This window comes from Thauera sp. 2A1, from assembly GCF_009469595.2.
GTDB lineage: Bacteria > Pseudomonadota > Gammaproteobacteria > Burkholderiales > Rhodocyclaceae > Thauera.
This window is the reverse complement of sequence record NZ_SSXV01000013.1, coordinates 56,202-113,872: the sequence shown is the minus strand read 5'-3', so window position 1 is coordinate 113,872 and position 57,671 is coordinate 56,202. Positions and strand designations below refer to the sequence as shown.

The window sequence follows — 57,671 nt, the reverse complement described above, 5'->3', positions numbered from 1 at the left end:
ACCGGGAGCTTCATCCTGTTCGTCGGCCTGCTTGCCGTCGGCGAGCATTTCGGCCTGTCGCAACGTGTGATCGGGCACGTCTTCCTGTTCATGACGATCGCCATCTACGCCGGGATCGGCGTCATGAGCCGGACCTCCGACGTGTCGGAGTACTACGTTGCCGGCCGGCGCGTGCCGGCGGTATTCAATGGCATGGCCACCGCGGCGGACTGGATGAGCGCGGCGTCGTTCATCGGCCTGGCGGGCACGCTGTATTTTTCCGGCTTCGAAGGCCTCGCCTTCGTGACCGGGTGGACAGGCGGCTTCGTGCTGGTGGCACTGCTGCTCGCCCCCTATCTGCGCAAGTTCGGCCAATACACGATTCCCGACTTCCTCGGCGCGCGCTACCAAGGCAACGTCGCACGCGTGGTCGGGCTTGCCGCGACCGTGCTGGCCAGCTTCGTGTACCTGGTAGCGCAGATTTATGGCGTGGGGCTGGTCACCAGCCGCTTCGTCGGCATGGAGTTCGAGATCGGCCTGTTCGTCGGTCTCGCCGGCATCCTCGTCTGCTCCTTCCTCGGCGGCATGCGCGCGGTGACGTGGACCCAGGTGGCGCAGTTCGTGATCCTGATCGTCGCCTATCTGGTGCCGGTGGTGATCCTGTCATACAAGCTGACCGGCGTCCCGATTCCGCAGGCGGTGTACGGGGGCGTCCTGCAGCAGATCACCGCGCGCGAGGCGGAACTGTTCGATGCGCCGAGCGAGATCGAGGTGCGCAACCTCTATCGGCAGCGTGCCGACGACTATGCGCGCAAGATCGCCGAACTTCCGCTGTCGCTGGAAGTGGAGCGTACCCAACTCGTCGAGCGGCTGAACCGCCTGCGCCTGGATACCGCACCGGCGCGCGAGATCGCGCAGGCCGAGCGCGCGCTGCGCGACCTGCCGCGCTCGCCCGACGACGCGCGACAGCGCTGGGAGCGCATCCGCGCCGAGGCGCTGGAGCGCTCGCGGCCGCCGCCGCGTCTCGCCCAGGCGCATCCGGGGGCGAATGAGCAGGAATCCAGCGTGGTGCGCAACAACTTCCTGGCGTTGATGTTCGTGCTGATGGTCGGCACCGCCGCCTTGCCCCACGTCCTGATGCGCTACTACACGACGCCGGGCGTCGCCGATGCGCGCCGCTCGGTGCTGTGGTCGCTGTTCTTCATCTTCATGCTCTATGTGACGGCGCCGGCCTACGCGGTGTTCGCCAAGTGGGAGGTCTACTACAACCTGGTCGGCTCGACGCTCAACATCCTGCCGGACTGGGTGGCCTCCTGGGGCAAGGTCGGGCTGGTGCGCATCGACGACATGAATGGCGACGGCGTGCTGCAACTGGCGGAGCTGAGCCTCAACACCGATGTGATTGTGCTCGCCACGCCGGAGATTGCCGGCCTCCCCTACGTCGTTTCGGGTCTTGTGGCGGCGGGCGGCCTGGCGGCGGCGCTGTCGACCGCGGACGGACTGCTGCTGACGATCTCGAACGCGCTGTCGCACGATTTTTACTACAAGGTGATCAACCCGGAAGCGACGACGCACCGACGACTGGTCATCTCGAAGTCGCAACTGCTGATCGTCGCAGCCGTCGCTGCCTGGGTGGCCTCGTTGCGGCCGGACAACATCCTGTTCCTGGTGGGGCTCGCGTTCTCGATCGGTGCGTCGGCCTTCTTTCCTGCCCTGGTGCTGGGCATCTTCTGGAAGCGCGCGAACCGGCCCGGCGCGGTGGCGGGCATGCTCGTCGGCCTGGCGGTCACGCTGTACTACATGGTGCGCACGCATCCCTTCTTCGGCGGCTCGATGAGCGGCGCGTGGTTCGACATCAACCCGATTTCTGCGGGCGTGTTCGGGGTGCCGCTCGGCTTCCTGACCATCATCGTGGTGAGCCTGTTGACGCCGCCGCCGCCGCAGGAGATCCAGGACCTGGTCGATTACGTGCGCTATCCGCAGCTCCCGGGGAACAGCAGGCCTTTCGATTGAGAGTCCGGCTGCGGCCGGCCTGCGCCCTTGAAGCCCGCGGATTCCGCCCCACATAGGCAGCAATCCAATATCCATTGAGGGATGTCCGCGATGCGCTTCGACAAGCTCACCACCAAGTTCCAGCAGGCCCTATCGGATGCGCAGAGCATCGCGGTGGGCAATGATCAACAGTTCATCGAGCCGCAGCACGTGCTGCGCGCGCTGCTCGATCAGGAGGACGGCGGCACGGTGTCGCTGTTGCAGCGCGCGGGCGTCAACGTGCCGCCGCTGAAGGCTGCGCTGGCGAAGGCGATCGATCGCCTGCCCAAGGTCGAGGGTCACGGCGGCGAAGTCAGCATCGGCCGCGACCTCAACAACCTGCTCAACGTTACCGACAAGGAGGCGCAGAAGCGCGGCGACCAGTTCATCGCCAGCGAGATGTTCCTGCTCGCCCTGTGCGACGACAAGGGTGAAGTCGGCCGTCTGCTGAAGGAGCACGGCCTCGGCCGCAAGGCGCTGGAGGCGGCGATCGAGGCGGTGCGTGGCGGCGGCAGCGTCGGCAGCCAGGACGCAGAGGGCCAGCGCGAGGCGCTCGCCAAGTATTGCCTGGACCTCACCGAGCGCGCGCGCGCCGGCAAGCTCGACCCGGTGATCGGCCGTGACGACGAGATCCGCCGCGCCATCCAGATCCTGCAGCGCCGCACCAAGAATAACCCGGTGCTGATCGGTGAGCCCGGCGTGGGCAAGACGGCGATCGTCGAAGGCCTGGCGCAACGCATCGTCAATGACGAGGTGCCCGAGACGCTGAAGGGCAAGCGCGTGCTGTCGCTCGACATGGCGGCGCTGCTCGCCGGGGCCAAGTACCGGGGCGAGTTCGAGGAGCGGCTGAAGGCGGTGCTGAAGGAGATCGCGCAGGAAGAAGGGCGCATCATCGTCTTCATCGACGAAATCCACACGATGGTCGGCGCGGGCAAGGCCGAGGGCGCGATCGACGCCGGCAACATGCTCAAGCCGGCACTGGCTCGCGGCGAGCTGCACTGCATCGGCGCCACCACGCTGGACGAATACCGCAAGTACATCGAGAAGGACGCCGCGCTCGAGCGTCGCTTCCAGAAGGTGCTGGTGGAGGAGCCGACGGTGGAATCGACGATCGCCATCCTGCGCGGTCTGCAGGAAAAGTACGAGATCCACCACGGCGTCGACATCACCGACCCGGCGATCGTCGCCGCGGCGGAGCTCAGCCACCGCTACATCACCGACCGCTTCCTGCCGGACAAGGCGATCGACCTCATCGACGAGGCGGCTGCGCGCATCAAGATGGAGATCGACTCCAAGCCCGAGGTCATGGACAAGCTCGATCGCCGCATGATCCAGTTGAAGATCGAGCGCGAGGCGATGAAGAAGGAGAAGGACGAAGCCTCGCAGAAACGCCTGCAACTGATCGAGGAGGAACTCGACAAGCTGCAGCGCGAGTACAACGACCTCGAGGAGGTCTGGAAGGCGGAGAAGGCCAAGGTCGCCGGCTCGGCACACATCAAGGAAGAGATCGACGCGCTGCGCGCGCAGATGGCGGAGTTCCAGCGCAAGGGCCAGCTCGACAAGGTGGCCGAGCTGCAGTACGGCAAGCTGCCTCAACTCGACGCGCAACTGAAGATGGCCGAGCAGGCGGCGCAGGGTGGCGGCACGCCGAACAAGCTGCTGCGCACCCAGGTCGGCGCCGAGGAAATCGCCGAGGTGGTGTCGCGCGCGACCGGCATTCCGGTGAGCAAGATGATGCAGGGCGAGCGCGACAAGCTGCTGAAGATGGAAGAGCGCCTGCACCAGCGCGTGATCGGCCAGGACGAGGCGGTGCGGCTGGTGTCGGACGCAATTCGCCGCTCGCGCGCCGGCCTGTCGGACGAGAACCGGCCGTATGGCTCCTTCCTGTTCCTCGGCCCCACCGGCGTGGGCAAGACCGAGCTGTGCAAGACGCTCGCCGAGTTCCTGTTCGATTCGGAGGAGCACCTGATCCGCATCGACATGAGCGAGTTCATGGAGAAGCACTCGGTCGCACGCCTGATCGGTGCGCCTCCGGGCTACGTCGGTTACGAGGAGGGCGGCTACCTGACCGAACAGGTGCGGCGCAAGCCCTATAGCGTGATCCTGTTCGACGAGGTCGAGAAGGCGCACCCGGACGTGTTCAACGTACTGCTGCAGGTGCTGGACGACGGGCGCATGACCGATGGCCAGGGACGTACGGTGGATTTCAAGAACACCGTGATCGTGATGACCTCCAACCTCGGCAGCCAGATGATCCAGACCATGGCGGGCGACGATTACGGCGTGATCAAGCTGGCCGTGATGGCCGAGGTGAAGACCTACTTCCGCCCCGAGTTCATCAACCGCATCGACGAGATCGTGGTGTTCCACGCGCTGGACGAGAAGCACATCGCTGGCATCGCGCGCATCCAGTTGCAGTATCTGGAGAAGCGCCTGGCGCGTCTGGAGATGGGGCTGGAGGTCACCGACGCGGCGCTGGCCGAGCTCGCCTCCGCCGGCTTCGATCCGGTGTTTGGCGCGCGGCCGCTCAAGCGTGCGATCCAGGAGCGCATCGAGAATCCGCTCGCGAAGGCGATCCTGGAAGGGCAGTTCGCCGCCAAGGACCGCATCCGCGTGGATGCCGAAGCGGGCCGCATCAGCTTTGGCCGGGCCAACTGAGCCGACGTGCGCGACGTCGAAGCGACAGCATGGCGGGCCGGTGGATCAGCCGGCCCGTTGTTTTGTCAGGCGGCGTTCGCTTCGTGCAGGCGTGCTCTGATGTCCGCCGCAGGCGACGCTGCGGGATGCGCCGCGGAGACGAAATTGGCCATCCATTTCTCGAACATGTCGGCGGGCAGCGGACGCGAGAAGAGGTAGCCCTGCATCGCATGACAGCCGCGCTCGGTGAGATAGGTCCGCTGTGCATGGTCTTCCACGCCTTCGGCCACCACTTCCATGCCGAGGTCGCGGGCCAGTGACAGGGCCGCCGAAGCGACTGCGGCATCCTCGGCATTACCCGGCAGGTCGTCGACGAAGGAACGGTCGATCTTGAGCCGGCCGATCGGCAGGCGCTTCAGGTAGGCGAGGCTGGAGTAGCCGGTGCCGAAATCGTCCAGCGCCAGGGTGAGCCCCAGGTCCACCAGCTTCAGCAGGCGCGCGGAGAGGTCGTCGCCTGGCTGCATGAGTGCGCTTTCGGTGATCTCGAGCTCGATACACGCAGGGTCCGCACCGGTCTCTGCCAGCACCGACGACACGCGATCGACGAAATCAGGCTTGTGGAACTGCAGGGCCGAGATGTTCACCGCCACCAGTAGCCGGGGAAGCCCCGCGCGTTGCCACGCCACCTGCTGCAGACAGGCCTGCCGCAGCACCCATTCGCCCAGCGGCACGATGAGGCCGGTGGATTCCGCCAGCGGAATGAACTGGTCGGGTGGAATGAGGCCGCGTTCGGGCTGGATCCAGCGCACCAGCGCCTCGCAACCGTAGGGTGCGCCGGTTGCCGTCTCGATCTGGGGCTGGTAGTGCAGGACCAGTTCGTTGCGCTCCAGTGCGCGCCGAAGGTCATTCTCCAGGCGCAGGCGCTCGGTCGCGCGTGCGTTCATCTCGGGGACGAAGAACTTGTAGTTGTTGCGCCCGCCCTCCTTGGCGCTGTACATCGCAGTGTCGGCGTGCTTGAGCAGGGTGTCGGCTTCGGTGCCGTCCTCGGGGAACAGCGCGATGCCGATGCTGACGGACAGGTGCAGGTCGTGATCGTCGATGTGCACCGGGTGCGAGAGCACGTCGATCATCTTGCTTGCCACCACGGCCGCATCCTCGGAATGGGTGAGGCGGGGCAACAGCGCGACAAATTCGTCGCCGCCGAGGCGGGCCAGCAGATCCTCACCGCGAATGCACCCGCTCAGGCGGCGTGCGACAGCGGCGAGCAGGCGATCGCCCGCGGGATGCCCGAGGGAGTCGTTCACCGTCTTGAAATTGTCGAGATCGAGGAACAGCACCGCCAGCGCGTCGCCATGGCGCTGGGCGGCAACCAGCGCCGCGCGCGCGCGCTCCTGCCAGGCACTGCGGTTGGGCAGGCCAGTCAGGGTGTCGTAGTGGGCCAGGTACTGGATCTGAGCTTGCGCCTCTCGTGCGCCTGTCACGTCCTGGGCGGTGCCGCGCAGCCGGATGAGGCGTCCATCGCGCCATTCGCTTTCGATGCGGAACTGCAGGATGCGCGGCGACGACGTGCCGATGCGGCAGTCCAGCGCCATGCGTCCCGGCGTCTCGGCCAGGGATTCGAACGCCTTGCGCAGGGATTTCCTGCTGTCGGGCGAAACGGCGGCGATGAGGTCGTCGACGGATTTCAGTTTCTGCTGATCGCAACCCAGGAGCTGGTGCAGCATCGTCGAGGCGTGCAGCACCTTGCTACCCGGGACGGTTTCCCAGCTTCCCATGCGGGCAATGCGCTGGGCGTCGGCCAGCGCTTCCTGTTTCTCGTTGAGGCGGGCGCTCGTCGCCTCAAGCTCTGCAGTGCGTTGCTCCACGAGCCCCGTAATGCGGCGGCGGCTTCCGGTCGTGATCAGCAGCAATGCACCGAGCATGCCGGTGGCAAGGAGTCCGGCGGCGATCGTCGACCACGCGGCCCAGCCGCGCAAGGTGTCGAGGTAGGCTGCGGTCGCGCGGCTGCGAAGCTCCCATTCGCGCCCGGCAAAGGCAATGCGCGTGCGGTGGGAGACCTGGCGATCGATCCAGGCTGCCGACTGGCAATCGGGCGCGCCCGACAGGCGAGCAGACTCGCTGGCAGCGGAGAGATCCGTCAGGCAGAGTTCGATTCCCGTGGCGGCACCCTCATCAGCCGCCGAGGCGAGCAGGTCGTCCATGCGCAGGGCCGCCGAAATCACGCCGAGCGTGCGACCGTTGCCGGCCTCGCGCACCGCCCTGTAGATCATCACGCCAAGCTGCGATCCGCTTTCCTGAACCAGACGGATGGCCGATGTCGCAACTGGCAGGCCGGTTTCGCGCGTCTTCGCGAGCGCTTGCGCAGCCACCGGCAGCGACAGCGGATTCAGGCCGACGGCGTTGCGGTTGTTCGCGAATGGCTCGACATACGCGTTCGGCAGGTACTCGTCGTGCTCCACCGCCGGAAATGTCCGGCCCTTTTCATCCCGGTCGAGGATCGTGTATCCGTCCAGCCCTTCCGCGCGCATCCTTTCCTCGAACGCAGCGCGGTCGGCGTGCCGCACCAGCGGACTCCAGTTCAGGCTCTGCGTACCCGGATGGGCCTGCATCCAGGGGTGGACGAATTCGCCGAATTCGCTACGGTTCACGTCCGGGCTGACGGCCATCAGGCGTTCGATGGAAAGCAGTACGTCGAGCTGCACGCCGAGCCGCTTGTTCAGGCGTTCGGCAAAATGTTCCGCATCGCGGGCGAACTGCACTTCGACGCGCTGGTCTTCCCAACGCATGACCTGGCGATGGGCCAGTCCCAGAAGTACCAGTGCGATCGCCATCGGTATGGCCACGCCCGTACGTCGCGACCGCCACGCTGCCGCAGGCTTGCCCGCCAGCACGAACATCAGCGGCGCCGCGATCAGCACGCCCAGCGTGTCACCGGCCCACCAGCTCCACCAGTTGAAGGCGGCCTCGCTGACAGGAATCACCTTCGCCCAGACCAGGGCAGGAATGGCGATGGACGGGCTGATGAGGGAACTCACCGGAGCAGCCACGCCCAGGAACCGCAGGACCGAGCGCGGCGTGTCGAGGGCGTTCGGGAGGTCGATCAACCGTCGTGCGAGAAGCGTGCCGGCCACCGCCTGCAGGCTGGCGCCCAGCGGGACGATCAGCAGGCCGAGCGGGTTCCAGCCCGGCTCGCCGAGCATCGGCCAGGAGGCGAAGATCTGCACGACCAGGGATCCGAGATAGACCGCTGGCCACGAGCGCAGGCCAAAGATGAGCAGGGCGGACAGAGCGATGCCGGCGGGCGGGAACGCGGCCGCGGTATAACCTGGCGGTACGGTGAACTGGAGCGCCACTGCGCCCGTCAGCGCATACGCGAGGGAGATCAGGAGGTTGACGGACAGGCTGCGCATCGCGCGAGTATAACTGCCAGGCCCGGTCGCCATTTGTGACGCAGCGCATGCAGAAGGGCAGATTTGCGGCGCATTGCGCTAAACTCGCGGTCTTTGACGATCCCCGACCGCGTGGGCAGGGAGCGTCGGACACCTTACTGGCTCACACGGAATTCACGATGTTCGAGGCTGTTCGCAACAACAAGCGCGTTGCCCAGGTCATTCTCGCGCTGCTCATCATTCCCTTCGCCTTTTTCGGCCTGGATGCCTATTTCCACAACGCGCCGGGCGCAAACGAGGTGGCCATCGTCAATGGCAAGCCCATCAGCGAGGCGGAGTTCGACCGGGCGCTGCGCGAGCAGCAGGATCGCCTGCGCGGAGCTGCCGGCGGGCAGGTGGACAGGACGCTGCTGGAGTCGGAGGAATTGCGCCGCGCCGTGCTCGATAACCTGGTGAATCAGCGCGTGCTCGCCCTTTATGGCGCCGAGAGCCGCCTCACTGTGACGTCTGCGGCACTGCAGCAGACCATCGCCGGCCTCGAGGGCTTCCAGCAGGATGGCCGTTTCTCGCTCGAGCGCTACGAACAGGTGCTGCGTGCGCAGGGCATGACGCCAGCAATGTTCGAGGCCCGCGTCGCCCAGGATGTGCGCATCCAGCAGGTTGCGACGGCGGTGGGCGAGGCTGCCTTTGTCCCGGCAGCGTCTGCGCGGCGTTTCCTGGTTGCCCAGCTCGAGGAGCGCACCGTCAGCGAGATGCGCTTCCCGGCTGCGCGCCATATTGCAGACGTCAAGCCCACCGACGAGGAGATCAGCGGCTTCTATGCGGCCAATCCTGCGCGCTTCGAGCGGCCCGCCAGGCTCAAGGCGGAATACGTCGTGCTCGACATGGCCGCGGTGGAAAAACAGGTGAGCGTGAGCGAGGAGGAGATCCGCGCCGCCTACGACAGCAATCCGCAGCGCTTCGGCCAGCCGGAGGAGCGTCGCGCGCGGCACATCCTGCTGCAGCTCGAGGCCGGCGCAAGCGATGCGGAGGCGCAGAAGGTGACGGCGCGGGCGCGGGAGCTGGTGGCCGAGCTGCGCAAGGATCCCGCCCGCTTTGCCGAGCTCGCGAAGGCCAACTCGCAGGACACCGGCTCGGCGAGCCGCGGTGGCGACCTTGGCTTCTTCGGCCGCGGTGCGATGGTCAAGGCTTTCGAGGACGCGGCGTTCGCGCAGAAGAAGGACGAGATCGGCGAGCCGGTGCGCTCGGAGTTCGGCGTGCATATCATCCAGGTCACCGACGTCAAGCCGTCGACCATCCGCCCGTTTGCCGAGGTGCATGACCAGATCGCCGGCGAACTGCGCGCGCAGGCGGCCGGGCGCCGTTTCGCCGAGCTGGCGGAGCAGTTCTCCAACACCGTGTATGAACAGGCCGACAGCCTGGCGCCGGTCGCGGAGGGGCTCAAGCTTCAGATCAGGCGCAGCGACTGGATCTCGCGCGGTGCCGACGCTCTCGATGGCTATCGCAACGAGCGCCTGATGAGCGCCCTCTTCGCCGACGATGTGGTGAAGAACCACCGCAACACCGAGGCCATCGAAGTCGGCAACAACACGCTGGTGGCGGCGCGCGCGTTCGAATACGAGCCGGCCCAGCGGCTGCCGCTCGAGGACGTGAAGGCGCAGATCGCCGAGCAGTTGCGCAATGAGGCTGCGGCGAAGAAGGCGGCGGAAACGGGCGAGGCAACGCTCGCGGCGCTGAAGAAGGGCGAGCCGGCGAGCGGAACCTGGGCGGCGGCACGCAGCCTGCATCGCGCGGAGCCCGGCTTGCCCGGCCCGTCCATGCAGGCGGTGTTCTCCGCACCGACCGCCAAGCTGCCGGCCTACGTCGGCCTGGCCGTGCCCGGCGGCGACTACACCATCTACCGCATCGATGCGGTGAAACGCCCCGAGCTGGCGAACGACGATCCGCGCATTGCGGCAGTCGTGTCCCAGTACCGTCGCCTGGCCGCCGAGCGTGACTTCAGTGCCTTCCTGTCCGAGTTGCGCAGCCGCTACAAGGTGGAGCTAAAGCCGCGCGCCGCGACGAATCAGGCGGGCTGACGCCGCGCCTGGACGGCAGGCGCTCAGCCGGCCGCATACTGAAACGACAACGCCCGGGGATCCCGGGCGTTGTCTTTGGTGCGGTAGCGCAATCGCGCAGGCGCCGTGTCGGGCGCCCGCGCGCGCTCAGGCAGGCTGTTCGGCGTTGCCCAGCGCAGTGGTGTTGAAGCCGCCGTCGACGTACATGATCTCGCCGGTGACGCCGCTGGCCAGGTCCGAGCACAGGAAGGCCGCGGCGTTGCCGACTTCCTCGATCGTCACGTTGCGACGCAGCGGGGCGTTGTGCTCGTTGAAGGCCAGCAGCTTGCCGAAGCTGCCGATGCCGGAGGCGGCCAGCGTCTTGATCGGACCGGCCGAGATCGCATTGACGCGTGTGCCTTCGGGGCCCAGGGTCACGGCCATGTAGCGCACGGATGCTTCCAGGCTGGCCTTCGCCATGCCCATGATGTTGTAGTTGGGCATGGTGCGCACTGCGCCCAGGTATGAGAGGGTCAGCAGCGAGCCGTTGCGCCCCTTCATCATCGGGCGGGCGGCCTTGGCCAGCGCCGGGAAGCTGTAGGCGCTGACTTCCTGCGAGATGCGAAAGGCTTCGCGCGACAGGCCATCGAGGAAGTCGCCCTCGAGCGCCTCGCCGGGAGCGTAGGCGATCGAATGCACCACGCCGTCGAGCCCGTCCCAATGCTGGCCGAGCTGTTCGAACAGTCCGGTGATCTGTGCGTCATCCTGAACGTCAAGTGGAAAGAGCAACTGGCAGCCGAAGTCTGCCGCCATCTTGGCGACACGCTCCTGGAAGCGCTCGTTCTGAAAGGTGAAGGCCAGTTCCGCGCCTTCGCGGTGCATGGCCTTGGCGATGCCGTACGCGATCGAACGGTTGCTGAGCAGTCCAGTGATGAGGATTCGCTTGCCGGCTAGAAAGCCCATGAGTACAACTCCAGATGACGGTTTTGCAGGATTATACCCAAAGGCGCCGTGGTCAATCCGTTCATGCGGGCACCGGCGAAACCTGACAGAATCCGCGCTTTCCGACCGGCTCCGCCGCAAATCCGTCCGTCCCCTGATGCGCCTGCTGTCGCTCCGTCTCCCGGCCTTGCGCCGCGCCGTCCTGTTCCGAGCCCGATTCGGCGCGTTCGCGTGCGCCGGCTTACTGCTGCTGGGCGGATGCGGGCCGGTATGGAACGACCCCTATCCTGCGGGCGAGCGCGGTCAGAACATCCTGTACTCCGCCTTCACCGAGCGCCCCAAGCATCTCGATCCGGTGCAATCCTACAGCGAGGACGAGGCGACCTTCCTGTACCAGATCGTCGAGCCGCCGCTGCAGTACCACTATCTGAAGCGGCCTTACGCGCTGGAGCCGGGCGTCGCCGCCGAGATGCCGCGGCTGCGCCGCTACGATGCCGCCGGCCGCCTGCTGTCGGACACGGCCGATGCGTCGCGGGTGGCGAAGAGCGTCTACGAGATCCGCATCCGCCCGGGCGTGATGTACCAGCCGCATCCGGCGTTTGCCCGTGCCAATGACGGCACGCCGCGCTACCTGTCGATGGCGCCCGAGGATCTGCGCAAGATCCGCGGGCTGAGCGATTTTGCCGAGACCGGCACGCGTGAGCTGGAAGCTGCCGATTTCGTGCATCAGATCAAGCGCCTGGCGCACGCGCGGCTGCATTCGCCGATCTTCGAGCTGATGGCCGAATACCTGCCTGGCCTGAAGGAGCTGCAGGCGCGGCTGGCCGACGAGGCGAAGAGAAACCCCGGCTGGATCGATCTGACCCGATTCGAGCTGCCGGGTGTCGAGGTGGTCGATCGCCACACGTATCGCATCACGTTGAAGGGTGCCTACCCGCAATTCCTCTTCTGGCTGTCGATGCCTTTCTTCGGGCCGGTGCCGCCGGAGGCCGACCGCTTCTTCGGCCAGCCGGGCATGGCCGAGCGCAACCTGACGCTGGACTGGTGGCCGGTCGGCACCGGGCCTTACATGCTGGTGGAAAACAACCCCAACGCGCGCATGGTGCTGGTGCGCAACCCGAATTACCGCGCGGATGCCTACCCCTGCGAGGGCGAGGCGGCGGACCGAGAGGCTGGCCTGCTGGCCGACTGCGGCAAGCCCATGCCCTTCATCGACAAGGTCGTCTTTTCGCGCGAGCGGGAGGGCATCCCGTACTGGAACAAGTTCCTGCAGGGCTACTACGATGCCTCGGGCGTGTCGTCGGACAACTTCGACCAGGCGGTGTCGATGACCAGCACCGGCGAAGTCAGCCTGTCCGACGAGATGGAGGCGCGCGGCATCCGCCTGCTGACGTCCGTGTCGCCGTCGATCTTCTACCTCGGCTTCAACATGCTCGATCCGGTGGTGGGGGGCGGGGACACCAGGGAAGGGCGGGAGCGCGCGCGCAAGCTGCGCCAAGCGGTGTCGGTGGCGCTGGACATGGAGGAGTTCGTCTCCATCTTCCTCAACGGCCGCGGCGTGCCGGCGATGAGCCCGATCCCGCCGGGGATGTTCGGCGCGCGCGAGGGCGAGGCCGGCATCAATCCGGTGATCTACGAATGGCGCGACGGCCAGCCGCACCGACGCGGGGTGGACGTCGCGCGCCGCCTGCTCGCCGAGGCGGGCTGGCCGGAGGGGCGCAGCGCGAAGACCGGCGAGCCGCTGATCCTGAACCTTGACACCACGCCCGGCGGGCTCGGCGACAAGTCGCGCTCGGACTGGCTGGCGAAGCAGTTCCGCGAGCTGGGCGTGCAGTTCGTGGTGCGGCCGACCGACTTCAACCGGTTTCAGGACAAGGTGCGCCAGGGCAACGCGCAGCTCTTCTTCTTCGGCTGGAATGCGGACTATCCCGACCCCGAGAACATGCTGTTCCTGCTCTACGGTCCGCAAGGCAAGGTGAAGTTCCAGGGCCAGAACGCATCGAACTACGAGAATCCTGAATACGACAGGCTGTTCGAACGCATGAAGGCGATGCCCGACGGCCCCGAGCGCCAGCAGATCATCGACCGCATGGTGGGCATGCTGCGCGAGGATGCGCCCTGGCTGTTCGGTTTCCACCCCAAGTCTTATTCGCTGCAACACGGCTGGGTGCATAACCGCAAGCCCGGCAACATCGTGCGCAACACGCTGAAGTACCAGCGCATCGACGTGGCGCGACGCGAGGCGGCGAGGGCGGAATGGAACCGGCCGGTGCTGTGGCCGCTGTTCATGCTGGCGCTGCTGCTTGCCGCCATCGTCGCGCCTGCGCTGCGCCACTGGCGCCGCCACGAGCGGGCCACAGCGGCGGGCGCATCGGCGATGCCGGCGGCCGACGTGAGAGGAGGGCGCTGATGTTCGCTTATCTCGTACGCCGCGTGCTTTACGCGATCCCGATCCTGATCGGCGTGAACCTGCTGACCTTCGTGCTGTTCTTCGTGGTGAATTCGCCCGACGACATGGCGCGCATGCAGATCGGCGTCAAGCGTGCCACGCCGGAGGCGATCGAGCGCTGGAAGGTGGAGCGTGGCTACGACAAGCCGATGTTCTACAACCCGGCCGTCAGCGGCTCGGCGCGGGTGACGGACACGATCTTCTTCAACAAGTCCCTGCGCATGTTCGCGTTCGATTTCGGCAGTGCCGACGATGGCCGCGACATCGCGCGGGAAATTCGCGAACGCATGGGGCCGTCGCTGGCCATCGCGCTGCCGACTTTTCTGCTCAGCCTGTACGCGGCGATCAGCATGGCGCTGCTGCTGGTGTTCTTCCGCGCCACCTACCTGGATTTCTGGGGTGTGGTGGGCTGCGTGGCGATGATGTCGATCTCCAGCCTCTTCTACATCATCGGCGGCCAGTGGCTGGTGTCCAAGCTGTGGTCGCTGGTGCCGATCTCGGGCTATGCGACCGGCCTGGACGCGACGCGCTTCCTGGTGTTGCCGGTGGCGATCAGCGTGATCGCCGGCATCGGCTCGAGCGTGCGCTGGTACCGCACGATCTTCCTCGAGGAAATATCGAAGGACTACGTGCGCACTGCGCGCGCGAAAGGCCTGTCGGAGCTGCGCGTGCTGTTCCGGCATGTGCTCAAGAACGCGATGATTCCCATCCTGACCGGCGTGGTGGTGGTGATTCCGCTGCTGTTCATGGGCAGCCTGCTGGTGGAATCCTTCTTCGCCATCCCGGGGCTGGGCAGCTACACCATCGATGCGATCAACGCGCAGGATTTCGCCGTGGTGCGGGCGATGGTGTTCATCGGCTCCGTGTTGTACATCGTCGGCCTGATCCTGACCGACCTCTCCTATGTGCTGGTCGATCCGCGGGTGAGGCTGGAGTGATGGGCATGAGCTTCCAGCCGGTGTTCCTGTGGACCGACGCGCTGCTGTTCTTGTTGCTGCTGGCCTGCGTGCTTGCCGCGCTGCATGTGCGCAACACCGAGCCGCTGCGCGACGCGTGGCACAAGGTCGGGCGCCGGCCGACGGGCATGGCGGCAGCGACCGTTTTGTGCGCCTTCGTGCTGGTCGGCCTGCTCGACAGCCTGCATTACCGCCCCCGCCTGCCGGAGCTGCCGGCCGCGGCCGACGCAAGCATCTCCGCTGCGGCGGCGCACAAGGGCGAGGCCGTCTATTCCTCGGAAGTGTTGTCCGCGCTCGATGCGCTGCTCGCGCCCTTGCGCTTGCAGACGGAAAAGACCTATTCGGCACCGTTCGCGTTCACGCTGTACCAGCGCGAAACCGTGCAGGCGCCAGGCGGCGGCCAGGAGCGGATCTATCCGCGCCTGGTTCATGGCGCGGCTCACCTGCAGGATCCGGCCGCGGAGCGCGGCGGAGATGTCGCATTGCGGACGCTGGCGGCGCTGGGCCTGGCCGCGGCGGCCTGGGCCATTGCTTTCCTGATCGCGGCGTGGCGCGTGGCGCGCAGCGAGCGCCTGCCGTGGGATGAGGCCGTCTCGGCGCTGCTGCGCGGCCGCACGGTGCTGGCCTGGCGTGCGGCGCTGGCGACGCTGGCGGTGCTGCTCGTGATCGTGTCGGCCTGGGCGACGCTGGCGCCGCACTACCATGTCTTCGGCACCGACAAGGTGGGGCAGGACGTGCTGTATCTGGCGTTGAAGAGCGTGCGCACCGCGCTGGTGATCGGCACCATCACGACGCTGGTGATGATGCCGTTTGCGGTGGCGCTGGGCATCGCCGCAGGGTATCTCGGCGGTTGGGTGGATGACGCCGTGCAGTATGTCTACACGGTGCTGAACGCGATTCCGGGGGTGCTGTTGATCGCGGCCGCCGTGCTGATGATGCAGGTGGTGATCGACACGCACCCGCAGTGGTTCGACACTGCGGCGCAACGTTCGGATGCGCGGCTGCTGGCGCTGTGCTTCATCCTCGGCATCACGAGCTGGACGGGGCTGGCGCGGCTGCTGCGCGGCGAGACGCTGAAGTTGCGAGAGCTGGAATATGTGCAGGCGGCGCGCGCTTTCGGCGCGAGCACGACGGCGATCCTGCGCCGGCACATCCTGCCGAATGTGATGCACATCGTGCTGATCGCGCTGGTGATGGATTTTTCCGGGCTGGTGCTGGCCGAGGCGGTGCTGTCCTACGTGGGTATCGGCGTTGATCCGACGACGATCAGCTTCGGCACGATGATCAACATGGCGCGTGCCGAACTTGCGCGCGAGCCGATGGTCTGGTGGTCACTGGCAGCAGCCTTCGTGTTCATGTTCGCGCTGGTGCTGGCGGCGAACCTGTTTGCCGACGTGGTGCGAGATGCGTTCGATCCGAGACGTTCATGAGAAATCTTCGATTTGACAATCGCTTCGTCCGCGAGCTGCCGGCTGATCCCGAGCCGGGTGGCCACGTGCGGCAGGTGCATGGCGCCTGCTACTCTCGGGTGATGCCGACGCCGGTGCGCAAGCCGCAATTGCTGGCCTGGTCGCTCGAAGTGGCGGCGCTGCTGGGGCTGGACGATGCGGACGTGCGCTCGCCCGAGTTTGCCGATGTCTTCGGGGGCAACGCGCTGTTGCCGGGCATGGAACCTTACGCGGCCTGTTATGGCGGACACCAGTTCGGCAACTGGGCGGGGCAGCTCGGCGACGGGCGCGCAATCACGCTGGGCGAGACGATCAACGACCGTGGCGAGCGTTGGGAACTGCAACTAAAGGGCGCCGGGCCGACGCCGTATTCGCGACGCGCCGACGGCCGCGCGGTGCTGCGCTCGTCGATCCGCGAATTCCTGTGCAGCGAGGCGATGCATCACCTCGGCGTGCCGACCACGCGCGCGCTGTGCCTGGTGGGCACCGGCGAGCAGGTGATCCGCGACATGTTCTACGACGGTAATCCGCGACCCGAGCCGGGCGCGGTGGTGTGCCGGGTGTCGCCGTCCTTCATCCGCTTCGGCAATTTCGAGATCTTCGCCTCGCGCGGCGAGGAGGAACTGCTCGGGCGGCTGATCGACTTCACCATCGCGCGCGATTTCCCCGAGATCGAGGGCGATCGCGCGCAGAAGCGCGTGCGCTGGTTCGAGGAAGTGTGCCGGCGCACTGCGGTGTTGATGGCGCACTGGACGCGGGTGGGGTTCGTACATGGGGTGATGAACACCGACAACATGTCCATCCTCGGCCTGACGATCGACTACGGCCCCTATGGCTGGATCGACAACTTCGACCCCGACTGGACACCCAACACGACTGACGCTGCCGGCCGGCGCTACCGCTTCGGTCACCAGCCGCAGGTGGCGCACTGGAACCTGTGGCAACTGGCCAACGCCATCTATCCGGCGATCGGCAAGGTCGAGCCGCTCGAGGCAGCGCTGCTTGGTTATGCCGACATCCACGAGGCAGAGAATCGCCGCATGACGCTCGCCAAGCTCGGCCTGGCGGACTGGCAGGATGGCGACGCGGCGCTAGTCGAGGAGTTGCATCGGCTGTTGCATGAAGGCGAGATGGACATGACGCTCTTCTACCGCCGCCTGGCCGATGTCGACGAGAAATCGGTGGGGGAAGGCGGCGCAGGCCATGCCGTGGCGGGTTTTGCCGACGTGTTCTACACGGACGAGCGGCGTGCTGCGGTGCAGGAGGGGGTCTCGGCCTGGCTCGGCCGCTACGCGCAGCGCTTGCGCGGGCAGGCGCTGCCGCGTGAGCAGAGAACGGCGGCGATGAAAGCGGTCAATCCGCTTTACGTGCCACGCAACTTCCTGGCGCAGGAGGCCATTGACGCGGCGGAGCAGGGCGACCTTTCCCTGGTGGATGAGCTGCTGGACGTGTTTCGGCGCCCCTATGAGGTACAGCCGGGGCGCGCGCGCTTCGCTGCCAAACGCCCGGACTGGGCGCGGCACAAGGCCGGGTGCTCGATGCTGTCGTGCAGCTCGTGAGGCTTACACCTTCACCCGCATCAGGCGCTGCTTTTCGCGGTCCCAGTCCTTCTTCTTTTCGTCCTCGCGCTTGTCGTAGAGCTTCTTGCCCTTGGCGAGGCCGATCTCGACCTTGATGCGGCCCTTGGTGTAGTGCAGGTCGAGCGGCACCAGCGTGAAGCCGGCGCGTTCCACCTTGCCGATGAGGCGCGCGATCTCGTTGGCGTGGAGCAGCAGCTTGCGCGTGCGCACCGGATCGGCGTGGATGTGGGTGGAGGCGCTGGCGAGCGGCGTGATGTGCATGCCGAAGATGAAGATCTCCTCGCCCTTGATGATGACGTAGGATTCCTTGATGTTCGCCCGCCCGGCGCGGATCGCCTTCACTTCCCAGCCCTCGAGGACGAGGCCGGCCTCGTATTTTTCCTCGATGAAATAGTCGTGGTAGGCCTTGCGGTTGTCGATGATGCTCATGTCGCGAAATCCAGTCTGGGCGCGTTGTGGCGCCGCGCATGCCCGCGCCGGCAGCGAACGGGCCGGCCGCATGCGGTAGAATCGCGCATTTTAGCAGTTCGGCACAGGCGCCGACTTCGACTTTCTTTCCTTCGATTTCATGGCCGACGTCAAGAAGCTTGTCCTGATCGAATTCACGCCCGAACAGATGTTCGAACTCGTCGACCGCTGCGAGGACTACCCGGCGTTCCTGCCGTGGTGCGGTGGCACCGAGGTGCATGAGCGCACTCCCACGCTCACCGCGGCGACGATCCATATCAACTACCACGGCATCAAGGCCCACTTCAGCACCGAGAACACCAAGCTGTGGCCGCGCCAGATGAATCTGCGCCTCACCGACGGCCCCTTCACGCATCTGGACGGCGAATGGCGCTTCACGCCGCTGGGCGACACGGCCTGCAAGGTGGAATTCGGCCTGCGCTACCAGTTTTCCAGCAAGCTGCTGGAGAAGGTGCTGGGGCCGGTGTTCAACCACATCGCCAATACCTTCGTCGATTCCTTCGTCAAGCGCGCCGCGCAGATCTATGCAAAGGGCTGATCATGGCTGAGCACATTCGCGTCGAAGTCGTCTATGCTCTGCAGCATCGCGCGGAAGTCGTGCAGCTCCAGCTCGACGAGGGGGCGACCGCGCGTCAGGCGGTCGAGGCGTCCGGCCTGTTGCAGAAGTATCCCGACATCGAGCTCGACGGTCGCAACAAGCTCGGCATCTTCGCCAAGCTCGCCAAGCCCGACACGGTATTGAGAGATCGCGACCGCATCGAGATCTACCGCCCGCTGATCGCTGATCCCAAGGCGGTGCGCAAGAAGCGCGCCGATGAAGGCAAGGTCATGAAGAAGGGCGGCGGTCCGGCGGAAGAGTGAGGGCAGGAGCGCGCAGCGGCGCATGGGCTGCGGCCGTCGGCGGCTTTGCCGGTCGCCCGGGCCATGACGGCGCCCTGATCTTCGCTTCTACTGGCAGTTCTGGTCGATCTGCTGCTGCAGGCGGCTGGTTTCCTCGGCGCGCGCGGCGTCATCGAGGAATTCGCGCTCGCCGGCTGCGTTGGGCCGTGCGATGCGCACGCCGGATTTCAGGGCATTGAGCTGATTGCGCGCTTGCGCGCAGAAGCGCTCGCGCTCCGCGGCCGCGGCGGCTTCCTTGTCGGCCTTGGCCTGGCTTTCGGCTTCCGCAGCGCGGCGCTGGCGAAACTCCAGATCGCGCTCGGCAGTGGACTTGGGCTTGGTGGCGTCGGTCGCGGTGCTGGTGCCGGGCGCCGCATCAACGTTGGCCGGGCCGGCAGGAGGCGCCACGCGCCCGGGGCGCAGCACCTTCACCTCGCCGGTGGATGGCGGCACGTCCGAATACACCGTGCGCCCGTCCTTGTCCTTCCAACTGTAAATCTGCGCCGCTGCAGGCAGCGCGGTGACAAGGGCGAGGAGCGCGGCGGCGCTGCGTATCATCGATCAACTCCGGGTAACGGCGCGTGCACGGGGCGGGACGCGTCTGTATAATACGGATTTGGTCGAAAGGAAAGAAGCCATGCGAGTGATTCAGAAGGCGCTGACGTTCGATGACGTCCTTCTCGTTCCCGCCCACTCCACGGTCCTCCCGCGCGATGTGAGCCTGCAGAGCCAGGTCACCCGCCGCATCCGCCTGAACATCCCGCTCCTGTCCGCCGCCATGGACACCGTCACCGAAAGCCGCCTTGCCATTGCCCTTGCGCAGGAAGGCGGCATCGGCGTCGTGCACAAGAACCTCACGCCTGCCGAGCAGGCCGCCGAGGTGCACAAGGTCAAGCGCCACGAATCGGGCGTGCTGAAGGATCCCATCACCATCCCGCCGACCATGACTGTCGGCCAGGTCATCGCGCTGCAGCGCCAGCACCGCTTCTCCGGCGTACCGGTGGTCGAGGGCAGCAAGGTGGTGGGTATCGTCACCAACCGCGACACGCGCTTCGAGACCAAGCTCGATGCGCTGGTGTCCGAGATCATGACGCCGCAGGATCGTCTGGTGACGGTGCGCGAGGGCGCCAGCCTCGAAGAGGCGCGCGAGCTGCTGCGGGTGCACCGCCTCGAGCGCGTCCTGGTGCTCAACGACAAGGGCGAGCTCTCCGGCCTCATCACCGTGAAGGACATGATGAAGTCCACCGAGCATCCCTTTGCCGCCAAGGACGAGCAGGGCCGCCTGCGCGTGGCCGCAGCGATCGGCGTCGGTGCCGGCACCGAGGAGCGTGTCGAGCGCCTGGCCGATGCCGGGGTTGACATGATCGTGGTCGATACCGCGCACGGGCATTCGCAGGGCGTGCTCGACCGCGTCAACTGGGTCAAGAAGAACTTCCCGCAGATCGAGGTGGTCGGCGGCAACATCGCCACCGCCGCGGCAGCGCGTGCGCTGGTCGATGCCGGCGCGGACGGGGTCAAGGTCGGGATCGGCCCGGGCTCGATCTGCACCACCCGCATCGTCGCTGGCGTGGGCGTGCCGCAGATCTCCGCCATCGACAACGTCGCCAACGCGCTGGCAGGCACTGGCGTGCCGATGATTGCCGACGGCGGCATCCGTTTCTCCGGCGACATTTCCAAGGCGATTGCCGCCGGTGCCCACGTCGTCATGCTGGGCGGCCTTTTCGCCGGCACCGAGGAGGCGCCTGGCGAGACGGTGCTGTTCCAGGGCCGCACTTACAAGGCCTACCGTGGCATGGGGTCGCTCGGCGCGATGGAGAAGGGTGCGGCCGATCGCTACTTCCAGGAAGAGAACACCAGCAACATCGACAAGCTGGTGCCGGAGGGCATCGAGGGCCGCGTGCCGTACAAGGGGCCGGTTGCCGCGGTGATCCACCAACTGGTGGGCGGCCTGCGCGCGTCGATGGGTTACCTCGGCTGCGCCGACATTCCGTCGGTGCATCAGCGCGCCGAGTTCGTGCAGATCAGCTCGGCGGGCATGCGCGAGTCGCATGTCCATGACGTACAGATCACCAAGGAAGCGCCCAACTACCAGATCGGTTGATCGCGCTTGCCGGCAAGACACCAGGCGGCTGCAAGGCCGCCTTTCCTTTTTTTGACGCTAGAGACGTTCGCGCCATGGCTCACCAGAAAATCCTCATCCTCGACTTCGGTTCCCAGGTCTCGCAGCTCATCGCGCGCCGCGTGCGCGAGCAGCAGGTCTATTGCGAACTGCACCCGTTCGACGTGTCGGACGAGTTCGTGCGCGGCTTCGGCGCCCAGGGCATCATCCTGTCGGGCGGTCCGAACTCGGTGTATGAGGCCGAGGACTGGCGCGCACCGCAGGCGGTGTTCGAACTCGGCGTGCCGGTGCTGGGTATCTGCTACGGCATGCAGACCATGGCCAGCCAGTTGGGCGGCAAGGTGGAAAGCTCGGCCAAGCGCGAGTTCGGCTATGCCGAGATGCGCGCGCGCGGTCACTCGAAGCTGTTCGAGGGCATCGAGGACCGTAGCAATGCGGAGGGCCACGGCCTGCTCGACGTATGGATGAGCCACGGCGACAAGGTCACCGAGCTGCCGCCGGGCTTCAAGGTCATCGGCAGCAACGAATCCACGCCGATCGCGGCGATGGCCGACGAGGCGCGCGGCTTCTACGGCGTGCAGTTCCATCCCGAGGTCACGCACACGCTCAAGGGCAAGGAGATCATCGCCCGCTTCGTGCACGACATCTGTGGTTGCGGCTACGACTGGAACATGCCCGACTACATCGCCGAGGCGGTGCAGAAGATCCGCGAGCAGGTCGGCGACGAGGAGGTCATCCTCGGCCTGTCCGGCGGCGTCGATTCCTCGGTGGCGGCGGCGCTGATCCATCGTGCGATCGGTGACCAGCTCACCTGCGTGTTCGTCGACCACGGCCTGCTGCGCCTCAACGAAGGCAAGCTGGTGATGGAGATGTTCGCTGGCCGCCTGCATGCCAAGGTCGTTCATGTCGACGCCACCGGGCAGTTCATGGGCCACCTGAAGGGCGTCACCGACCCCGAGCAGAAGCGCAAGATCATCGGCCGCGAATTCGTCGAGGTGTTCCAGGCCGAGGCCAAGAAGCTGCCGAACGCGAAGTGGCTGGCGCAGGGCACCATCTACCCCGACGTGATCGAATCCGGCGGCGCCAAGAGCAAAAAGGCGCACACCATCAAGAGCCACCACAACGTCGGCGGCCTGCCCGAGACGCTGGGCCTGAAGCTGCTCGAGCCGCTGCGCGACCTGTTCAAGGACGAGGTGCGCGAGCTGGGCGTGGCGCTCGGCCTGCCGCATGACATGGTGTATCGCCACCCCTTCCCGGGGCCCGGCCTGGGCGTGCGCATCCTCGGCGAGGTGAAGCAGGAATACGCCGACCTGCTGCGCCGTGCCGACGCGATCTTCATCGACGAGCTGCGCGCCGCCGACTGGTACGACAAGACCAGCCAGGCCTTCGCCGTGTTCCTGCCGGTGAAGAGCGTGGGCGTGATGGGCGACGGCCGCACCTACGAATACGTGGTGGCGCTGCGCGCGGTCGAGACGCAGGATTTCATGACCGCGCACTGGGCCGAACTGCCGCACAGCCTGCTCGGCAAGGTGAGCAACCGCATCATCAACGAAGTGCGCGGCATCAACCGAGTGGTGTACGACATCAGCGGCAAGCCGCCGGCGACAATCGAGTGGGAGTGACGTCGCAGTTCGCCGGATGATTCTCTTTTTGGCATCATGAAACAGACTTCCCTGGTCGACGATCCCGATGGTGGTACGGCGCTGCGCAGCGTTGGTGTGCCGGATAGCCGGGCCACGCTCAGCAAGGCACAGAAGCTCTTCAACATGCAGATCGCCCCCATCGAATCGCAGCGGCAATTCGCCGAGCTTCAGGCAGGATTCCGGCAGCGTTGATCCCTGCCGCAGGTTGTCGAGCAGGAGGTCGGCCAGCGCTTCGTCGTCGATCGCCAACCGCTCGGTGAGCGACACGGTGTCAGATGCCGCCGCAAGGGATACGAGCCGCCGCAGACGTACCGTCGTATGCTCCCGGCACGCCGACTCCAGACAACCGCGGAAGCGGGTTAGGGCCGACATGCCACGCCATATCCATCACGTCGTCGCCTTCGACGACGCCCCCTTCGAGCGTAGCCACCGCGGCGACGTGATGGTGGTGGGGGCGGTGTTTTCCGGCGACCGTCTGGACGGCGTGCTGTCGGGCAAGCTGCGGCGCGACGGTGCCAATGCGACCCGGGTGATCGTCGAGCTCGTGCGCCGCTCGCGCTTCTTTCCCCAGCTCCATGCGGTCTTGCTGCAGGGCATCACCTTCGCCGGCTTCAACGTCGTCGACCTGCCGGCGCTGCATGCGGCGCTCGGCATGCCGGTGCTGGTCGTACTGCGCCAGCCGCCCGATCTCGATGCGGTACGCCGCGCGCTGCTCGGACACGTGCGCGGCGGCGCGCGCAAATGGCGGCTGATCGAGGCCGCCGGTCCGATCGAGGCCATCGGCCCGCTGTTCGTGCAACGCGCCGGCCTGTCCCTGGCCGAAGCGTCCTGCCTGCTGACGCCCCTGATCCGCCACAGCCGGATTCCCGAGCCGCTGCGCGTCGCCCACCTGATCGCCGGCGGCGTGACGCGTGGCGAGAGCACCGGTCGAGCCTGATCCGCCGACGGCCCTGATTCCCGGTCCCGCGTGAGCGTCGGCTCATCGGCGGCAGTTGGCACGATGCTGGATTGAGTCCCTTCCACACCCTGCAGCGGCTCGCGGGGAGGCGTGACGTCACTCATCGACCCTGCCGGCCGTTCGGAAATCCGGACGGCCGGCAGGGCGGCCTGTTCGGGTTCTCGTCGAACGCGCTCATCCGAAAATTTTTTCTTATGATAAAACAGTGACTTGAAATCGTCTCCGGCTGGCACGCGGCGTGCAATGCAGTAGTAGCTCTTCCCGACTCGCGGCGAGCCTCAAACCAAAGGAGACAGACATGGATTCACTGCCCGTTCGCATCGAACACGACCTGCTTGGCGACCGCGAGGTGCCGGCTGCGGCTTACTACGGCGTGCATACGCTGCGCGCCTGCGAGAACTTCCCCATCACCGGCATCACCATCGCCGCCTATCCCGACCTGATCCGCGCCCTGGCGCAGATCAAGAAGGCCGCCGCGGAAGCCAACCGCCAGCTCGGGCTGCTCGATGCGCGCCGTTGCGACGCCATCGTCGCCGCCTGCCGCGAGGTGATCGATGGACGGTGGCACGACCAGTTCGTCGTCGACGTGATCCAGGGCGGAGCGGGCACGTCCACCAACATGAACGCCAACGAAGTCATCGCCAACCGCGCGCTCGAGCTGATGGGCCACGCGCGCGGCGAATATTCGCACCTGCACCCCAACGAGCATGTGAACATGAGCCAGTCGACCAACGACGTCTATCCGACGGCGTTGAAGCTGGCGACCTATGTCGGCATCTTCCGCCTGGTCGATGCGATGGCCTATCTGCGCAAGGCCTTCGAGCGCAAGGCGGACGAGTTCGCCGACGTGCTGAAGATGGGCCGCACGCAATTGCAGGACGCGGTGCCGATGACGCTCGGCCAGGAGTTCTCGACCTACGCGGTGATGCTGGGCGAGGACGAGGAGCGCCTGAAGGAAGCGGCACTGCTGATCCGCGAGATCAACCTCGGCGCCACCGCGATCGGCACCGGCATCAACGCGCACCCGGAATACGCGCCGCTGGTTTGCCGCCGCCTCGCCGAGGTCAGCGGCGTGCCGGTCGTCACTTCGCCGAACCTGATCGAGGCCACGCAGGACTGCGGCTCCTTCGTGCAGTTGTCGGGTGTGCTCAAGCGCGTCGCGGTGAAGCTCTCCAAGGTGTGCAACGACCTGCGCCTGTTGTCTTCAGGGCCGCGCGCCGGCCTGGGCGAGATCAACCTGCCGGCGCGTCAGGCCGGCTCGTCCATCATGCCGGGCAAGGTGAATCCGGTGATCCCCGAGGTGGTGAACCAGATCGCCTTCGAGATCATCGGCAACGACCTCACCGTGACCTTCGCCGCCGAAGCCGGGCAACTGCAGTTGAACGCCTTCGAGCCCATCATCGCCCACAGCCTGTTCAAGAGCGTGCTGCACCTGTCCAACGGCTGCCGCGTGCTCGCCGACCACTGCGTCAGCGGCATCACTGCCAACCGCGACCTGCTGCGCGCGTCGGTCGAGCGCTCGATCGGCATCGTCACCGCGCTGAACCCCTACATCGGCTACGCCAACGCCACCGAAGTTGCCGCCGAAGCCTTCCGCAGCGGCCGCGGTGTTGCCGAGATCGTGCTCGATCGGGGCCTGATGAGCGCCGACCAGCTCGCCGACGTGCTGCGCCCCGAGGTGCTGACGCGCCCGCAGATGATTCCCGCCAAGGCCTGATGCCATCCGACGACGGACGAGATCGAGAGGAACACGATATGAAGATGAACCGTTTGACGAGCTGGATCCTGGTCGCGATGGCGCTGGGCGTCGTCGTCGGCTATGCCTGCAACACGATGGCGAGTCCGGAGGTGGCGAAGGAGATCGCCGGCTACTTCGGCATGCTCACCGACATCTTTCTGCGCATGATCAAGATGGTCATCGCGCCGCTGGTATTCGCGACCCTGGTCGCGGGCCTGGCGAACATGGGCGATTCGAAGACGATGGGCCGTATCGGCGGCCGCGCGCTGGGGTGGTTCATCGGCGCCTCGCTGGTGTCGCTGACGATCGGCCTCATCGCCGCGAACCTGCTGCATCCGGGCAGCGCGCTCGGGGTGGCCCTGCCGGAGGTGGGCACCGCGACCAACCTGAAGACCAGCGCGCTTAACCTGAAGGAGTTCGTCACCCACGTCTTCCCGAAGAGCATCGTCGAGTCGATGGCGAGCAATTCCATCCTGCAGATCCTCGTCTTTTCGGTGTTCTTCGGCCTCGCGCTGGGCCACCTGCACAACCAGACGGCACGTTCGCTGGTGGGCACGATGGATGACATCGTGCATGTGATGCTCAAGGTCACCGACTACGTGATGCGTTTTGCGCCGGTGGGCGTGTTCGCGGCGGTGGCCGGCGCCATCACCACGCAGGGCGTGGGCATGCTGGCGGTGTTCGGCAAGTTCATGCTGAGCTTCTACCTGGCGCTGGCCGTGTTGTGGACGGTGCTGATCCTGGCCGGTTACCTGGTGCTGGGGCGGAAGGTGTTCAGCCTGATCAAGCTGGTGCGCAATCCGATGCTGATCGGCTTCTCGACCGCGAGCAGCGAATCGGCTTACCCGAAGCTGATGGAGCAGCTCGAGAAGTTCGGCATCAGCAACCGCGTCACCGGGTTCGTGTTGCCGCTGGGTTACTCCTTCAACCTCGACGGCTCGATGATCTATACCTCGTTCGCGGCGCTGTTCGTGGCCCAGGCCTACGGCATCGAGATGTCGCTGACGAGCCAGATCACCATGCTGCTGGTGCTGATGGTGTCGAGCAAGGGTATTGCCGGCGTGCCACGTTCGTCGCTGGTGGTGGTCGCTGCGGTGCTGCCGATGTTCGGCCTGCCGGAAGCCGGCGTGCTGCTGGTGCTGGGCATCGACCACTTCCTCGACATGGGCCGCACCGCGACCAATGTGATGGGCAATGCGATCGCCACCGCGGTCGTGGCAAAGTGGGAGGGCGCGATCGAGCCGGTGGATCCCGCGCTCGCCGAGACCGAAGACGCCATGCCCGCTCCCGGGGAGCTCATGCCCCAGGCGGCCTGACGCTGATCCGATCCGGTTCCGGCCTGCTCGTGAGTCGGAACCCCCTTGCGGCCCGGTGCCTGGCACCGGGCCGTCCCGTTGACCGAATCAAGACCGAAAGATGATCGACTGGTACATCCTTGCGCCCGCAGCCTTCTTCGCCGGCATGGTCGATGCCGTGGTGGGCGGCGGTGGCCTGATCCAGATCCCGGTGCTGCTGTCGCAGTTTCCGCAAACCGCCATCCCGACGCTGTTCGGCACCAACAAGGTGTCCAGCATCGCCGGCACCGGTGCGGCGCTGTGGCGCTATGCGCGCAGCGTGCGCATTCCATGGACGATCGTGCTGCCGGCCACCGCGGCCGCGCTGCTCGGCGCCTGGGGCGGTGCCGCGCTGGTGGCCTGGCTGCCGCGCGAGACCATGCGGCCGCTGGTGGTGGTGCTGATGATCGCGGTGGCGATCTACACCTTCATGAAGAAGGACTTCGGCCACCGCGTCACGCGCGCGGTGACCGACGGCGACCGCTGGAAGGCCGCGCTCTTTGGCGGCGTGATCGGTCTCTACGACGGCTTCTTCGGTCCCGGCACCGGCAGCTTCCTGATCTTCGGCTTCATCCGGCTGTTCGGCATGGACTTCGTGCAGGGCTCGGCCAGCGCCAAGGTGATCAACTTCGCCACCAACCTGTCGGCGATCGTCTTCTTCGCCAGCCATGGGCCCATCCTGTGGCAGATCGGGCTGGTGATGGCGGTGTGCAACCTGGCCGGCTCCTATCTCGGCACCCACCTGGCGCTCAAGCATGGCGCCGGCTTCATCCGCAAGGCCTTCCTCGGCGTGGTGATCGTGCTCATCGTCAAGCAGCTTGCCGACCTCGCCGGCTGACGCGGCTGCTACCATCGACCAACGACGTCGCCACCCGAAACGCGCCTCATGCCCCGCTCACGCACCCTGGCCCTGTTGCTGCTGTGTGCTGCCCTGGTCGGGCTGAGCGGCCTTGCCTCCTATCGCGTGGCGCAGCGCCTGGGCGTCGCCGAACTTCAGGCCACCGGCCTGCATCGGCTCGACCTTTATGCGGCAAGCCTCGAGCGCGAGATCGGCAAGTACGCCTTCCTGCCCGGCACGCTGAGCCTGGAGCAGGGCGTGCTTGACCTGCTCGCCCGGCCCGACGACGCGGAGGCGGTGGCGCGCGTCAATACCTACCTCGAGCGCCTCAACGAGCGCGCCGGCACCTTGTCGATCTACGTCATGGATACGCAGGGCAGGGTCGCGGCAGCGAGCAACTGGCGGCGGCCCGACAGCTTCGTCGGTGAGGACCTCTCCTTTCGGCCGTATTTCCGTGATGCGATGGCGGTCGGCAACGGCCGCTTCTTCGGCATCGGCACCACGCGCGGCGATCCGGGCTACTACCTCGCGGCGACCCTGGCGGGCGACCAGGAAGTCCTCGGCGTGGCGGTGGTGAAGGTCAGCCTCGAACAGCTCGAGAAATCCTGGTCCACCGTCGAGGCGCCGGTGCTGGTGGCCGACGAGAACGGCGTGGTCATCCTGTCGGCCGTCGCCGGCTGGAAGTTCACCACCTTGCGCGCGCTCGACGACAAGACGCGGGCGGCCTTCGACCACACCCAGCAATACAACCACCGTGCGCTGCAGCCGCTGGGTCTGCGCGACATCGAGGATTTCGGCCACGGCGCGCGCCTGGTGCGGATCGCCGCCGACGGTCCGGCCACCGTGTCCGTCTATCCGGTCAGCGGGCGCTTTCTCGCGCAGTCGCGGCCCTTGCCCGGCACGCCGTGGACGCTCACCGTGCTGTCGCAGCTCGAGCAGGTCGACAGCCTCGCGCAGAGCCGCGCGGCGCTGGCGGCCATCGCCGCCGCCTGCCTGTGCATGCTCGGCGTCATCGTCGCCGAGCGCCGCCGCCACCTGCGCCATCGCCTGGCGGCGCGCGAGGCGCTGCAAAAGGCGCACGACGAGCTGGAGCGCAAGGTGGAAGAGCGCACGCTCGACCTGTCGGCCGCCAACCAGCAACTGCAGGACGAGGTCGCCGAGCGCATCCGCGCCGAACGCACGCTGCGTGCAGCGCAGGACGAGCTGGTGCAGGCCGGCAAGCTGGCTGTGATCGGCCAGTTGTCGACCGGCATCGCGCACGAACTCAACCAGCCGTTGGCGGCCCTGCGCACGCTGTCGGCCAATGCCGGGCGCTTCCTGGAACGCGGCGACACCGCCACCGCACGCGGCAACCTCGAGCGCATCGCCGAGCTGGCCGACCGTATGGGGCGCATCACCGGCCAGTTGCGCAACTTCGCGCGTCGCTCCAGCGGGCAGTCGGAATCGGTGCGGCTGTGCCAGGCGGTGGACAACGCGCTGAGCCTGCTCGAGGCGCGCATCGGGCGCAGCGGCGCAGTGATCGAGCGCACCTGCCCGGCCGACGAACCCGTAGCGCTGTGCGATGCGAACCGGCTGGAGCAGGTGCTGGTCAATCTGATCGGCAACGCGCTCGATGCGATGGCGGATCTGGCGCAGCCGCGCATCGAGCTGCGCTGGGAGTGCGCCGACGGCATGGTCCGCCTGCACGTCCGCGACCATGGTCCGGGGCTCAGCGAGGATGCTCGCGCACGTCTGTTCGAGCCGTTCTTCACCACCAAGCCGGCGGGCGAGGGGCTCGGCCTGGGGCTGGTCATTTCCGCCGGCATCGTCCGCGACTTCGGCGGCAGCCTGCACGGCACCAATCACCCGGACGGCGGCGCCGTCTTCACGCTCGAGCTACCGCTCGCCCCAAGCCCATGACTGAAGAACTCCGGATCCTCCTCATCGAAGACGACCCCGACGTGGCGCTGGGCTGCGAGCAGGCGCTGCAGCTCGAAGGCTTCGCCGCCGAGTGCGTCAGCAGTGCGGAGCAGGCCCGGCGGCGGCTCGGGCCGGATTTCGCCGGCATCGTCGTCAGCGACGTCCGCCTGCCGGGGCAGGACGGCATGAGCCTCGCGCGCGAGCTGCATGCGCTCGACCCCGAACTGCCGGTGGTGCTGATCACCGGCCACGGCGACATCTCCATGGCGGTGCAGGCGATGAAGGACGGCGCCTACGACTTCCTGCAGAAGCCGTTCGCGCCCGAACAGCTCGTGGACGTCACCCGCCGCGCGCTGGACAAGCGTCGGCTGGTGCTCGAGGTGCGCGCGCTGCGACGCCAGCTCGACCAGCGCGACCTGCTCGAGGCGCGGCTCATCGGCAACTCGCCCGGCATGGTCGGCGTGCGCGCGCTGATCGCCAACCTCGCCGGCAGCGCCGCCGACGTGCTGATCCACGGCGAAACCGGCACCGGCAAGGAGCTGGTGGCGCGCTGCCTGCACGACGCCAGCCCACGGCGCAAGGGCAACTTCGTCGCCATCAACTGCGGCGGCCTGCCCGAGACGCTGTTCGACAGCGAGATCTTCGGCCACGAGGCGGGCGCCTACACCGGTGCCGGCAAGCGCCGCATCGGCAAGATCGAGCATGCCAACGGCGGCACGCTGTTCCTCGACGAGATCGAGACCATGCCGGTGCCGATGCAGATCAAGCTGCTGCGGGTGCTGCAGGAGCGCACGCTGGAGCGGCTGGGTTCCAACACTTCGATTCCGGTCGATTGCCGCATCATCGCCGCCACCAAGGAAGATCTGCTGGCCCTGTCGGCGCAGGGGCGTTTCCGCGCCGACCTCTACTACCGCCTGTCGGTCGCCACCGTGCCGCTGCCGCCGCTGCGCGAGCGGCGCGAGGACATTCCGCTGCTGTTCGAGCACTTCCTGCTGCAGGCCGCGGCCCGCCACGAGCGCCCGGTGCCGGCGACCACCCCGGGCCGCGTCCAGCAACTCGTGGGCTATGCATGGCCGGGCAACGTGCGCGAACTCAGGAACGTCGCCGACCGCTGCGTGCTCGGCATCGAATCGGGCTCGCCGCCCTTCGGCCAGCCCGTCGGCGACCGGGCATGCCCGTTGGCCGAGACGGTCGAGGCCTTCGAGCGTGCGCTGATCGCTGACGCGCTGCGTCGCCACGGCAGCCTGGCGCGCACCGCGGAAGCCTTGTCGATCGCCAAGACCACGCTGCACGACAAGGTGCGCAAATACGGGCTGAGCGAGTGAGCGCGGGCAGTCGCGCGAGTGTGCCGAGCCCCGTCTGGCGGTAGGGCACACGCGCTACCGACGCCGAAAGGTTGCGGTCAAACGGCGTGCGATTGGCCCGGCGCCTTGATGCTCGCAAAGTCGGGTGGGCTCGCGACGGGCTAAGCTGGGCGCTTTCGATCATCCCGTTCGCCAATCATGGAACACCAGATTCTCGCCCGTGCACTGCACGTTCTCGGCGTCGTGCTGTGGATCGGCGGCGTCGCCTTCGTCACTACCGTCCTGCTGCCTGCGGTACGCCGCCTGAAGGAGCCTGGCGAGCGGGTGGATTTCTTCGAGGCGATCGAGGGGCGCTTCGCCTGGCAGGCGCGCGGCACCACGTTGCTGGTGGGGGCGACCGGTTTCTACATGGCGCAGGCGTGGAACCTGTGGGAACGCTTCCTCAGCCCGGCGTTCTGGTGGATGCATGCGATGGTGGCGGTGTGGGTCCTGTTCACCGTCATGCTCTTCATTGCCGAACCGCTCGTCCTGCACCGCTGGTTCCGCGAGTCTGCCCGCCGCGACCCCGAGCGCACCTTCCGCCGCATCGAGCGGCTGCACGCTTTCCTGCTGACGGTCAGCCTGGTGACCGTGCTCGGCGCCGTCGCCGGCAGCCATGGGTGGGTGCCGTGATCTGATTCGGACAAAGTCGTCGCGTCCCGAATGACGCTTCCCGCCGATCTGCTATCTTCGCCCCATGCATCCTGTCATTTCCATTTCGGGTCTGTCCAAGACCTACGCCTCGGGCTTCGACGCGCTGAAGGGCGTCGACCTCGACATCCGCCAGGGCGAAATCTTCGCGCTGCTCGGTCCCAACGGGGCGGGCAAGACGACGCTGATCAGCATCGTCTGCGGCCTGGTCAACCCCAGCGTCGGGCGGGTGACGGTGGGCGGCCACGACATCGTCCGCGACTACCGCGCGGCGCGCGCGATGATCGGCCTGGTGCCGCAGGAGCTCACCACCGACGCCTTCGAGACGGTGTGGAACACGGTGAGCTTTTCCCGCGGCCTGTTCGGCAAGCCGCCCAACCCCGCCTACCTGGAGCGACTGCTGCAGGATCTGTCGCTGTGGAACAAGAAGGACAACAAGCTGCTGACCCTTTCGGGCGGCATGAAGCGGCGGGTGCTGATCGCCAAGGCGCTGTCGCACGAGCCGCAGATCCTCTTCCTCGATGAGCCGACAGCCGGCGTCGATGTGGAGTTGCGGCGCGACATGTGGCTGCTCGTGCGCCGCCTGCGCGACAAGGGCGTCACCGTGATCCTGACCACGCACTACATCGAGGAGGCCGAGGAGATGGCCGACCGCATCGGCGTGATCACCCGCGGCGAGCTGATCCTGGTCGAGGACAAGGCCACGCTGATGCGCAAGCTGGGCGGCAAGCGGCTCACGCTGCAGCTCGCCGCACCGCTGGCGCAGATCCCGCCAGCGCTGTCGAATTACGGACTGACGCTGGCCCAGGGCGGCAAGGAACTGGTGTACCGCTACGAGGCCGAGGGCGAGGACAGCGCGCTCGTCGACCTGCTGCGGGAACTGGCGGCGGCCGGCATCGCCTTTGCCGACCTGCACACGAGTCAGCGTTCGCTGGAGGACATCTTCGTGAGCCTGGTGAGCGAGCGCGAGCCGGGCGGGGAGGGGGCACGATGAACTGGCACGCGGTCCGCGCGATCTATCTTTTCGAGATGGCGCGCACCCGGCGCACGCTCCTGCAGAGCGTGCTGGCGCCGGTGATCACCACTTCGCTGTACTTCGTCGTATTCGGCTCGGCCATCGGCGCGCGCATCCCGGAGGTGGGCGGCGTCAGCTACGGCGCCTTCCTCGTGCCCGGGCTGATCATGCTCAACCTGCTGACGCAGAGCGTGTCGAACGCGTCGTTCGGCATCTTCTTCCCGAAGTTCTCGCGCACCATCTACGAACTGCTGTCGGCGCCGGTGTCGCACTTCGAGATCGTGCTGAGCTACGTCGGCGCGGCGGCAACGAAGTCCATCCTGCTGAGCGTGATCATCCTCGCCACCGCAACCTTCTTCGTGCCGCTGCGCATCGAGCACCCGCTGTGGATGATCGGCTTCCTGCTGCTCACCGCGGTCAGCTTCAGCCTGCTCGGCTTCATCCTTGGCATCTGGGCCGACAACTTCGAAAAGCTGCAATTGGTGCCGCTGCTGATCATCACCCCGCTCACCTTCCTCGGCGGCAGCTTTTACTCCATCGACATGCTGCCGCCGCTGTGGCGGACGATCACGCTGTTCAACCCGGTGGTGTACCTGGTGAGCGGCTTCCGCTGGAGCTTCTACGGCCATGCCGATGTGGCGGTCGGCATCAGCCTGGGCATGTCGCTACTGTTTCTCGCGGTGTTCGTGGGGGTTGCGACCTGGATGCTGCGGACGGGGTATCGGTTGAAGCCGTAAGGGTGTTACTGCTGGGGGTGGTCTCCCTCCACAAGTCGGCGGAAGCCCGCGGTTCCAAGGCCGCACGCCTTTCTTAGGGTGGGCTTCAGCCCACCCATGATTCGCGAGTGGGCTGAAATTCAGCAGGTCGGCCTGAACGGCCTTGGCACATATGGCAGGTTTTTGTTTCCAAGCCCAAGATCATGGACGAATACCGACTTCGGAAAGATTGAGGTCTATTGAACTCCTCGTGATTGACTTCCGGTCATGCGTCATAGTTGTGTCGGACTGATACAATAGAAGGCAATTTTCTATTGATCCAGAATCATTCGCCATGAAGCGTTGCGTAGTCGGAATTCGCCCCATTGATGCGCCTGATGCCACGGTTTCAGGCAAGCAGGTGCCCACGGTCTGGTTTCCGTCGATGGCAACGCTGGCGGCGGTCTTGTCGGAGGACAACCGGGCGTTGCTGCGGCTGATTCGGCAGGCCAAGCCCAAGACCATGACCGAACTGGCGGCACTGTCGGGGCGGCAGGTGCCCAACCTATCGCGCACGCTGCGGATGATGGAGGGCTACGGGCTGGTGGCGTTGACCAAAAATGCCCGGCAAACCCGCCCCACTGCGCTGGCCACCGAATTCCTGGTGGTGCTGGATTGAGCTGCAGAGATAACAAGAACCGAGGAACAGACTGAACGATGCCATCCGCCAAACTCACACTCGCCCGCCTGGAAAGCCTGCTGCTCACGGCATGCGATGACCTGCGCGGCAACATGGATGCCAGCGAATACAAGGAGTACATCTTCGGCATGCTGTTCCTCAAGCGCGCCAGCGATCTGTTCGATCAGCGCCGGGAGGAGATCAAGAAGGAAGGCAAGGCGGCGGGTCTGTCAGAGGCCGACATCGCCCTCAACCTCGAAGACCCGGATCAGTACTCGGGCAAGTATTTCTACGTGCCGCCACGAGCCCGTTGGAACGATCCGTGGGTAGACGATGCAGGCAACCCGCAACCTGCGCTCAAGCACGTCAAGGAAAACGTCGGCTCCACGCTCAACAAGGCGCTGGAAGCCCTGGAAGAAGAAAACGCCGATGCCTTGCAGGATGTGCTCAAGGGCACCATCAACTTCAACCGCAAGATCGGCCAGAACACGCTGGATGACGACACTCTGGTCGACTTCATCCAGAACTTCGAAAAGATACCGCTGCGGGATGATGATTTCGAATTCCCCGATCTGCTCGGTGCCGCCTATGAATGGCTGATCAAGCATTTTGCTGATTCGGCGGGCAAGAAGGCGGGCGAGTTCTACACCCCAGCAGAGGTGGTGCGCATCTGCGTCGAAATTTGCGACCCCAAGGAAGGCATGAGCGTTTACGACCCAACAGTGGGGTCGGGGGGCATGCTGATCCAGGCCCGCGACTACCTGCGTGAATGTGGGGCCGATGCCGCTGAGTTGTCGCTCAACGGGCAGGAAAAGATGGGCACCACCTGGTCCATCTGCAAGATGAACATGCTGCTGCATGGCATCTCGCACGCCGATATCCGCAACGCCGACACCCTGGCCGACCCGCAGCACAAGGACGAAAACAACGAGCTGCGCCGCTTTGACCGTGTGCTGGCCAATCCGCCTTTCAGCCAGAACTACGCCAAGACCAAATCCAAGGACGACGGCAGCGGCGCGAAGAAGAAAGAACCCATCGCCTACCCCGGTCGCTTCCACGTCTGGATGCCGGAAAAGGGCAAAAAGGCCGACCTGATGTTCGTGCAGCACATGCTGGCCGTGCTCAAGAGCAATGGCCGCATGGCCACCGTCATGCCGCATGGCGTGCTGTTCCGGGGTGGAGAAGAGCGCGAGGCGCGCCAGTACTTCATCGACCGGGGTTACCTCGAAGCCGTCATCGGCCTGCCCAGCAACCTCTTCTACGGCACGGGCATCCCGGCCTGCATCCTGGTGCTGAACAAGGACGGAGCCCAGCAGCGCGATCACGTGCTGTTCATCAATGCCGACCGCGAATACCGTGAAGGTAAAGCCCAGAACCACCTGCGTCCGGAAGACATCGACAAGATCGTGCACGCCTACCGCGCCGGCCAGAACATCGACGGCTACGCCAAACGTGTGCCGGTAGCCGACATCAAAGCGGAAGACTACAACTGCAACATCCGCCGCTACGTGGACAATGCGCCGCCGCCCGAACCGCACGATGTGCGCGCCCATCTGCACGGCGGCGTGCCGGTCAGCGAAATCGATGCCCTGGGCCATTTCTGGCAGAACTACGCCGGCCTGCGCGACAGCCTCTTTGTGCCTCGTGCCACGGCCACGCACGGCATCCGGTATGCCGACTTCGCTGCCACGCTTGCGGACAAGCGCGACATTGCCCCGCACATCAATAACCACCTCAGTGTCACCCAGCGTCACACCCAATTCATGGCCGATCTGGCCGATTGGTGGCAGCAGCACTTGCCGGTCATTGAGGCGCTGGCACCGGATGCGGACAATCAACACGCCGCCAGCCGCAACGTTTACGCCGTGCGCGCCACGCTGCTCGACAGCATCGAACGCACCTTTGTGGGCCAGCATCTGCTGAACCGCTATCAGGTGCGCGGTGCTTTCGCCAACTACTACAAGGGGCTGGTGTCCGATTTCAAATCCATCGCCGCCAGCGGCTGGGGGCCGGAGCTGATTCCGGATGAAGACATCCTGCAAAGCCAGTTCCCCGAGGTATTGGCAGAACTGGAACAACAGCACGCCCGCCTCGCCGAGCTGCAAGCCCTGTTCGCCGCCGCCAGTGAAGAGGACTTTGAAGATACCGACGACACCGGCGTGCTGCCTGCCGATGAGGTGAAAACCCTCAAGGACGAACTCAAGGAAGCCAATGCCGAATGGAAGGCCCAGCTCAAGACGCTCAAGGGCGCTGTGGGCGATCTGTTCTCCGAGATCAAAGTGGCCGGGCGTTTGCCCAAGGGCACGGACAAGGCGTACCACTGCAGCGATGGTTTCACCGCCAAGGCGGCCCAGTTCGCCAACGGCCAGCGCGTCCTCGATCTAGCCGCCTCTGTCGGCCACGCCTCCACGTTCGCTTCAGTGATCGAAGTCGCCATGGCCGCTGGCCAGCAGGCCAAAGCCACCGCCGAGCGCATCGAAGCCAAGCTGGCCACGCACAAGGCGCTGGAAGACGAAGCCAAGACGCTGAAGGCCGCCATCAAGTCCACCGAGGCCAAGAAGGACGAACTGGTGGAGCAGGCGCGCCTGAAGATCAGCAAGGACGAGGCACGGCAGGTCATCGTCGAACGTCTGGGCAAGCTGCTGTTCGAGAGCTATCGGCAATACCTGCGGGCGGATCAACGCGCTTGCATTGCAGCGGTTGAAAACCTGTGGGGCAAATACGCCGTCACGGCCAAGCAGATTGAGTCCGCGCGGGATAGCGCGGCTAAGGCGTTGCAGGAATTTCTGGTGGAGTTGGGGTATGCGTGAGCGTTGCAAAACTTCGTGGCGCGAAGTTCCTTTCGGCAGCATTTGCGCCCGTATTGTGAACGGCGGCACCCCTGATACTGGTAATCCGGCCTACTGGAATGGCGAGATCCCCTGGATTACGGGCGCAGACTTCACACAACGCGGTATCGCTGAATTCCGAAGGCATGTGTCCTCGATTGGTATTCGCAGCAGCGCGACCTCGGTTGTGCAGCAAGGCAACCTCTTGGTAGTGACTCGCACTGGTGTTGGAAAGCTGGCTATCGCCCCTTGTGATATCGCCATTAGCCAAGACATCACGGGCGTGTATCTTGATACCTCAAAGGTCGATGCAAAGTTTATTTACCATCTGCTTGGCAAGGAACTGAATGAGCTGAAGAAGCTCAATCAGGGCACTAGCATCAATGGCATTATTCGCTCGGACTTAGAGCGACATATTGTTCGGCTGCCGATTGCTAAAAAGATTCAGAAACGAGTGGCAAAGGTGTTGGATGGCATCGACACCGCCATCGAAATGACCGAAGCCCTGATCGCCAAATACCAGCAGATCAAGGCCGGCCTGATGCGCGACCTGTTCACCCGTGGCGTACTGCCCAACGGCCAACTGCGCCCGCGCCGCGAACAGGCCCCGGAGCTGTATCAGGAAACGGCGATTGGGTGGATTCCGAAGGAGTGGGAAGTTGCAGGCCTTGCCGCTAAAGGGCGGCCAGGAACGCACTGGATTCGAACCGGACCTTTTGGATCAGCACTCAAAGGCGAGCATTGGCGCACTCACGGACATCCGGTCATCACGATTGGTGCTCTTGGTGAGGGCGTCTTTACCGATGATGAACTTCTGTTTGTGGAAAGCAGAGATGCAGCGCGATTGGTCGACTTCCAACTGAAAGCTGGAGACGTTGTTTTCTCGCGAGTTGCGGATGTTGGGCGATCCGTCGTAGTTCGTTCCGAGCAGGCTGGGTGGATCATGTCCTCCAATCTGATGCGAATTGCTGTCGATGAAACCCGCGCAAGGCCAGACCTTGTCCAAATGGCGCTTGCCAGTGACTCAAGGATTAAGGCGCAGATTCGCGCTCGTGTTAATAGTGGCGGACGCGATGTTGCGAACAGCGATGTCTTGAATCAACTCAGATTCGTTTGGCCTGATATTGAAGAGCAAGACCGAATCATTGCGCGAGCCGACATAGCAGATTGCCGAATTACCAGCGAGCAGCTGAAGCGTTCGAATCTGCTGGCACAAAAGCAGGGACTGATGCATGACCTGCTAACCGGCAAAGTGCCTGTCAAGGTCGAAGAACCCGAGGTGGTCGATGGCTAACCACTATCACAGCCTCAACCCGGAGAAGGCGCTGATCTGGCGCATTGTCCACCGCGATAATCTGCCGTGGATTTTGGACAACGGCCTGCATTGCGGCAACAGTGCGGTGAAAGCGCCGGATTGGGTGAATATCGGCAACCCGGAATTGATCGACAAGCGGGCCAATCACCCGGTGCCACTGCCGCCGGGCGGTTTGCTGAATGACTATGTGCCGTTCTACTTCACGCCGTTTTCGCCAATGCTACGCAACATCCACACTGGCTGGGGCGGCATTCAGAAGCGGCCGAATGAAGAAATCGTGATTCTGGTGTCCAGCCTGCACCACATCGCCGGGTTGGGCTTGCCGTTTTTGTTCACCGACAGCCACGCCTATTACCAGTGGGCGGATTTTTACGCCGACCTGACCGATCTCGACAAGATTGATTGGCCGTTATTGCAAGCTCGGGACTTCAAGCGGGACCCGGAAGACCCAGCAAAATTCGAGCGCTACCAGGCCGAAGCGCTGATCCATCAGCACTTGCCGGTCAGCGGACTTCTCGGCATCGTGTGCTACACGGAAACATTGAAACAACGCATTGAACAGGAGATTCAGGCCCGCAATCTGAACCTGCCGGTTTATGCCCGAACAGGGTGGTATTTCTGATGATTAGATTCACTCAAGGTAATTTGCTAGAGGCTCGCGCCGAGGCGCTGGTCAACACGGTCAATACCGTCGGGGTGATGGGCAAGGGTATCGCGTTGATGTTCAAGGAACGGTTTGACGAGAACTTCCGCCGTTACGCAGCCGCGTGCAAGGCCAAGGAAGTGCAGACCGGCAAGATGTTCGTCACGCCGGTGCACGAACTCGATGGCCCGCGCTGGATTGTCAACTTCCCCACCAAGCAGCACTGGCGTGCGCCGTCGCGCATGGAATGGGTGGTCGATGGCCTGCAGGATCTGAGGCGCTTCCTGATCGAGCAACAGGTCAAGTCCATCGCCATCCCGCCGCTGGGCGCGGGCAATGGGGGTCTGGAATGGGCTGAGGTGCGCGAACAAATTGAGCGAGCGCTGGGTGATCTGGATGTCGATATTCTGGTGTTCGAGCCCACCAAGCAGTACCAGAACGTGGCCAAGCGCGCTGGCGTGGATAAGCTGACTCCCGCCCGTGCGCTGATTGCCGAACTGGTGCGCCGCTACTGGGTGCTGGGCATGGAGTGCAGTCTGCTGGAGATCCAGAAGCTGGCGTGGTTTCTGGAGCGGGCCATCGAGCGCTACAACCCCGGCGACAACCCGCTGAATCTACAGTTCGCGCCGCATAAGTACGGCCCCTACGCCAACCGGCTCGATCATCTGCTGAACAATCTGGATGGCAGCTACCTGCACTCCGAAAAGCGCATCAGCGACGCGGACCCACTGGACGTGATCTGGTTCGACGACGAGCGCAAGGCCTTCGTGCAGACCTATCTCAAGAGCGAGGCCAAGGCTTACACGCAAGCGCTGGAGTCCACCGCCGCGCTCATTGATGGCTTTGAATCGCCCTTCGGCATGGAACTTCTGGCCACCGTGGATTGGCTGCTGGCTCGTGAAGGTGTTGCGCCCAATGTGCCCGCCTTGCGTGAAGGGCTGCGCCACTGGCGTGGCGGCCCGGATGCCGCTGCCCGCAAGGATCGCCTCTTCGACGACCGGGCGCTGGGCATTGCCCTGGAGCGCCTGACACAGCCAGCCACCGCGCTGGCTTGAGGGGGCGGCGTGAGCGAATACACGGAGGTCGAACGCCCCTTTCTGCAACAGCTGGCTGAGCTGGGCTGGACGATCATCGACCAGGGCTCGGGCGTGCCCCAGGATGCGACCCCCAGCCTGCGCGCCAACTTCCGCCAATGGTTGTTGCCGCAGGTGTTCGACAGCGCCGTGCGCGCCATCAACCGCACCGATGACGGGCGTGAATGGCTGACGGATCGTCAGTTGGAAGACTTGCGCAGCCAGTTGCTGCGCCACCCGAATCGCACATTGCTGGAGGCCAATGAGGCCGTGCAGGCAATGGTGTTCAAGGCGCAGGCCGATGTGAACGAGCTGACGGGCGAAGCCGACCCGGTGGTACGGCTGATCGATTTTCACAACCCGGCGAACAACCAGTTCCACGCCATCAACCAGTTCCGAATCGACACGCCGGGCTGCGTGAAGGCGTTCATCATCCCGGACATCGTGCTGTTCATGAATGGCATCCCGCTGGTGGTGGTGGAGTGTAAGAAGGGTTCGGAAACCTGCGCCAACCCGATGCAGGAAGCCTATGTACAACTGCAGCGCTACATGCGCCGCCGCAAGGAAACCGAAGCCTCTGGCCTGAAGGAAGGCGAGCCTCGCCTGTTCTACAGCAGCCTGATGCTGGTGCGCAGCTGTGGCCTGGAAGCCGACTACGGTACCATCACCTCGGGCGAAGAGCATTTCTATGCCTGGAAGACGCTCCATCCCGCTGACGATTCCGCGCTCGAAGGCCTGAATGCCCAGCAGCAGTTGATTGCAGGAATGTTGAACAAGGCCAACCTGCTGCAGATCCTGCGCACCAGCTCGGTGTTCATGGACACCGACGGCGGCCCACGGGTGAAGGTGGTGTGCCGCTATCAGCAATTCCGCGCTGCCAGCAAGATTGTCGAGCGCTTGCGTACGGGCGAAACCGCCACCGATCGCAGCGGCGTGGTGTGGCACACGCAAGGCTCGGGCAAATCACTGACCATGGTGTTTCTGGCGCGAATGCTGCGTGCCAGCCGCGACCTTGCCGATTACAAGATCGTGCTCGTCAATGACCGGCAAGACCTGGAAGAACAATTGGGCGACACCGCGACGCTGATTGGCGGGCGGGTGAATGTGATCGAAACCCGGGCGGGTCTGCGCCAGCATTTGTCGACCGACAGTTCGGACATCAGCATGGTGATGATCCACAAGTTTCAGGAGCACAAGCAGACGCTAACCAACACCGTGGCGGAAGCGCTGGGTACTTACCTGGCCATGCCTGCGGGCAAGACGTTCGGCGTTGTCAATACCTCGGACCGCATCATCCTGATGATCGACGAGGCGCACCGCACCCAAAGCTCTGACCTGGGCGACAACCTGTTCGAGGCATTCCCCAACGCCACGCGCATCGCCTTCACCGGCACGCCATTGATCACCGAGCGCCACGGCGAGAAGAAGACCCACAAGCGGTTTGGCGAGTACATCGACACCTACCGACTGATGGATGCGGTGAATGATGGGGCCACGCTGCAAATCCTCTATGAAGGCAAGACGGCCGACAACGCGCTGAACGAAAAGCACGCTTTCGACGAAGCCTTTGAAGACCTGTTCCGCGACCGCAGCGAAGAAGAACTACTGGCGATCAAGAAGAAGTACGGCGCGACCGGCGACATTCTGGAAGCCGAAAACCGCATCAACGCAATTGCGCGTGACATGGTGGCGCACTACGTCGACAACATCCTGCCAAACGGTTTCAAGGCGCAGGTGGTGTGCCACTCGAAGCTGGCGTGCATCCGTTATCAGAACGGTATCAAGGCCGCATTGGCAGAGCGCTTGGCCCGTGAGGAGGCCAAGGCCTCGCCGGATAGCGATCTGATCCAGCGTCTGCGTTTTCTCAAGACCGCTGTGGTGGTGTCATCGGACGGCACCAATGAGGCGGCATACATCACCCAGGCGTGCAAGGAAGCCCAGCGCATGAACGCGGTGGAGAACTTCTGCCGCAGTTTCGATTTTGAAGATCCGGACAAGGAATACACCGGCATTGCCTTCCTGATCGTGTGCGACATGCTGCTCACGGGCTTTGACGCGCCTATCGAGCAGGTGATGTACATCGACAAAAAGCTGCGCGAACACACCCTGCTGCAAGCCATCGCCCGCACCAATCGCGTGAAAAAGGGTAAGCAACGCGGTTACATCGTCGACTACATCGGCCTAGCCAACCACCTGACCGATGCCTTGACCCTGTACGCGGCCAGCGACGAGTTGCAGGAACTGCACGACGGGATGAAGAACATCGCGTCGGAGTTGCCAGTGCTGGAAGAGCGCTACCAGCGGCTGCTTCAGAACTTCACGGCCCTCGGCATCAAACAGATCAAAGCCTTCGTCAATGGCGGGTTGCCCAATCTGGATGCCGAGACTGCCGTAGTGCACGAAGCGGTGAAGGCGCTCAACGATGACAAGAAGCGCGCTGATTTTGAGGTGTACTTCAAGAAGTTTTTGATGAGCCTGGACATCATCCTGCCCAACGCATCTGCGCAGCCCTACCGCGTTCCCGCGAAGCGCTTCGGCTACATCCTGCAGGTGACCAAGGAGCGTTACAAGGACACCAGCCTCAACCTCGGCAGCGCGGGTGAAAAGGTGAAAGCGCTGATCAATGAGCACCTGATCAGTCTGGGTATCAACCCCAAGGTGCCACCGGTCGAGTTGCTGGCAGAAGACTTCCTCGACAAACTGGCCGCGCACGCGGGCCAGAACAACGAGGCCAAGGCCAGCGAGATGGAGCACGCCATCCGCAAGCACTGCACGGTTCACCACGATGAAGATCCGGCCTTCTACAAGAGCCTGTCGGAAAAGGTCGATGCGCTGATCGAGAAACACCACAACGAATGGGATCTGCTGGCCGAAAAGCTGGCTGAGCTGCGCAAGGAAGCCATCACTGGCCGTCAGCAGGGTGAGGACGGCATGAGCAAGGAGGCGACGACCTTCTACGAGTACATCGTCCAGCTTGGCTTCGCGAGTGGTTCTGTCAATGATGCAGACAAGCCTGCATTCAAGGCATTGATGGAGACCACCGTGGAAATACTGCAAGAAACCATTGCCAGCATCGACTTCTGGCAGAACCCGGACAAACAGAAGCGCGTGCGCGGCTTGATCAAGACGGAGATCGCCAAGACGCGTATAGAGGAACTGAAACTCAATCGTGAGCGCGTGGCCGTAGAAGTCATGAAGCTGGCCAAAAACCGTCACGATGAACTGGTCAACACGGCGCGGACAGCGAGAGCGTGATGCAGCTCCGTCAGGTGCGTGATATTGAATACCGGTTGTTGCCAGGCTCAGACCGCCAGACCACGGATATCGTAATCGAGCGCGATGGCATCATCACTGTTCGTCCGCCAAAGCGTATGTCACCCGAGCAGGTAGATGAAACCGTTTTAGCCAAGCGGATGTGGATCTACCGCAACTTGGCGGAATGGCGCGATCTCAACGCGACACGGGTGACAAGGGAATGGGTTAGCGGCGAGACGTTTCTGTACCTGGGCAGTTGCTACCGACTGCAGCTAGTGGCCGAGCAAGAAGGTCCGCTCAAGTTGAAAGACGGTCGGTTCTGCCTGCGGCGCGAGGTCGTCGAGCGCGGCGGCCAGGATGCCGCCCATAAAGTGTTCGAAACTTTCTACAAGACCAAAGGCCTGCCCCGGATTCAGAAGCGAGTGGCGTACTTCGCAGCCAAGGTTGGGGTGACGGCAGGTGATATTCAGATCAAGGATCTTGGCTACCGATGGGCGTCTTGTACCAAGCGCGGTGATCTGCATTTCCACTGGAAGTGCCTGATGGCCCCACTGACCATCATCGACTACATCATCGTCCACGAACTGTGCCATATGCATCATCGCGATCACTCAGACGCATTCTGGAATGAGGTGGACAAGGTGCTGCCGGATTACCGGGAAAGAAAAGAATGGCTCAGGGTTCGGGGGGCAGAACTAGATATCTGACAGATGGCAAAAGCAGAGCCTCTGAAAAAGCGGCTTCTACTGTTGCTCCCAAGGGTTGATAACGGTCAGGCCGGCGGCCTGGAAGGGGCTTGTGTCGCGTGTGGCAATGGTGAATCCGTTGGCGATGGCAACGGCAGCGATGCAGGCATCGGCCGTCTCGATGCCGCTGCCCGACTTGCGCACGGTCGCCAGCAGCTCGGCATAGGCGCTGGTGCAAGCCAGGTCGAACGGCAGCACGCGCCCGACGAACATGGGCAGCACGCGCTTTTCGAAGTTCTCGTGCAGCGCCGCCCGCCGCTTACCCGCCGGCAACAGCGCTACGCCGGCGCGCAGCTCAGCCACGGTCATTGCGGACAGGTAGAGCGTTTCCAGGGGTTGCGCGTCGATCCACTCGATGACGCGGGCCTCGGGCGCATGACGTAGCGGCTCCGAAACCACGTTCGTATCGAGCAAGATCATTCAAAGCTCGCTGCACGTGCGGGGGTTCTGTCGCGTGCGCTCTCGAAGATGGCGAACTCCTCATCGGTCAGCTTGACCTTGCGGCCGATCTCGGCCAGCAGGGAGCCCAGCTTGACCCGGCCTTCCGGCTTCACGGCGGACTCCAGAATGTCGCGCATCTCGGCCTCGATGCTCCGGCCGTGTTGAGCGGCCCGCACGCGGATGGCGCGATGCACTTCATCGGGGACATTTCGGACGGTAACGGATGGCATCTTGCAAGACCTCTTTATGATTGCATTGCTTGGACTATAGAAGTTTGCAAGCAGTCGCGCAATTATCGACCCTGCCACTTGTCTCTATCCCCGGCACGCGGCTTTGCTGGGCGCGGGAGGTGTCCTTCCGATGCTGACGAGCGAATCCGAAGCTGCTGTGCTCAGCCAGTTCCCCCCTGCATCTGCAACATCGCCTTCAAGCGCTCGATCTCGTCGTCTTTCGCCTTCAGTTCGGCTTCAAGGCTCGTCTGCTTCGTGGCGCTCGCTTCCCACGCCTCCACCGGCGCGAGAATGGCCTGTTGCACGTTGTCGAGCAGGTCGGCTTGGTCGCCGTATTGATAGACCGGCAGCATGGTGCGGTAGCTCGTCCAGTGCTCGAACATGGCATAGCCGGGGTCGCCCCGCAGCAGGATGGGCTGGACCGGCACGGAGGGAAGGCGGGGGACGATTTCGGAGAGTTCCTGCGGGATGCTCTTGGCGTCGGTGACGTCGGCGACGACGAAGCGCGACATGCTGGCGAGCAGCGCCACGGTTTCGGTCAGGTCGCGCGTGGTGGGCTTGTCCCAGTCGAACACGATGGGCACCAGGTCGAACTCGCGCAGCCTGACCTTGAGCGCGTCGAGCAGCGCCTTGCGCTCGCCGTAGAAGCGGCCAAGGATCAGCACGGCCTTGCGCCCGATGGTGTCGATGATTCCGCGAATCTTCTCGTTGTGCACCATCAGGTACACAAACTGCGCGAGTTCCAGATTGTCCACCGTGAGCCCGGCGCGGCCTTCGGGCGTGATGTGCAGATTGGTCTGGTCGCGCACCTTCGAGAGGTCCAGACCCCAGGCCGCCACGCCGTAGACGTTGGCGCCAGCGAGCCGGGCGCCGTCGACGACGGTCTCGACCATCTGCGCATACGTGAGCGTCGCATCGGTGAGGTCGGCGTCGGTCAGGTTGGTCCCCCTCAGGCTGACGCCCGACAAACAGGCCCCGTTCAGGTCGGCTCCGGACAGATCGGCGTTGCTGAGGTTCGCCTCCTGCAGCATGACGCGGGCAAGCCGGGCGCCCGCAATTCTGGCGCTGCCAAGGTCGGCGCGCTCGAGGTTCGCGCCGATGAAGGACGCGCCGGCCGCGCCCGCCATGCTCAGGTCGGCGCGGGCCAGGGTCGCGAGCGCAAAGTTCGTGCCGTCGAGCCTGGCGGCAAAGAGCTTGGCATCGACCAGCCGGGCCAGGGTGAGGTCGGCACCGGCAAGCAGGGCCTGGTACGAATTGAGGCGGCTCAGGTGGGCGCGGGCCAGGTTCGCACCGGTGAGGTCTTCGCTCAGCATGCGATAGCCGATGAGGTTGGCACCGCGCAGATCGGGCGCGAGGGTGGGGCAGCGACTGCGCCACTTGTTCCACGCTTCTGCATCTTCGTAGAGGCGGGCGAGGTGCAACGCATTGCCTTCGAAGAAGTCGGCTTCCTCGAGATGGGCGTCGTCCAGGCTTGCCCCGTAGAGCTGCGCCCCCGTCAGGTTGGCCTCCGCAAAACTCGCGCCGTAGAGGTTGGCACGGCGCAGGTCCGCGCCGGTCAGGTCGGCACGCACGAAGCCCGCGCACACGGCGGAGATGTCGCTCAGGTCGGCCCAGCACAGCCAGGCTTCGCTGAGATTGGCTCCGCCCAGGTCGGCCGCGCGCAGGTTTGCACCCGTGAGGCGCGCGCCGCGGAGGTAGGCTGCGGACAGGTTGGCGCCCTCGAGCGCAGCGCCGGTGAGATCCGCGCCATCGAGCTGGGGCACGGTGCCAGGGTTGTCGCTGCGCCAAGCGTTCCAGTCGTCGACGCCCGCGCGCAATCGCGCCAGATGGGTGTCGTCGAATCTTCTCGAGTCGAAGGGGTCATCGGCGTCGAGGCCGGTGTCTGCCTTGTCCTGCGCCAGTGCGCGCTGAGTGCGCTGGAGCTTGGCGAGCTGGGCATCCAGCGGCAGATCGGGCATGAAAGGGGCGTTCTCGCGCGCGAAGCGCCGCCAGGAATCGGCACCGCGCAGCAGCGCCGCGAGCTGGGTGGCATCGCCCATCTCGCCGTCGTGCGTGACGAAGACGGTGCCGTCGAAGCGGCAGCGCGCCATCTGTGCCCCGCCGAGGCGCGCCTGCCCAAGGCGGGCGTTGCGCAGGTCAGCGCCTTCGAGCCAGCTTTCGCTCAGGTCGGCACCCTCGAGGTTACAGCCGTAAAGATTGGCCCCGCGCAGGTCGGCCGCATAGAGCTCGATGCCCGCGAGTGCGCGCCCGGACAGGTCGGCCCCTTCGAGGTCGGGCAGGTCGCCGGCCTGCCGTCGTGCTGCGTTCCACGCCTCGACGCCTTGGTCGAGCAATGCCAGGTGGGCCGGGTTCGCCATGGGCGCTGATCCTTTGCGTATAGGACAAGGATAGATAGCCCCACGCTGGTTCCGCAAGCATGCTGAACCCGGACACCTCGGCGCGGTATTACTTGATCTTCTTTACGGTCTTGAGGACGAAGCCATCGACCCGTTGCTGGGTCACGATGGTCTTCTCGTTGATCATCTTGTTCAGTTTGAATTGGCTATTCAGTTTCATCTGGATCTTCTCCATAAAAGGCATCGTCTTTTCGGGTCTTCAATTTCTAGGCGGATTAAATCCGGCCTGAGATCGTTGATCCCTCGATGCACAGTTGCAGTATATCGACTGAATGCTGCAACGCAGCAAGGAGTTTGTAACGAATGAATTTCGCCAATCGATAAAGTCATCGGAGGTATAGACGGAATTCATGAAAAATAATAAAACGCTATAAATCAAGTAGTTACAAAAATTGTGGTGGCTGGAGCCGAGGATCTGCTTATTCGCTGATGGAATCGATGACATGAAGCAGAGGGAATGACTTCATTGGCATCGGTTCGTCGTTCAATTGGACGAGCCAATTGGCGTGAAATTCTTCGCGTACCGTCACGCTTGCATGTCGAATGTCGGTCGGCGCGGCGGAGCGACAGCCGGATGACATTCCGGCCAGTCGCCTTCTGAAGGTGGAACCGCCGGCGATGCACCAAGTGCCCTTGCCGTGGTCAAATGACTCGGAACGGCTTGGTCGATCGTAACTTCGCGGACCGACGGTAAGTCTTCGCGGCCTACACTGACGCAGGAGGTGAACCTTGAGCAGCCACGAACTGTGGGACAACCCGACCGGGATCGACGGCTTCGAGTTCATCGAGTACGCGGCGCCCAATCCGGCGGAACTGGCCGGTGTGTTCACCCGGCTGGGTTTCAAGGCGATCGCCCGCCACCGTCACAAGGACGTGACGCTGTTCCGCCAAGGCGGCATCAATTTCATCATCAATGCCGAGCCGGACTCCTTCGCGCAGCGCTTCGCACGCCTGCATGGGCCGTCGGTGTGTGCGATGGCCTTCCGCGTGGCCGATGCATCCAGGGCCTACCGGCGCGCGATCGAACTCGGCGCCTGGGGCTACGACTCGCACTCCGGGCCGATGGAGCTGAACATCCCGGCGATCAAGGGCATCGGCGATTCGCTGATCTACCTCGTCGACCGCTGGCGCGGCAAGGACGGGCGGTGCGGCGGGATCGGCGACATCAGCATCTATGACGTGGATTTCGTGCCCATCGTGGAGGCGGACGGCACGACCGACGAGAATCCGGCGGGCCTCGGCCTGCTCGGCATCGACCACCTCACGCACAACGTCCATCGCGGCCGCATGAACGAGTGGGCCGAGTTCTACCAGCGCCTGTTCAACTTCCGCGAGGCACGCTACTTCGACATTGAAGGCAAGGTCACCGGGGTGAAGTCGAAGGCGATGACCTCGCCTTGCGGCAAGATCCACATCCCGATCAACGAGGAAGGCAACGACACCAAGGGCCAGATCCAGGAATACCTCGACCGCTACCACGGCGAGGGCATCCAGCACATCGCGCTGTCGACGGCCGACATCTATCGCAGTGTGGATGGCTTGCGGGCCAACGGGGTGAAGCTGCTCGACACGCCCGACACCTATTACGAATTGCTGGAGACGCGCATCCCCGGCCACGGCGAGCCGCTGGAGGCGCTGCGCGAGCGTCGCATCCTGGTCGATGGCGCGCCGGGTGACCTGTTGCTGCAGATCTTCTCCGAGAACCAGCTCGGGCCGGTGTTCTTCGAGTTCATCCAGCGCAAGGGCAACAAGGGCTTCGGCGAAGGCAACTTCAAGGCGCTGTTCGAATCGATGGAACTCGACCAGATGCGGCGCGGCGTGCTGAAGGGCGACGCATCTTGATTGCCTGCTGCGGGAGCTAATCCGCCCGCGACCGATCAAACCTGTCGAGCCTCGCCCGCCGATCGGCGAGAAGCGGGGCAGGAGGAGACCTGCCGTGAGCACGACGCAAGCCGAGGTTCTCGCCCCGACACTGCCGGCGATCCGCGACGACTATCGCCTGGCCGACAACCTGGAAGCGACGCAGGGACAGGTTTTCCTGACCGGCACGCAGGCGCTGGTGCGGCTGCCGCTGATGCAGCGTGCGCTCGACCGCGCAGCGGGGCTGAATACCGCCGGCTTCATCAGCGGCTACCGCGGCTCGCCGCTGGGCGGCTACGACCAGCAGTTGTGGAAGGCGCAGGCGCTGCTCGACGCCAACCAGATCCGCTTCATGCCGGCGGTGAATGAAGAGCTGGGCGGCACCGCGGTGCTCGGTTCGCAGCAGGTGGAAGGCGATCCGCAGCGCACCGTCGATGGCGTGTTCGCGATCTGGTACGGCAAGGGGCCGGGCGTGGATCGTGCCGGCGACGCGTTGCATCACGGCAACCTCTATGGCTCCTCGCCCCATGGCGGTGTGCTGGCGGTGCTGGGCGACGACCACGGTTGCGTGTCCTCGTCCTTCCCGCACCAGAGCGATTTCACGCTGCAGTCCTGGGGCATGCCGCTGCTCAATCCGGCCAACATCGCCGAGCTGCTCGAGTTCGGCCTGTATGGCTGGGCGCTGTCTCGCTTCTGCGGCTGCTGGGTGGGGCTGAAGGCGATCTCCGAGACGGTGGAAAGCGGCTCCACCGTCGATCTCGATGCGCTGCAGACGCGCTTCGACCAGCCGGTGGAGTTCAATCCGCCCGCGGGCGGCCTGCATTACCGCTGGCCCGACCTGCCCAGCCTCGGCATCGAGCAGCGCCTGGCGGCCAAACTCGATGCGGCGCGCGCGTTCGCCGTGGCGAACTCGGTCGATCGCATGATCTGCCGTTCGCCGGCCGCGGACATCGGCATCGTCACCTGCGGCAAGGTCCACCTGGACCTGCTCGAGGCCTTTCGGCGGCTCGGGATCAGCCTCGCCGAACTCGAGGCGGCCGGCGTGCGCTGGTACAAGGTCGGCTTGAGCTTCCCGCTGGAGGCGGGCCGCATGCGGGCCTTTGCGGCAGGACTGAAGGAAATCCTGGTGGTCGAGGAGAAGGGCCCGGTCGTCGAGCGCCAGATCAAGGATCTGCTCTATAACGCCGATCCGGCACGGCGGCCGGTGGTCGTCGGCAAGACTGCCGCGGACGGCACGCCGATGCTGTCCGCGCTGGGCGAGCTGCGCCCGTCGCGGGTGATGCCGGTGGTGGCCGAGTGGCTGGCAGGCCATCGACCGGCGCTGGACCAACGCCAGCACATCGTCGATCACGTCGCCGAATTCACCGCGCCGCCGTTGCTGTCGAACGAGGCCGACGACGTGCGGCGCGTGCCTTTCTTCTGCTCCGGCTGCCCGCACAACACGTCCACCCGCGTGCCCGAGGGCTCGCGCGCGCAGGCCGGCATCGGCTGCCACTTCATGGCGTCGTGGATGCCGGGCCGCGAGACGGGCGGCCTGATCCAGATGGGCGGGGAGGGCGTCGACTGGGTCGCGCATTCGAAATTCACCCGTACGCCCCATGTGTTCCAGAACCTGGGCGATGGCACCTATTTCCATTCGGGCTTCCTCGCCATCCGCCAGGCGGTGGCGGCGCAGACGAACATCACCTACAAGATCTTGTACAACGACGCGGTGGCGATGACCGGTGGCCAGCCGATCGACGGCAAGGTGAGCGTCGATGGCATCGCCCGCCAGGTCGAGGCCGAGGGCGCGCGCCGGGTGGCGGTGGTCAGCGACGACCCGGAAAAGTACCGGGGCCACGAGGGCTTCTTCCCGCGCGGCACCACCTTCCACCACCGCAGCGAGCTCGACGCGGTGCAGCGCGAACTGCGCGCCGTTCCGGGCGTCACCGTGCTGATCTACGACCAGACCTGCGCTGCGGAGAAGCGCCGCCGGCGCAAGAAGGGCGAGTACCCCGATCCGGCGCGGCGCGTCTTCATCAACACCGCGGTGTGCGAGGGCTGCGGCGACTGCGGCAAGCAGTCGAACTGCCTGTCCATCGTGCCGGTCGAGACGCCCCTCGGGCGCAAGCGCATGATCGACCAGTCGTCCTGCAACAAGGACTACTCCTGCGTGAATGGCTTCTGTCCGAGCTTCGTGTCGGTGCTGGGCGGTCAGCTCAGGAAGCCGGCCGGCGCGCGCATCGATGACGCGCGGCTGGACGCCCTGGTGGCGGCGCTGCCGACGCCGACGCCACCGGCCTGGGACGCGCCCTACGACCTGCTCGTCACCGGCGTCGGCGGCACCGGCGTGGTGACGCTCGGTGCGCTGGTCAGCATGGCCGCCCATCTCGAAGGCAAGAGCGCGTCGGTGCTCGACTTCATGGGCTTCGCGCAGAAGGGCGGCCAGGTTCTCGCCTTCGTGCGCCTGGCGTTGCACCCCGAACTGCTCAACCAGGTGCGCATCGACACCCAGCAGGCCGATGCGCTGCTGGCCTGCGACCTGGTGGTCGGCGCCAGCAACGATGCGCTGCAGACGGTGCGTCGCGGGCGCACGCAGATCGTCGCCAACACCCACGAGATCCAGACGGCGAAGTTCGTGCACGAGCCCGATGCCGACCTGCATGCGGGCGCACTGCTGGCGAAGATGCGCTTCGCCGCCGGCGCCGACCGGCTGAGGACCTGCGACGCGCAGGCGCTCGCGCTGAAGCTGCTCGGCGACACGATGGCGGCAAACGTGCTGCTGCTGGGTTACGCGTGGCAACTGGGGCTGGTGCCGGTGTCGATCGCCGCGCTGGATCGGGCGATCGAACTGAACGGCGTGGCGGTGAAGGCCAATCGCAATGCCTTCCGCCTCGGCCGGCTGGCCGCGGGCGATCCGGCGGCGCTCGCCGCGCTGGCGGGGGAGGAGGTGGTGACGGACGGCGGCGCAGGCTCGGAGACCGAACTTGCGGCGCTCGTTGCACACCGGGTCGAACACCTGACGGCCTATCAGGATGCCGCCTACGCGATGTTCTACCGCGCTCTGGTGGACAAGGTCGCGGCTGCCGAGCGCAGCGTGGTCGTCGGCTCCGCGCCCTTGCGGCTGGCGACCACCGTCGCCCGCGTGTATGCGCAACTGCTTGCGTACAAGGACGAGTACGAGGTGGCGCGGCTGTTTGCCGACGGCAGCTTCCGGCGTGCGCTGGAGTCGCAGTTCGAGGGCGACTACACGCTGCAGTTCCACATGGCGCCGCCCCTGCTCGCCAAACCGGACGGCAGCGGCCGGCCGCGCAAGCTCGACTTCGGGCCGCGCCTGATGTTGCTGATGAAACTGCTCGCGCGCGGCAAGGTGCTGCGCGGCTCGGCGCTCGACTTCTTCGGACGAACCGATGAGCGTCGCATGGAACGTGCGCTGCCGGTGGACTATGCGCGCGCGATCGAGGCGCTGTTGCCTCGGCTGACCGCCGATACGCTCGACGAGGTGGTGCGCTACGCCGCGCTGGCCGGAGGTATCCGTGGCTATGGGCCGGTCAAGCTGGCCAACCTGAGGCAGGTGAAGCGGCGCGAACGCACGCTGGCACACGAGCTGGGCATCGATTTCTTCGTCAGCGAAGCGGTGCAGCGGATGCTCGATGGCGGCTCGAGTGCGAAAGGCGCACAGGGAATGTCAGCCGAGGCCACCAGCCGCTGACGAGGGTCGGCAGGGACGCGACGCGCGCGTCCCCCCTGTCCGTGTGGTCAGCAGGCGTTTTGCTTCGCGAGCAGTGGAAGGCTCTCGGGCTGCAGCGCGACGACTTCACCGATCATGATCAGCGCGGGGGCGCCGATCGCCGCCTCGCGCACTGCTACGGGAAGCTGCGCGAGCGTGCTGTGCACGCCGCGCTGCTGCGGCGTCGTCGCGGCATGGATCACCGCGGCCGGCGTGTCGGCGGGCAGGCCGTGGGCGACGAGCTCGCGACAGATGATGTCGAGCGCGCCCAGGCCCATGTAGATCACCACCGTCTGGTTGGGGCGGGCGAGCGTGGTCCAGTCCAGGTCCACCGTGTCGTTCTTCAGGTGGCCAGTGGCGAAGACCAGCGTCTGTGCATGCTCGCGATGGGTGAGCGGGATGCCGGTGGAAGAGGCTGCACCGGCGGCGGCGGTGATGCCGGGGACGATCTCGCAGGAGAGGCCGGCAGCCATCACCGCCTGCATTTCCTCGCCGCCGCGGCCGAAGATGAACGGATCGCCCCCCTTCAGGCGGACGACCTGAAGGCCTTCGCGCGCGAGGTCGACCAGCACCTGGTTGATCTCTACCTGTGGCAGGGCGTGATTACCGGCTTCCTTGCCGGCATAGACGCGGCGCGCGGTGGCAGGGATCAGCTCGAGGATGGCCGCGCCGACCAGGTGGTCATAGACGACGGCCTCGGCCGAGCTGATCAGCCGCGCGGCCTTGAGCGTGAGCAGGTCGGGATCGCCAGGTCCGGCGCCGACCAGCCATACCTTGCCGCTGCCGTCCCGACCACGGAGCGCGTCGGCATTTCCGCGTGCTGCCGGGCCGGATCGGTTCATGCGAACGGGATGATGCTCGCGACGGCTTCGCGCGTATGATGCCGCTGCGGTATCGGGCGTGCGCAGGGCGGCAGGCGTCTGCAGCAGGGCTTGGGGCATGGCTTCGGCTCCGGAGGGTGGCATGCACCAATGTCATGCCTGGATATGCGTTCGGTACGCCGGGAACTTTATCCCTACCTTCGGCAGGGAAAATTAACCCAAATCAAGGATCGCCAGTCCCGACGAAATCGATACTGCAGCCCGTCAGGCAGTTCAGTTCAGTTCGTTTCCACGCGTGGCAAGGAGAAAACAATGCATAAAAGCAAGTGGCTTTTGAAATCGATCGGGCTGGCGGTGCTGCCGCTCGCGTTTGCGACCGCCTGGGCCGAGGATGCGCCGGATGCGCACAAGGATGTGACGCCTGCCGAGCTGAAGTATCAGGCTGGCGCATCGCCGCTCGCCGGCGTCGAGATGCACCAGGACGTCAACCCGAAGGCCCCGTCGATGACCAAGGCCGAGTTCGACAAGGCCCGCCAGATCTACTTCGAGCGCTGCGCCGGCTGCCACGGCGTGCTGCGCAAGGGCGCCACCGGCAAGCCGCTGACGCCGGACATCACCTTGGGCAAGGGCACCGATTATCTGAAGGTCTTCATCGAATACGGCTCTCCGGCCGGCATGCCGAACTGGGGCACCTCGGGCGAGCTCACCAAGGATGAGGTCGACCTGATGGCGCGCTACGTGCAGCAGACGCCTCCGCAGCCGCCGGAATTCGGCATGCCCGAGATGAAGGCAACGTGGAAGGTCATCGTTCCGCCGGAGCAGCGTCCGACGAAGAAGATGAACAACTACAACCTCAACAACATCTTCTCGACCACGCTGCGCGACACCGGCGAGGTGATGCTGATCGACGGCGACACCAAGAAGGTCATCAACATCGTCAAGACCGGCTACGCGGTGCACATCTCGCGTACCTCGGCGTCTGGCCGCTACCTGTACGTGATCGGTCGTGACGCCAAGATCAACCTGATCGACCTGTGGATGCCGAAGCCGGACAACGTCGCCGAGATCCGCACCGGTCTCGAGGCACGTTCGGTCGAAACCTCCAAGTACAAGGGCTTCGAGGACAAGTACGCGATCGCCGGTTCCTACTGGCCGCCCCAGTTCGTCATCATGAAGGGCGACACGCTGGAGCCGCTGAAGATCGTCGGCACCCGAGGCATGACGGTCGACACGCAGGAGTACCACCCCGAGCCGCGCGTCGCATCCATCGTGGCTTCGCACTTCAAGCCCGAGTTCGTGGTGAACGTGAAGGAGACCGGCAAGATCCTGATGGTCGACTACTCGGACATCAACGCGCTCAAGACCACCGAGCTGCAGGCTGCACGCTTCCTGCACGACGGCGGCTGGGATGCCAGCAAGCGCTACTTCATGGTGGCGGCGAACCAGTCGAACAAGGTCGCGGCGGTTGATGCGAAGGACGGCAAGATCGCCGGCATCATCGAAGTGGGCAAGATCCCGCACCCGGGCCGTGGCGCGAACTTCATCGATCCGCAGAACGGGCCGGTTTGGGCGACGGGTCACCTGGGCGACGAGACGATCTCGCTGATCGGCACCGATCCGGCCAAGCACAAGGCCAACGCCTGGAAGGTGGTGCGTACGCTGAAGGGCCAGGGTGGTGGTTCGCTGTTCCTGAAGACCCATCCGAAGTCGCAGAACCTGTGGGTCGATACCACGCTGAACCCGGATCCGAAGATCAGCCAGTCGATCGCGGTGTTCGACATCAAGAACCTCGAGAAGCCGTATGACGTGCTGCCGATTGCCGAATGGGCGAACCTGGGCGAAGGCGCCAAGCGCGTGCTGCAGCCGGAATACAACGAGAAGGGCGACGAGGTCTGGTTCTCGGTGTGGTCCGCGAAGAACCAGGAGTCGGCGATCGTGGTCGTGGATGACAAGACCCGCAAGCTGAAGACGGTCATCAAGGATCCGAAGCTGATCACGCCGACTGGCAAGTTCAACATGCTCAACACCCAGCACGACATCTACTGATCCTCCACGATCGGCAGTGAAGTAATCGACGGGCGGCCTGCGGGCCGCCCGTCTGCTTGTGGGGCCGTGCCGCGGGGAGCTTTCCCGCGCGCTAGCGGTTGATGCGAGTCAAGGTGCCTCGATGCATTGCCCCGCATCCTGTCAGTCATCGAGTCGTGAAGGGTTTCGTCATGAAGTTGCCGCCCGTTTTCGTTCATGCCATGGTGTTGATCGGGGCTGCACTCGTCGCGGCCTACGCCTCTGCCGCGGAGCTGCCCGATGCGCAGCGACAGCGCGAACTGGCGCACATGGTTCGCCAGGATTGCGGCTCCTGTCATGGCCTGACGCTGGCAGGTGGCCTGGGTCCGGCGCTGACGGCCGAGGCCCTTGCCGGCAAGCCGGCCGACAGCCTTGTGGCGACGATCTACGCCGGGCGCCCGGGTACCCCCATGCCGCCTTTTCGCGGCATCGTCAGCGAGGCGGAAGTGGAATGGATCGTGCAGCAACTGCTTCGCGGGTTCCCGCCCGATGGCGGCGCGGCGGCGCGCGCGGACTGATCCCCGTCTCACTTCATCGTTTCCAGCAAACCTTGGCTGCAGGAGTTTCCATGTCGTCCGCTTCTAAGATCCCCTCCGTGCGGGCCGCTAGCGCGTGCCGTGCCGCGTGCGCCCAGCTTGCCCCGCTCGCGCTGTGGGGCTTGTTGTTGCCCGCGATGGTGCTGCTGCTGTCCGCATGCAGCACCATCGCGCCGCAGGCCGCGGTGCGTGGAACCGGTGATCTGGGTGTCGTCATCGAGCGCGCCGACGGCAGGGTGAAGATCGTCGAGACCAGCGGCCGCAGCGTGCTGGCCAGCGTGCAGGGGCTGGGCGATCTGTCCCATGCGTCGGTGGTGTTTTCACGGGACGGGCGTTATGCCTACGTGTTCGGTCGCGACGGCGGTCTCAGCAAGGTCGATCTGCTCACCGCCAGCATCGTCGGGCGTGTCGTGCAGGGCGGCAATTCGATCGGCGGGGCGATCTCGCAGGATGGGCGCATTGTCGTGGCGCAGAACTACGAGCCGGGTGGCATCAAGGCGTTCAACGCGGACACGCTGGAGCTGATCGCCGACGTGCCGGCGAGCTATGGCAGCGAGGGCAAGCGTTCCAAGGTGGTGGGCCTGGCCGACCTGCCGGGCAACCGCTTCATCTATTCGCTGTTCGAGGCGGGCGAGATCCGCATCACCGACTTCTCCGATCCCGGGAAACCGGTCACGCAGCGCTTTGCTGCCGGCAAGCAGCCCTATGACGCGCTGGTCACGCCCGATGGCCGCTACTACATCGCGGGCCTGTTCGGCGAGGATGGGCTGGCGCTGCTGGACTTGTGGCAGCCGGAGAAAGGCAGCCGCAAGATCCTGTCCGGTTACGGGCGTGGCGAGCAGCCTCTGCCGGTGTTCAAGATGCCCCACCTGCGCGGCTGGGCCGTTGCGGGCGGGCGGGCCTATCTGCCGGCGATCGGGCGCCACGAAGTGCTGGTGGTGGACATGTCGACCTGGCAGGAAGTGGGGCGCATCCCGGTGAAGAGCCAGCCGGTGTTCGTCATGGCGCGCCCGGATGGCCGCGAAGTGTGGGTGAACTTCGCCTTCCCGGACAATGGCTGGGTGCAGGTGGTCGACACCCTGAGCCAGAAGATCACCTCCACGCTGCAGCCGGGCAGGGCGATCCTGCACATGGAATTCACCCCGCGCGGCGAGGAGGTCTGGCTGTCTGCGCGCGACGACAACCGCGTCATGGTCTACGACACGCTGAGCCATGAGAAGCGCACGCAGTTCGACGCCGCCAGCCCCAGCGGCATCTTCTTCACCAGCCGCGCCGCGCGCATGGGATTCTGAATGAGCACCACGCCACGCCGGGTCTGCCTGCCGCATGACCTCGATGCGACGGGCTTCCGCCTGTTGAACGACTGGCAGCGCGACTTCCCCCTCGTTTCGCGGCCGTTTGCACGCATCGGCGAATCGGTGGGCATGGCCGAGCACGAGGTGATTGCGGCCTATCGGCGCTTCATCGACGATGGCCTGGTGAGCCGCGTCGGCGCCGTCTTCGCGCCTCGGCGGCTGGGCGCCAGTGCCCTGGCCGCGCTGGCTGCACCGCCCGAACGGCTCGAGGAGGTGGCGGCGCGGATCAGCCGCGAGCCGGCGATCAACCACAACTACCAGCGCGAACATGCCTACAACCTGTGGTTCGTCGTCACCGCGGCGTCGCCCGAGCACATGCGCGCGGTGGTGGCCGGCATCGAGCGCGACACCGGCTGCCCCGTCATCGTGCTGCCGCTGGAGGAAGAGTTCCACATCGATCTCGGCTTCGACCTGAAATCCGATGCGGGTGCAAGGCGCGGGGCAGGCGCGAGCGGGGATGCGGCGAACCTGGCGGCTGCGGCCGGGGCGATGACGTCCCTGCCGCGGGAGTCCGCCTGCGCGCTGCCGGCGCTCGAGCGCGAGCTGATCACCGCGCTGCAGATGGGTCTGCCGCTGGTTGCGGAACCCTTTGCCGCATTGGGGGAATGTGCCGGCCTGACCGAAGGCATGGCAATGGAGCTGATCGAGCGCTGGCTTGCGGATGGCTTGATCCGCCGGCTTGGCGTCGTCGTG

Annotated in this window: 42 protein-coding genes (2 of these 42 cut by a window edge); 34 read left to right on the top strand and 8 right to left on the bottom strand. The window is 65.1% G+C overall.

Annotation, left to right across the window (positions count from 1 at the left end; genetic code table 11):
* Together GH664_RS13405 and clpB are read left to right on the top strand one after the other, a co-directional pair.
* Positions 1-1,992: the 3' portion of a sodium:solute symporter family protein gene (locus GH664_RS13405; RefSeq protein WP_153168577.1), read on the top strand. The gene continues 54 nt to the left of window position 1, outside the view; the window shows 1,992 of its 2,046 coding nt (coding positions 55-2,046); its start codon lies beyond the left edge, outside the window; it ends in the stop codon at positions 1,990-1,992.
* 90 nt (positions 1,993-2,082) lie between these two features.
* Complete coding sequence (gene clpB, locus GH664_RS13400) at positions 2,083-4,668, top strand: ATP-dependent chaperone ClpB (protein WP_153168597.1); 2,586 nt, start codon at positions 2,083-2,085, stop codon at positions 4,666-4,668.
* Positions 4,669-4,733: 65 nt separating this feature from the next.
* Here the strand turns inward: clpB and GH664_RS13395 are convergent, their stop codons facing one another.
* Entirely contained in the window at positions 4,734-8,090 is a 3,357-nt protein-coding gene (locus tag GH664_RS13395; protein ID WP_228111503.1) for an EAL domain-containing protein, read from the bottom strand.
* A 125-nt stretch (positions 8,091-8,215) separates the two neighbouring features.
* Here GH664_RS13395 and GH664_RS13390 point away from each other — a divergent pair, with 125 nt between their 5' ends.
* On the top strand, positions 8,216-10,114 hold the full coding sequence (locus GH664_RS13390) for a SurA N-terminal domain-containing protein (protein WP_153168575.1): 1,899 nt from the start codon (positions 8,216-8,218) through the stop codon (positions 10,112-10,114).
* A gap of 126 nt (positions 10,115-10,240) precedes the next feature.
* Here GH664_RS13390 and fabI read toward each other — a convergent pair whose 3' ends face one another.
* Entirely contained in the window at positions 10,241-11,035 is a 795-nt protein-coding gene (gene fabI / locus GH664_RS13385; protein WP_153168574.1) for an enoyl-ACP reductase FabI, read from the bottom strand.
* 136 nt (positions 11,036-11,171) lie between these two features.
* Here fabI and GH664_RS13380 point away from each other — a divergent pair, with 136 nt between their 5' ends.
* Genes GH664_RS13380 through GH664_RS13365 form a run of 4 tightly spaced genes read left to right on the top strand, consistent with a single transcriptional unit; the run spans position 11,172 to position 17,426 of the window.
* A complete protein-coding gene (locus tag GH664_RS13380) occupies positions 11,172-13,424 on the top strand; it encodes an ABC transporter substrate-binding protein (protein ID WP_153168573.1) in 2,253 nt (750 codons plus the stop codon).
* Complete coding sequence (locus GH664_RS13375; protein ID WP_153168572.1) at positions 13,424-14,401, top strand: ABC transporter permease; 978 nt, start codon at positions 13,424-13,426, stop codon at positions 14,399-14,401. The genes GH664_RS13380 and GH664_RS13375 overlap by 1 nt, the downstream gene beginning before the upstream one ends.
* 5 nt (positions 14,402-14,406) lie before the next feature.
* Entirely contained in the window at positions 14,407-15,849 is a 1,443-nt protein-coding gene (locus GH664_RS13370) for an ABC transporter permease (protein ID WP_153168571.1), read from the top strand.
* Positions 15,846-17,426, top strand: a complete 1,581-nt coding sequence (locus tag GH664_RS13365) for a YdiU family protein (RefSeq protein ID WP_153168570.1) — start codon at positions 15,846-15,848, stop codon at positions 17,424-17,426. Before GH664_RS13370 ends, GH664_RS13365 begins: the two co-directional genes overlap by 4 nt.
* Before the next feature lie 3 nt (positions 17,427-17,429).
* Here GH664_RS13365 and smpB read toward each other — a convergent pair whose 3' ends face one another.
* Positions 17,430-17,876, bottom strand: coding sequence for an SsrA-binding protein SmpB (gene smpB, locus GH664_RS13360; RefSeq protein ID WP_153168569.1), 447 nt, complete (start codon positions 17,874-17,876; stop codon positions 17,430-17,432).
* A gap of 139 nt (positions 17,877-18,015) precedes the next feature.
* Here smpB and GH664_RS13355 point away from each other — a divergent pair, with 139 nt between their 5' ends.
* Positions 18,016-18,453, top strand: coding sequence for a type II toxin-antitoxin system RatA family toxin (locus tag GH664_RS13355; protein WP_153168568.1), 438 nt, complete (start codon positions 18,016-18,018; stop codon positions 18,451-18,453).
* Positions 18,454-18,455: 2 nt separating this feature from the next.
* On the top strand, positions 18,456-18,776 hold the full coding sequence (locus tag GH664_RS13350) for an RnfH family protein (RefSeq protein ID WP_153168567.1): 321 nt from the start codon (positions 18,456-18,458) through the stop codon (positions 18,774-18,776).
* 87 nt (positions 18,777-18,863) lie between these two features.
* Here the strand turns inward: GH664_RS13350 and GH664_RS13345 are convergent, their stop codons facing one another.
* Positions 18,864-19,352 (bottom strand): DUF4124 domain-containing protein, encoded by a 489-nt coding sequence (locus GH664_RS13345; RefSeq protein ID WP_153168566.1) that lies wholly within the window; start codon positions 19,350-19,352, stop codon positions 18,864-18,866.
* Positions 19,353-19,431: 79 nt separating this feature from the next.
* On the opposite strand from GH664_RS13345, the gene guaB reads away from it, so the two are divergent.
* The 19 genes from guaB (at position 19,432) to GH664_RS13250 (ending at position 43,527) form a co-directional block, all read left to right on the top strand.
* On the top strand, positions 19,432-20,895 hold the full coding sequence (gene guaB, locus GH664_RS13340) for an IMP dehydrogenase (RefSeq protein ID WP_153168565.1): 1,464 nt from the start codon (positions 19,432-19,434) through the stop codon (positions 20,893-20,895).
* 74 nt (positions 20,896-20,969) lie between these two features.
* Positions 20,970-22,535, top strand: a complete 1,566-nt coding sequence (guaA, locus tag GH664_RS13335; RefSeq protein ID WP_153168564.1) for a glutamine-hydrolyzing GMP synthase — start codon at positions 20,970-20,972, stop codon at positions 22,533-22,535.
* A 36-nt stretch (positions 22,536-22,571) separates the two neighbouring features.
* Positions 22,572-22,748, top strand: a complete 177-nt coding sequence (locus GH664_RS13330; protein ID WP_153168563.1) for a hypothetical protein — start codon at positions 22,572-22,574, stop codon at positions 22,746-22,748.
* 178 nt (positions 22,749-22,926) lie between these two features.
* Entirely contained in the window at positions 22,927-23,493 is a 567-nt protein-coding gene (locus tag GH664_RS13325) for a DUF99 family protein (protein WP_153168562.1), read from the top strand.
* Positions 23,494-23,812: 319 nt separating this feature from the next.
* Positions 23,813-25,231, top strand: a complete 1,419-nt coding sequence (aspA, locus tag GH664_RS13320) for an aspartate ammonia-lyase (protein ID WP_153168561.1) — start codon at positions 23,813-23,815, stop codon at positions 25,229-25,231.
* A 38-nt stretch (positions 25,232-25,269) separates the two neighbouring features.
* Positions 25,270-26,568: a dicarboxylate/amino acid:cation symporter gene (locus GH664_RS13315; protein WP_153168560.1), complete on the top strand. Its 1,299-nt coding sequence runs from the start codon at positions 25,270-25,272 to the stop codon at positions 26,566-26,568.
* A gap of 100 nt (positions 26,569-26,668) precedes the next feature.
* A complete protein-coding gene (locus tag GH664_RS13310; RefSeq protein ID WP_153168559.1) occupies positions 26,669-27,424 on the top strand; it encodes a sulfite exporter TauE/SafE family protein in 756 nt (251 codons plus the stop codon).
* Between the two features lie 48 nt (positions 27,425-27,472).
* A complete protein-coding gene (locus tag GH664_RS13305) occupies positions 27,473-29,323 on the top strand; it encodes an ATP-binding protein (RefSeq protein WP_153168558.1) in 1,851 nt (616 codons plus the stop codon).
* Positions 29,320-30,648: a sigma-54 dependent transcriptional regulator gene (locus GH664_RS13300; RefSeq protein ID WP_153168557.1), complete on the top strand. Its 1,329-nt coding sequence runs from the start codon at positions 29,320-29,322 to the stop codon at positions 30,646-30,648. Before GH664_RS13305 ends, GH664_RS13300 begins: the two co-directional genes overlap by 4 nt.
* Positions 30,649-30,825: 177 nt before the next feature.
* Positions 30,826-31,299, top strand: coding sequence for a hypothetical protein (locus tag GH664_RS13295; RefSeq protein WP_153168556.1), 474 nt, complete (start codon positions 30,826-30,828; stop codon positions 31,297-31,299).
* A gap of 64 nt (positions 31,300-31,363) precedes the next feature.
* Complete coding sequence (locus GH664_RS13290; RefSeq protein WP_153168555.1) at positions 31,364-32,311, top strand: ABC transporter ATP-binding protein; 948 nt, start codon at positions 31,364-31,366, stop codon at positions 32,309-32,311.
* Positions 32,308-33,069, top strand: coding sequence for an ABC transporter permease (locus GH664_RS13285; protein WP_153168554.1), 762 nt, complete (start codon positions 32,308-32,310; stop codon positions 33,067-33,069). The genes GH664_RS13290 and GH664_RS13285 overlap by 4 nt, the downstream gene beginning before the upstream one ends.
* A gap of 313 nt (positions 33,070-33,382) precedes the next feature.
* Positions 33,383-33,706, top strand: a complete 324-nt coding sequence (locus GH664_RS13280; protein WP_153168553.1) for a MarR family transcriptional regulator — start codon at positions 33,383-33,385, stop codon at positions 33,704-33,706.
* 38 nt (positions 33,707-33,744) lie between these two features.
* Entirely contained in the window at positions 33,745-36,516 is a 2,772-nt protein-coding gene (locus tag GH664_RS13275) for a class I SAM-dependent DNA methyltransferase (protein WP_153168552.1), read from the top strand.
* Positions 36,509-37,828, top strand: coding sequence for a restriction endonuclease subunit S (locus GH664_RS13270; protein ID WP_153168551.1), 1,320 nt, complete (start codon positions 36,509-36,511; stop codon positions 37,826-37,828). Before GH664_RS13275 ends, GH664_RS13270 begins: the two co-directional genes overlap by 8 nt.
* Positions 37,821-38,471, top strand: coding sequence for a DUF4433 domain-containing protein (locus GH664_RS13265; RefSeq protein ID WP_153168550.1), 651 nt, complete (start codon positions 37,821-37,823; stop codon positions 38,469-38,471). The genes GH664_RS13270 and GH664_RS13265 overlap by 8 nt, the downstream gene beginning before the upstream one ends.
* Positions 38,471-39,547 (top strand): macro domain-containing protein, encoded by a 1,077-nt coding sequence (locus tag GH664_RS13260; RefSeq protein ID WP_153168596.1) that lies wholly within the window; start codon positions 38,471-38,473, stop codon positions 39,545-39,547. Before GH664_RS13265 ends, GH664_RS13260 begins: the two co-directional genes overlap by 1 nt.
* Positions 39,548-39,556: 9 nt before the next feature.
* Positions 39,557-42,820, top strand: a complete 3,264-nt coding sequence (locus GH664_RS13255) for a type I restriction endonuclease subunit R (protein ID WP_153168549.1) — start codon at positions 39,557-39,559, stop codon at positions 42,818-42,820.
* Entirely contained in the window at positions 42,820-43,527 is a 708-nt protein-coding gene (locus tag GH664_RS13250) for a M48 family metallopeptidase (protein WP_153168548.1), read from the top strand. Before GH664_RS13255 ends, GH664_RS13250 begins: the two co-directional genes overlap by 1 nt.
* A 36-nt stretch (positions 43,528-43,563) precedes the next feature.
* Here the strand turns inward: GH664_RS13250 and GH664_RS13245 are convergent, their stop codons facing one another.
* The 3 genes from GH664_RS13245 to GH664_RS13235 all read right to left on the bottom strand — a co-directional run bounded on the left by GH664_RS13245 (position 43,564) and on the right by GH664_RS13235 (position 46,594).
* A complete protein-coding gene (locus GH664_RS13245; protein ID WP_153168547.1) occupies positions 43,564-43,986 on the bottom strand; it encodes a type II toxin-antitoxin system VapC family toxin in 423 nt (140 codons plus the stop codon).
* Entirely contained in the window at positions 43,983-44,237 is a 255-nt protein-coding gene (locus GH664_RS13240; protein WP_153168546.1) for an Arc family DNA-binding protein, read from the bottom strand. Before GH664_RS13240 ends, GH664_RS13245 begins: the two co-directional genes overlap by 4 nt.
* Before the next feature lie 161 nt (positions 44,238-44,398).
* Positions 44,399-46,594, bottom strand: a complete 2,196-nt coding sequence (locus GH664_RS13235; protein WP_153168545.1) for a pentapeptide repeat-containing protein — start codon at positions 46,592-46,594, stop codon at positions 44,399-44,401.
* 768 nt (positions 46,595-47,362) lie between these two features.
* On the opposite strand from GH664_RS13235, the gene hppD reads away from it, so the two are divergent.
* On the top strand, positions 47,363-48,475 hold the full coding sequence (gene hppD / locus GH664_RS13230; RefSeq protein ID WP_153168544.1) for a 4-hydroxyphenylpyruvate dioxygenase: 1,113 nt from the start codon (positions 47,363-47,365) through the stop codon (positions 48,473-48,475).
* Positions 48,476-48,569: 94 nt separating this feature from the next.
* Complete coding sequence (locus tag GH664_RS13225; protein WP_228111501.1) at positions 48,570-52,184, top strand: indolepyruvate ferredoxin oxidoreductase family protein; 3,615 nt, start codon at positions 48,570-48,572, stop codon at positions 52,182-52,184.
* A gap of 47 nt (positions 52,185-52,231) precedes the next feature.
* On the opposite strand, the gene cobA is transcribed toward GH664_RS13225, so the two are convergent.
* A complete protein-coding gene (cobA, locus tag GH664_RS13220) occupies positions 52,232-53,044 on the bottom strand; it encodes a uroporphyrinogen-III C-methyltransferase (RefSeq protein WP_153168594.1) in 813 nt (270 codons plus the stop codon).
* 291 nt (positions 53,045-53,335) lie between these two features.
* Between cobA and GH664_RS13215 the strand changes: the two genes are divergently transcribed.
* From GH664_RS13215 to GH664_RS13200, 4 genes are all read left to right on the top strand, one after another.
* Positions 53,336-55,069 (top strand): cytochrome D1 domain-containing protein, encoded by a 1,734-nt coding sequence (locus GH664_RS13215; RefSeq protein ID WP_153168543.1) that lies wholly within the window; start codon positions 53,336-53,338, stop codon positions 55,067-55,069.
* 170 nt (positions 55,070-55,239) lie between these two features.
* Positions 55,240-55,605, top strand: coding sequence for a cytochrome c (locus GH664_RS13210; RefSeq protein WP_153168542.1), 366 nt, complete (start codon positions 55,240-55,242; stop codon positions 55,603-55,605).
* 155 nt (positions 55,606-55,760) lie between these two features.
* Complete coding sequence (locus tag GH664_RS13205) at positions 55,761-56,915, top strand: cytochrome D1 domain-containing protein (RefSeq protein ID WP_153168593.1); 1,155 nt, start codon at positions 55,761-55,763, stop codon at positions 56,913-56,915.
* Positions 56,916-57,671, top strand: partial view of an Lrp/AsnC family transcriptional regulator gene (locus tag GH664_RS13200; RefSeq protein WP_153168541.1) — the 5' portion only. 324 nt of this gene lie beyond the right edge of the window; only the first 756 of its 1,080 coding nucleotides appear in the window; its start codon is at positions 56,916-56,918; the stop codon falls past the right edge of the window.

What these genes read in the sequence shown, in the direction of transcription:
- GH664_RS13310 (WP_153168559.1), top strand. Translation starts at nt 26,669, where the DNA reads ATGATCGACTGGTACATCCTTGCGCCCGCAGCCTTCTTCGCCGGCATG.
- clpB (WP_153168597.1), top strand. Translation starts at nt 2,083, where the DNA reads ATGCGCTTCGACAAGCTCACCACCAAGTTCCAGCAGGCCCTATCGGAT.
- GH664_RS13265 (WP_153168550.1), top strand. Translation starts at nt 37,821, where the DNA reads ATGGCTAACCACTATCACAGCCTCAACCCGGAGAAGGCGCTGATCTGG.
- GH664_RS13375 (WP_153168572.1), top strand. Translation starts at nt 13,424, where the DNA reads ATGTTCGCTTATCTCGTACGCCGCGTGCTTTACGCGATCCCGATCCTG.
- GH664_RS13355 (WP_153168568.1), top strand. Translation starts at nt 18,016, where the DNA reads ATGGCCGACGTCAAGAAGCTTGTCCTGATCGAATTCACGCCCGAACAG.
- GH664_RS13365 (WP_153168570.1), top strand. Translation starts at nt 15,846, where the DNA reads ATGAGAAATCTTCGATTTGACAATCGCTTCGTCCGCGAGCTGCCGGCT.
- GH664_RS13215 (WP_153168543.1), top strand. Translation starts at nt 53,336, where the DNA reads ATGCATAAAAGCAAGTGGCTTTTGAAATCGATCGGGCTGGCGGTGCTG.
- GH664_RS13210 (WP_153168542.1), top strand. Translation starts at nt 55,240, where the DNA reads ATGAAGTTGCCGCCCGTTTTCGTTCATGCCATGGTGTTGATCGGGGCT.
- GH664_RS13305 (WP_153168558.1), top strand. Translation starts at nt 27,473, where the DNA reads ATGCCCCGCTCACGCACCCTGGCCCTGTTGCTGCTGTGTGCTGCCCTG.
- GH664_RS13290 (WP_153168555.1), top strand. Translation starts at nt 31,364, where the DNA reads ATGCATCCTGTCATTTCCATTTCGGGTCTGTCCAAGACCTACGCCTCG.
- GH664_RS13275 (WP_153168552.1), top strand. Translation starts at nt 33,745, where the DNA reads ATGCCATCCGCCAAACTCACACTCGCCCGCCTGGAAAGCCTGCTGCTC.
- aspA (WP_153168561.1), top strand. Translation starts at nt 23,813, where the DNA reads ATGGATTCACTGCCCGTTCGCATCGAACACGACCTGCTTGGCGACCGC.
- guaA (WP_153168564.1), top strand. Translation starts at nt 20,970, where the DNA reads ATGGCTCACCAGAAAATCCTCATCCTCGACTTCGGTTCCCAGGTCTCG.
- guaB (WP_153168565.1), top strand. Translation starts at nt 19,432, where the DNA reads ATGCGAGTGATTCAGAAGGCGCTGACGTTCGATGACGTCCTTCTCGTT.
- GH664_RS13250 (WP_153168548.1), top strand. Translation starts at nt 42,820, where the DNA reads ATGCAGCTCCGTCAGGTGCGTGATATTGAATACCGGTTGTTGCCAGGC.
- cobA (WP_153168594.1), bottom strand. Translation starts at nt 53,044, where the DNA reads ATGAACCGATCCGGCCCGGCAGCACGCGGAAATGCCGACGCGCTCCGT.
- GH664_RS13270 (WP_153168551.1), top strand. Translation starts at nt 36,509, where the DNA reads ATGCGTGAGCGTTGCAAAACTTCGTGGCGCGAAGTTCCTTTCGGCAGC.
- GH664_RS13240 (WP_153168546.1), bottom strand. Translation starts at nt 44,237, where the DNA reads ATGCCATCCGTTACCGTCCGAAATGTCCCCGATGAAGTGCATCGCGCC.
- GH664_RS13245 (WP_153168547.1), bottom strand. Translation starts at nt 43,986, where the DNA reads ATGATCTTGCTCGATACGAACGTGGTTTCGGAGCCGCTACGTCATGCG.
- GH664_RS13330 (WP_153168563.1), top strand. Translation starts at nt 22,572, where the DNA reads ATGAAACAGACTTCCCTGGTCGACGATCCCGATGGTGGTACGGCGCTG.
- GH664_RS13315 (WP_153168560.1), top strand. Translation starts at nt 25,270, where the DNA reads ATGAAGATGAACCGTTTGACGAGCTGGATCCTGGTCGCGATGGCGCTG.
- GH664_RS13390 (WP_153168575.1), top strand. Translation starts at nt 8,216, where the DNA reads ATGTTCGAGGCTGTTCGCAACAACAAGCGCGTTGCCCAGGTCATTCTC.
- GH664_RS13295 (WP_153168556.1), top strand. Translation starts at nt 30,826, where the DNA reads ATGGAACACCAGATTCTCGCCCGTGCACTGCACGTTCTCGGCGTCGTG.
- GH664_RS13325 (WP_153168562.1), top strand. Translation starts at nt 22,927, where the DNA reads ATGCCACGCCATATCCATCACGTCGTCGCCTTCGACGACGCCCCCTTC.
- smpB (WP_153168569.1), bottom strand. Translation starts at nt 17,876, where the DNA reads ATGAGCATCATCGACAACCGCAAGGCCTACCACGACTATTTCATCGAG.
- GH664_RS13300 (WP_153168557.1), top strand. Translation starts at nt 29,320, where the DNA reads ATGACTGAAGAACTCCGGATCCTCCTCATCGAAGACGACCCCGACGTG.
- GH664_RS13350 (WP_153168567.1), top strand. Translation starts at nt 18,456, where the DNA reads ATGGCTGAGCACATTCGCGTCGAAGTCGTCTATGCTCTGCAGCATCGC.
- GH664_RS13260 (WP_153168596.1), top strand. Translation starts at nt 38,471, where the DNA reads ATGATTAGATTCACTCAAGGTAATTTGCTAGAGGCTCGCGCCGAGGCG.
- GH664_RS13280 (WP_153168553.1), top strand. Translation starts at nt 33,383, where the DNA reads ATGAAGCGTTGCGTAGTCGGAATTCGCCCCATTGATGCGCCTGATGCC.
- fabI (WP_153168574.1), bottom strand. Translation starts at nt 11,035, where the DNA reads ATGGGCTTTCTAGCCGGCAAGCGAATCCTCATCACTGGACTGCTCAGC.
- GH664_RS13380 (WP_153168573.1), top strand. Translation starts at nt 11,172, where the DNA reads ATGCGCCTGCTGTCGCTCCGTCTCCCGGCCTTGCGCCGCGCCGTCCTG.
- GH664_RS13235 (WP_153168545.1), bottom strand. Translation starts at nt 46,594, where the DNA reads ATGGCGAACCCGGCCCACCTGGCATTGCTCGACCAAGGCGTCGAGGCG.
- GH664_RS13205 (WP_153168593.1), top strand. Translation starts at nt 55,761, where the DNA reads ATGGTGCTGCTGCTGTCCGCATGCAGCACCATCGCGCCGCAGGCCGCG.
- GH664_RS13370 (WP_153168571.1), top strand. Translation starts at nt 14,407, where the DNA reads ATGAGCTTCCAGCCGGTGTTCCTGTGGACCGACGCGCTGCTGTTCTTG.
- GH664_RS13345 (WP_153168566.1), bottom strand. Translation starts at nt 19,352, where the DNA reads ATGATACGCAGCGCCGCCGCGCTCCTCGCCCTTGTCACCGCGCTGCCT.
- GH664_RS13285 (WP_153168554.1), top strand. Translation starts at nt 32,308, where the DNA reads ATGAACTGGCACGCGGTCCGCGCGATCTATCTTTTCGAGATGGCGCGC.
- GH664_RS13395 (WP_228111503.1), bottom strand. Translation starts at nt 8,090, where the DNA reads ATGGCGACCGGGCCTGGCAGTTATACTCGCGCGATGCGCAGCCTGTCC.